This window comes from Thermodesulfobium sp. 4217-1 (assembly GCF_039822205.1).
In the GTDB taxonomy this organism is placed as follows: Bacteria; Thermodesulfobiota; Thermodesulfobiia; order Thermodesulfobiales; family Thermodesulfobiaceae; genus Thermodesulfobium.
This window is the reverse complement of sequence record NZ_JBAGBW010000002.1, coordinates 57,672-115,342: the sequence shown is the minus strand read 5'-3', so window position 1 is coordinate 115,342 and position 57,671 is coordinate 57,672. Positions and strand designations below refer to the sequence as shown.

58 protein-coding genes (2 of these 58 cut by a window edge) are annotated in these 57,671 nt (G+C 37.5%); 25 read left to right on the top strand and 33 right to left on the bottom strand.

Annotated features, from left to right (window positions below; all coding sequences use genetic code 11):
• A protein-coding gene (locus V4762_RS01675) for an MORN repeat-containing protein (protein WP_347314034.1) crosses the window boundary here: on the bottom strand, window positions 1–499 show its 5' end (the start). Its footprint begins 1,043 nt before the window's first position; 499 of the gene's 1,542 nt are visible here — the first part of the coding sequence; its start codon is at window positions 497–499; the stop codon falls past the left edge of the window.
• 42 nt (window positions 500–541) lie between these two features.
• Window positions 542–1,582, bottom strand: a complete 1,041-nt coding sequence (locus tag V4762_RS01670) for a tetratricopeptide repeat protein (protein WP_347314033.1) — start codon at window positions 1,580–1,582, stop codon at window positions 542–544.
• 314 nt (window positions 1,583–1,896) lie between these two features.
• On the opposite strand from V4762_RS01670, the gene V4762_RS01665 reads away from it, so the two are divergent.
• The 8 genes from V4762_RS01665 (at window position 1,897) to V4762_RS01630 (ending at window position 13,198) form a co-directional block, all read left to right on the top strand.
• Window positions 1,897–2,745 (top strand): mechanosensitive ion channel family protein, encoded by an 849-nt coding sequence (locus tag V4762_RS01665; protein WP_347314032.1) that lies wholly within the window; start codon window positions 1,897–1,899, stop codon window positions 2,743–2,745.
• 179 nt (window positions 2,746–2,924) lie between these two features.
• Entirely contained in the window at window positions 2,925–4,127 is a 1,203-nt protein-coding gene (locus V4762_RS01660; protein ID WP_347314031.1) for an efflux RND transporter periplasmic adaptor subunit, read from the top strand.
• Between the two features lie 3 nt (window positions 4,128–4,130).
• Window positions 4,131–7,214, top strand: coding sequence for an efflux RND transporter permease subunit (locus V4762_RS01655; RefSeq protein ID WP_347314030.1), 3,084 nt, complete (start codon window positions 4,131–4,133; stop codon window positions 7,212–7,214).
• Between the two features lies 1 nt (window position 7,215).
• Window positions 7,216–8,418: an MFS transporter gene (locus V4762_RS01650; RefSeq protein WP_347314078.1), complete on the top strand. Its 1,203-nt coding sequence runs from the start codon at window positions 7,216–7,218 to the stop codon at window positions 8,416–8,418.
• A gap of 115 nt (window positions 8,419–8,533) precedes the next feature.
• Window positions 8,534–9,703, top strand: a complete 1,170-nt coding sequence (locus V4762_RS01645) for an iron-containing alcohol dehydrogenase (RefSeq protein WP_347314029.1) — start codon at window positions 8,534–8,536, stop codon at window positions 9,701–9,703.
• Window positions 9,687–11,423 (top strand): diguanylate cyclase domain-containing protein, encoded by a 1,737-nt coding sequence (locus V4762_RS01640; protein ID WP_347314028.1) that lies wholly within the window; start codon window positions 9,687–9,689, stop codon window positions 11,421–11,423. The genes V4762_RS01645 and V4762_RS01640 overlap by 17 nt, the downstream gene beginning before the upstream one ends.
• A complete protein-coding gene (locus V4762_RS01635) occupies window positions 11,407–12,657 on the top strand; it encodes an NlpC/P60 family protein (protein WP_347314027.1) in 1,251 nt (416 codons plus the stop codon). The genes V4762_RS01640 and V4762_RS01635 overlap by 17 nt, the downstream gene beginning before the upstream one ends.
• A gap of 19 nt (window positions 12,658–12,676) precedes the next feature.
• The gene (locus tag V4762_RS01630) at window positions 12,677–13,198 is read left to right on the top strand and encodes a hypothetical protein (protein ID WP_347314026.1); all 522 of its coding nucleotides are present in this window, start codon (window positions 12,677–12,679) and stop codon (window positions 13,196–13,198) included.
• Between the two features lie 11 nt (window positions 13,199–13,209).
• On the opposite strand, the gene V4762_RS01625 is transcribed toward V4762_RS01630, so the two are convergent.
• The 4 genes from V4762_RS01625 to hrcA are packed head-to-tail and all read right to left on the bottom strand — an operon-like array spanning window position 13,210 to window position 17,276.
• Window positions 13,210–14,406 (bottom strand): radical SAM protein, encoded by a 1,197-nt coding sequence (locus tag V4762_RS01625; RefSeq protein ID WP_347314025.1) that lies wholly within the window; start codon window positions 14,404–14,406, stop codon window positions 13,210–13,212.
• Window positions 14,393–15,115 (bottom strand): RsmE family RNA methyltransferase, encoded by a 723-nt coding sequence (locus V4762_RS01620; protein WP_347314024.1) that lies wholly within the window; start codon window positions 15,113–15,115, stop codon window positions 14,393–14,395. Before V4762_RS01620 ends, V4762_RS01625 begins: the two co-directional genes overlap by 14 nt.
• Window positions 15,115–16,230 carry a DnaJ C-terminal domain-containing protein gene (locus V4762_RS01615; RefSeq protein ID WP_347314023.1) on the bottom strand — a complete coding sequence of 372 codons (1,116 nt, stop codon included), beginning with the start codon at window positions 16,228–16,230 and terminating at the stop codon, window positions 15,115–15,117. Before V4762_RS01615 ends, V4762_RS01620 begins: the two co-directional genes overlap by 1 nt.
• A complete protein-coding gene (gene hrcA, locus V4762_RS01610; protein WP_347314022.1) occupies window positions 16,227–17,276 on the bottom strand; it encodes a heat-inducible transcriptional repressor HrcA in 1,050 nt (349 codons plus the stop codon). The genes V4762_RS01615 and hrcA overlap by 4 nt, the downstream gene beginning before the upstream one ends.
• A 186-nt stretch (window positions 17,277–17,462) precedes the next feature.
• Between hrcA and ilvD the strand changes: the two genes are divergently transcribed.
• Entirely contained in the window at window positions 17,463–19,136 is a 1,674-nt protein-coding gene (ilvD, locus tag V4762_RS01605; RefSeq protein WP_347314021.1) for a dihydroxy-acid dehydratase, read from the top strand.
• Between the two features lie 87 nt (window positions 19,137–19,223).
• On the opposite strand, the gene rsfS is transcribed toward ilvD, so the two are convergent.
• Together rsfS and yqeK are read right to left on the bottom strand one after the other, a co-directional pair.
• Complete coding sequence (gene rsfS / locus V4762_RS01600) at window positions 19,224–19,574, bottom strand: ribosome silencing factor (protein WP_347314020.1); 351 nt, start codon at window positions 19,572–19,574, stop codon at window positions 19,224–19,226.
• Window positions 19,561–20,160, bottom strand: coding sequence for a bis(5'-nucleosyl)-tetraphosphatase (symmetrical) YqeK (gene yqeK / locus V4762_RS01595; RefSeq protein ID WP_347314019.1), 600 nt, complete (start codon window positions 20,158–20,160; stop codon window positions 19,561–19,563). Before yqeK ends, rsfS begins: the two co-directional genes overlap by 14 nt.
• A gap of 78 nt (window positions 20,161–20,238) precedes the next feature.
• Between yqeK and rpmB the strand changes: the two genes are divergently transcribed.
• A complete protein-coding gene (gene rpmB / locus V4762_RS01590) occupies window positions 20,239–20,427 on the top strand; it encodes a 50S ribosomal protein L28 (protein ID WP_347314018.1) in 189 nt (62 codons plus the stop codon).
• Between the two features lie 6 nt (window positions 20,428–20,433).
• Here rpmB and V4762_RS01585 read toward each other — a convergent pair whose 3' ends face one another.
• Both V4762_RS01585 and V4762_RS01580 read right to left on the bottom strand, forming a co-directional pair.
• Window positions 20,434–21,579 carry a type IV pilus twitching motility protein PilT gene (locus tag V4762_RS01585; protein WP_347314017.1) on the bottom strand — a complete coding sequence of 382 codons (1,146 nt, stop codon included), beginning with the start codon at window positions 21,577–21,579 and terminating at the stop codon, window positions 20,434–20,436.
• A complete protein-coding gene (locus V4762_RS01580; RefSeq protein WP_347314016.1) occupies window positions 21,569–21,895 on the bottom strand; it encodes a TusE/DsrC/DsvC family sulfur relay protein in 327 nt (108 codons plus the stop codon). Before V4762_RS01580 ends, V4762_RS01585 begins: the two co-directional genes overlap by 11 nt.
• 140 nt (window positions 21,896–22,035) lie before the next feature.
• On the opposite strand from V4762_RS01580, the gene V4762_RS01575 reads away from it, so the two are divergent.
• A complete protein-coding gene (locus V4762_RS01575) occupies window positions 22,036–22,665 on the top strand; it encodes a hypothetical protein (RefSeq protein WP_347314015.1) in 630 nt (209 codons plus the stop codon).
• Window positions 22,666–22,692: 27 nt separating this feature from the next.
• On the opposite strand, the gene V4762_RS01570 is transcribed toward V4762_RS01575, so the two are convergent.
• The 10 genes from V4762_RS01570 to V4762_RS01525 form a co-directional block, all read right to left on the bottom strand.
• Window positions 22,693–24,312, bottom strand: a complete 1,620-nt coding sequence (locus V4762_RS01570; protein WP_347314014.1) for a (Fe-S)-binding protein — start codon at window positions 24,310–24,312, stop codon at window positions 22,693–22,695.
• A complete protein-coding gene (locus tag V4762_RS01565; RefSeq protein WP_347314013.1) occupies window positions 24,287–25,207 on the bottom strand; it encodes a respiratory nitrate reductase subunit gamma in 921 nt (306 codons plus the stop codon). The genes V4762_RS01570 and V4762_RS01565 overlap by 26 nt, the downstream gene beginning before the upstream one ends.
• A 246-nt stretch (window positions 25,208–25,453) precedes the next feature.
• The gene (locus V4762_RS01560) at window positions 25,454–25,945 is read right to left on the bottom strand and encodes a hydrogenase maturation protease (protein ID WP_347314012.1); all 492 of its coding nucleotides are present in this window, start codon (window positions 25,943–25,945) and stop codon (window positions 25,454–25,456) included.
• Between the two features lie 26 nt (window positions 25,946–25,971).
• Window positions 25,972–27,435 (bottom strand): Ni/Fe hydrogenase subunit alpha, encoded by a 1,464-nt coding sequence (locus V4762_RS01555; protein ID WP_347314077.1) that lies wholly within the window; start codon window positions 27,433–27,435, stop codon window positions 25,972–25,974.
• 161 nt (window positions 27,436–27,596) lie between these two features.
• Window positions 27,597–28,565, bottom strand: a complete 969-nt coding sequence (locus V4762_RS01550; protein WP_347314011.1) for an NADH-quinone oxidoreductase subunit B family protein — start codon at window positions 28,563–28,565, stop codon at window positions 27,597–27,599.
• Window positions 28,565–28,981 (bottom strand): hydrogenase iron-sulfur subunit, encoded by a 417-nt coding sequence (locus V4762_RS01545; RefSeq protein ID WP_347314010.1) that lies wholly within the window; start codon window positions 28,979–28,981, stop codon window positions 28,565–28,567. The genes V4762_RS01550 and V4762_RS01545 overlap by 1 nt, the downstream gene beginning before the upstream one ends.
• A gap of 22 nt (window positions 28,982–29,003) precedes the next feature.
• Window positions 29,004–29,897, bottom strand: coding sequence for a CoB--CoM heterodisulfide reductase iron-sulfur subunit B family protein (locus tag V4762_RS01540; protein WP_347314009.1), 894 nt, complete (start codon window positions 29,895–29,897; stop codon window positions 29,004–29,006).
• A 3-nt stretch (window positions 29,898–29,900) separates the two neighbouring features.
• The gene (locus tag V4762_RS01535; protein WP_347314008.1) at window positions 29,901–30,464 is read right to left on the bottom strand and encodes a 4Fe-4S dicluster domain-containing protein; all 564 of its coding nucleotides are present in this window, start codon (window positions 30,462–30,464) and stop codon (window positions 29,901–29,903) included.
• Between the two features lie 16 nt (window positions 30,465–30,480).
• Window positions 30,481–30,759 (bottom strand): 4Fe-4S binding protein, encoded by a 279-nt coding sequence (locus V4762_RS01530; RefSeq protein ID WP_347314007.1) that lies wholly within the window; start codon window positions 30,757–30,759, stop codon window positions 30,481–30,483.
• A 16-nt stretch (window positions 30,760–30,775) separates the two neighbouring features.
• On the bottom strand, window positions 30,776–32,806 hold the full coding sequence (locus tag V4762_RS01525; RefSeq protein WP_347314006.1) for a CoB--CoM heterodisulfide reductase iron-sulfur subunit A family protein: 2,031 nt from the start codon (window positions 32,804–32,806) through the stop codon (window positions 30,776–30,778).
• A 374-nt stretch (window positions 32,807–33,180) separates the two neighbouring features.
• On the opposite strand from V4762_RS01525, the gene V4762_RS01520 reads away from it, so the two are divergent.
• The 7 genes from V4762_RS01520 to aroQ are packed head-to-tail and all read left to right on the top strand — an operon-like array spanning window position 33,181 to window position 38,999.
• Window positions 33,181–35,808 (top strand): valine--tRNA ligase, encoded by a 2,628-nt coding sequence (locus V4762_RS01520; RefSeq protein WP_347314005.1) that lies wholly within the window; start codon window positions 33,181–33,183, stop codon window positions 35,806–35,808.
• Complete coding sequence (locus tag V4762_RS01515) at window positions 35,805–37,091, top strand: bifunctional folylpolyglutamate synthase/dihydrofolate synthase (RefSeq protein WP_347314004.1); 1,287 nt, start codon at window positions 35,805–35,807, stop codon at window positions 37,089–37,091. The genes V4762_RS01520 and V4762_RS01515 overlap by 4 nt, the downstream gene beginning before the upstream one ends.
• Before the next feature lie 2 nt (window positions 37,092–37,093).
• Complete coding sequence (locus V4762_RS01510; RefSeq protein WP_347314003.1) at window positions 37,094–37,450, top strand: sulfite exporter TauE/SafE family protein; 357 nt, start codon at window positions 37,094–37,096, stop codon at window positions 37,448–37,450.
• Window positions 37,451–37,801 carry a sulfite exporter TauE/SafE family protein gene (locus tag V4762_RS01505; protein WP_347314002.1) on the top strand — a complete coding sequence of 117 codons (351 nt, stop codon included), beginning with the start codon at window positions 37,451–37,453 and terminating at the stop codon, window positions 37,799–37,801. It begins immediately after the preceding gene.
• Window positions 37,802–37,821: 20 nt separating this feature from the next.
• Window positions 37,822–38,187 (top strand): sulfite exporter TauE/SafE family protein, encoded by a 366-nt coding sequence (locus tag V4762_RS01500; protein ID WP_347314001.1) that lies wholly within the window; start codon window positions 37,822–37,824, stop codon window positions 38,185–38,187.
• Entirely contained in the window at window positions 38,178–38,540 is a 363-nt protein-coding gene (locus V4762_RS01495) for a sulfite exporter TauE/SafE family protein (RefSeq protein WP_347314000.1), read from the top strand. Before V4762_RS01500 ends, V4762_RS01495 begins: the two co-directional genes overlap by 10 nt.
• A 9-nt stretch (window positions 38,541–38,549) precedes the next feature.
• Window positions 38,550–38,999 (top strand): type II 3-dehydroquinate dehydratase, encoded by a 450-nt coding sequence (aroQ, locus tag V4762_RS01490; protein ID WP_347313999.1) that lies wholly within the window; start codon window positions 38,550–38,552, stop codon window positions 38,997–38,999.
• 11 nt (window positions 39,000–39,010) lie between these two features.
• On the opposite strand, the gene mtrB is transcribed toward aroQ, so the two are convergent.
• From mtrB to rpsB, 6 genes are all read right to left on the bottom strand, one after another.
• On the bottom strand, window positions 39,011–39,241 hold the full coding sequence (gene mtrB, locus V4762_RS01485) for a trp RNA-binding attenuation protein MtrB (protein WP_347314076.1): 231 nt from the start codon (window positions 39,239–39,241) through the stop codon (window positions 39,011–39,013).
• Between the two features lie 64 nt (window positions 39,242–39,305).
• Entirely contained in the window at window positions 39,306–39,956 is a 651-nt protein-coding gene (gene hisIE, locus V4762_RS01480; protein WP_347313998.1) for a bifunctional phosphoribosyl-AMP cyclohydrolase/phosphoribosyl-ATP diphosphatase HisIE, read from the bottom strand.
• Window positions 39,953–40,510: a ribosome recycling factor gene (gene frr, locus V4762_RS01475; RefSeq protein ID WP_347313997.1), complete on the bottom strand. Its 558-nt coding sequence runs from the start codon at window positions 40,508–40,510 to the stop codon at window positions 39,953–39,955. The genes hisIE and frr overlap by 4 nt, the downstream gene beginning before the upstream one ends.
• A 49-nt stretch (window positions 40,511–40,559) precedes the next feature.
• Window positions 40,560–41,264 (bottom strand): UMP kinase, encoded by a 705-nt coding sequence (pyrH, locus tag V4762_RS01470; RefSeq protein ID WP_347313996.1) that lies wholly within the window; start codon window positions 41,262–41,264, stop codon window positions 40,560–40,562.
• Between the two features lie 24 nt (window positions 41,265–41,288).
• The gene (tsf, locus tag V4762_RS01465) at window positions 41,289–41,888 is read right to left on the bottom strand and encodes a translation elongation factor Ts (RefSeq protein ID WP_347313995.1); all 600 of its coding nucleotides are present in this window, start codon (window positions 41,886–41,888) and stop codon (window positions 41,289–41,291) included.
• 46 nt (window positions 41,889–41,934) lie between these two features.
• On the bottom strand, window positions 41,935–42,687 hold the full coding sequence (rpsB, locus tag V4762_RS01460; protein WP_347313994.1) for a 30S ribosomal protein S2: 753 nt from the start codon (window positions 42,685–42,687) through the stop codon (window positions 41,935–41,937).
• A gap of 243 nt (window positions 42,688–42,930) precedes the next feature.
• Between rpsB and V4762_RS01455 the strand changes: the two genes are divergently transcribed.
• Window positions 42,931–43,413: a SixA phosphatase family protein gene (locus tag V4762_RS01455; protein WP_347313993.1), complete on the top strand. Its 483-nt coding sequence runs from the start codon at window positions 42,931–42,933 to the stop codon at window positions 43,411–43,413.
• On the opposite strand, the gene V4762_RS01450 is transcribed toward V4762_RS01455, so the two are convergent.
• Window positions 43,410–43,595 (bottom strand): rubredoxin, encoded by a 186-nt coding sequence (locus V4762_RS01450; protein WP_347313992.1) that lies wholly within the window; start codon window positions 43,593–43,595, stop codon window positions 43,410–43,412. The genes V4762_RS01455 and V4762_RS01450 overlap by 4 nt on opposite strands.
• A gap of 63 nt (window positions 43,596–43,658) precedes the next feature.
• Here V4762_RS01450 and V4762_RS01445 point away from each other — a divergent pair, with 63 nt between their 5' ends.
• The 6 genes from V4762_RS01445 to V4762_RS01420 all read left to right on the top strand — a co-directional run bounded on the left by V4762_RS01445 (window position 43,659) and on the right by V4762_RS01420 (window position 50,769).
• Window positions 43,659–44,405: a hypothetical protein gene (locus V4762_RS01445; protein WP_347313991.1), complete on the top strand. Its 747-nt coding sequence runs from the start codon at window positions 43,659–43,661 to the stop codon at window positions 44,403–44,405.
• Between the two features lie 71 nt (window positions 44,406–44,476).
• Window positions 44,477–46,840: an endopeptidase La gene (gene lon / locus V4762_RS01440; protein ID WP_347313990.1), complete on the top strand. Its 2,364-nt coding sequence runs from the start codon at window positions 44,477–44,479 to the stop codon at window positions 46,838–46,840.
• A gap of 162 nt (window positions 46,841–47,002) precedes the next feature.
• Window positions 47,003–48,019 carry a potassium channel family protein gene (locus V4762_RS01435; protein WP_347313989.1) on the top strand — a complete coding sequence of 339 codons (1,017 nt, stop codon included), beginning with the start codon at window positions 47,003–47,005 and terminating at the stop codon, window positions 48,017–48,019.
• A 53-nt stretch (window positions 48,020–48,072) separates the two neighbouring features.
• The gene (locus V4762_RS01430; protein WP_347313988.1) at window positions 48,073–49,098 is read left to right on the top strand and encodes an AI-2E family transporter; all 1,026 of its coding nucleotides are present in this window, start codon (window positions 48,073–48,075) and stop codon (window positions 49,096–49,098) included.
• Window positions 49,099–49,144: 46 nt separating this feature from the next.
• Window positions 49,145–50,035 carry an ABC transporter ATP-binding protein gene (locus tag V4762_RS01425; RefSeq protein ID WP_347313987.1) on the top strand — a complete coding sequence of 297 codons (891 nt, stop codon included), beginning with the start codon at window positions 49,145–49,147 and terminating at the stop codon, window positions 50,033–50,035.
• A complete protein-coding gene (locus tag V4762_RS01420) occupies window positions 50,005–50,769 on the top strand; it encodes an ABC transporter permease (RefSeq protein WP_347313986.1) in 765 nt (254 codons plus the stop codon). The genes V4762_RS01425 and V4762_RS01420 overlap by 31 nt, the downstream gene beginning before the upstream one ends.
• A 17-nt stretch (window positions 50,770–50,786) precedes the next feature.
• Here the strand turns inward: V4762_RS01420 and V4762_RS01415 are convergent, their stop codons facing one another.
• The 6 genes in view from V4762_RS01415 to V4762_RS01390 are tightly spaced (at most 31 nt apart) and all read right to left on the bottom strand, a layout consistent with a single transcriptional unit that may run on beyond the window.
• Entirely contained in the window at window positions 50,787–51,758 is a 972-nt protein-coding gene (locus V4762_RS01415; protein WP_347313985.1) for an acetyl-CoA carboxylase carboxyltransferase subunit alpha, read from the bottom strand.
• A complete protein-coding gene (gene accD / locus V4762_RS01410; RefSeq protein ID WP_347313984.1) occupies window positions 51,748–52,563 on the bottom strand; it encodes an acetyl-CoA carboxylase, carboxyltransferase subunit beta in 816 nt (271 codons plus the stop codon). The genes V4762_RS01415 and accD overlap by 11 nt, the downstream gene beginning before the upstream one ends.
• Window positions 52,564–52,567: 4 nt before the next feature.
• Window positions 52,568–53,071, bottom strand: coding sequence for a metal-dependent hydrolase (locus tag V4762_RS01405; RefSeq protein WP_347313983.1), 504 nt, complete (start codon window positions 53,069–53,071; stop codon window positions 52,568–52,570).
• Window positions 53,068–55,860 (bottom strand): excinuclease ABC subunit UvrA, encoded by a 2,793-nt coding sequence (gene uvrA / locus V4762_RS01400; RefSeq protein WP_347313982.1) that lies wholly within the window; start codon window positions 55,858–55,860, stop codon window positions 53,068–53,070. Before uvrA ends, V4762_RS01405 begins: the two co-directional genes overlap by 4 nt.
• A 31-nt stretch (window positions 55,861–55,891) precedes the next feature.
• Window positions 55,892–56,491: a nicotinate (nicotinamide) nucleotide adenylyltransferase gene (gene nadD, locus V4762_RS01395; RefSeq protein WP_347313981.1), complete on the bottom strand. Its 600-nt coding sequence runs from the start codon at window positions 56,489–56,491 to the stop codon at window positions 55,892–55,894.
• A protein-coding gene (locus tag V4762_RS01390; protein ID WP_347313980.1) for a glutamate-5-semialdehyde dehydrogenase crosses the window boundary here: on the bottom strand, window positions 56,472–57,671 show its 3' portion. It continues 57 nt past the right edge of the window; 1,200 of the gene's 1,257 nt are visible here — the last part of the coding sequence; its start codon lies off the right edge, out of view; the stop codon is at window positions 56,472–56,474. Before V4762_RS01390 ends, nadD begins: the two co-directional genes overlap by 20 nt.

Here is a 57,671-nt window from a genome sequence, read left to right as displayed (position 1 = left end):
TCCCGCAAAAATGGTCGTCTTTATATTCTCCTTCGTAAATGCTCCCATTGGGCCACCTAAAGACTCCCCTACCGAATTTTTTGCCACGCTTCCACGAACCTTCATATGTCCTACCATCAAGCCAGAATTCTTTCCCTTGAACCATTTCGTCGTCTTCCCATCTGCCTTCCAGCTTGACGCCAGCCAAAGGACTGGAGTCCAAAAATCTGAAAACACCATTGCCATTTCTTAGGCCGTCTTTGAACTCGCCTTCATATGACCCCTCTCCTTCATAGAAGGCCCTCCCCTTACCGTTTATCTTTCCATCCTTGAACTCACCTTCATATCTATTGCCATTTGGCTCTATAAGAATGCCAAATCCATTAGGTATGCTATTTAGTAAGTCTCCCTTATATTTTGAACCATCCTCGAAATACTTCCAAGGATCTATTTTTTCCTGGTTTTCAATTTTATCTTTCTTTTTATTAAAGACTCGGGCAATCGGATCAAAAATACCCACATTTTACCTCCATAACAAGCGATTCATAATTATTATTTTTATCTACAATTTCTTTGTTATTGCCTCTTGCAAACCCTTAAAAGACTGGTTGTCTGGATCTAACGAAAGAGCTGCGTCAATATCCTTTTTTGCATCCTTATATCTGCTAAGCTCATATTCATAGTATGCCTTTTGAAAGTAATAATACTTGTTTTGTGAAATAGATAAAGCTATATCGACATCATCTAACGCCTTTTTCTGCTGTTTCATAGAGTCTTCAACTTTTGCTCTCATAGCATAATAATCGCTCTGATTTGGATCGAGAGATATAGCAAGATTTAGGGCTTCCATAGAACCTTGAAAATCGTTTAAGCTATAGAGTATATTTCCCTTAAGAAAATAAAGGTCAGACTTTTTGCTATCAGTTTCTAATGCTTTGTTGGCGTCTGCCAGAGCACTTTTATAATCTCCTTTCTCAAATTCAAGACTTGATCTAAATTCAAGAACTTGAATCGAATTAGGAAACAATGTATAGGCAACATTGATAGTAGACAGTGCATCATCAATTTTATCACTATTTTGTTCCAATGAAGCCTTAAATAGAAAGTATTCCAGTTTTGGTTCTAATTTAATGGCGCTATCAACGTCTTGCAAAGACAGATCGTATTTCTTCTCCAAATAATAATCAATCGCCCTGCCAAAATATATTTGTGAATCTTGATTATTTGCCTCTATTGCTTTCGTATAAAGGTCTATAGCAGCATCCATATCGCCAGAATTTTCCTTAATCTTCGCCAAACCATAATAAGCGTCACTATTTTTAGGGTTTAACAAGATGGCTTCATTGAAATCTTTTGACGCCTCAGCCGTATCTGCGTCAACGTAAAAACACTTTCCTCTCAAAGTCAGAAACTTGTCGCGTAAGGGGTTGTTTTCGTCCATCTGCATAAGCGCCTTTGTAAGCTCAATCGAACACCCCAATGCATCGTTAGCCTGCAATTTTTCTTTTGCCTGATTATAAACTTCATCTAACCCAGCAGCATAAGACACTGCAGTAATAAGCAGCAAAAATAAAATTATTAGAAATTTTTTTATAATCATCATATTTATTTTATAACATTAAGAGCCCTTTTAGTACGAAATTGAAAACAAGAAACAATAAAACAATTCAGTTGGCACTCAAATGCGATAATTGATATAATTGAGACAAAATTTAAAAGGAGGCAATTATCATAAACTTTTTTGGCAGTCTAATTAAACCAATTGTTCTCTTTGTTATCTTTGCCCTATTTGGATTGCTTACAGAAAAAGTTATATTGGTAAGACTGTTAAGGACAAAACTTGCTAAAAACTATTTGTTAAAAATTACAATCAAATCTTTCAATTGGATTTTTTCAATATTTTTTATTGCTATAGGCTTGCATATAGCACTTTATAATTACCCTTTTACCTACCAACACTCTTTTCTAATAAACAAAATTTTTACTTCACTGGAAATATTTATAGTTTTTCTGTTCATAGCCAGAACATCTTCAAAGATTATCGTTCACTATTTTTCTAAAAACGACAGTGTCTTGCCTGCTACCAGCATTATATCGAACGTAATATTTATAGCTGTCATATTCTTGGGCATATTGGTAATCCTTGAAGGAATTGGAATTTCAGACGTGCCAATACTCACAACTTTTGGAGTGGGCGGCCTAGCGGTTTCCCTTGCGCTTCAGGATACTCTATCTAATTTTTTTGCAGGCATTCATATTCTGGCATCGAAAAAGATTCAGCCAGGAAATACAATAATTCTTGAAAATGGTCAAAGAGGCAAGGTTACAGATATAAATTGGAGAAATACCACTCTTTTAACTCCTGATAATAATATGATAATAATACCAAATTCAAAAATTTCTACCTCAATAATCACAAACTATTCTTTTCCAGAAGAAAATTTTAGCGTTAGCTTGCAAATAGGCATTTCATATGACAGCGATCTTGATGACACAGAAGAAAAAACAATAAATTTTCTTAAAAACTTTGTTCAAAATACACATGGGTGTGTTAAGGATGTTGACCCAATACTAAGATATCAAAAATTTGATAATTCTTGCATTACTTTTTCCATATATCTCAGAGTAGAATCTTATCCCGATCAATTTATAGTATTACACAAACTGATCAAGTCAATCCATAAGTTCTACAATGAAAATAGAATAGAAATACCATATCCGATTCAAAATATTATCTTAGAAAATTCTAAGAACCTCAACAATTAGCTTTATTTTTAATTTATTCTGAAAAGACTAACTTATTATTTTGTTGTTATAATAGAATTTAACCTTGTCACGATTCTTAACTTTATCTTTAGTTAAGCTTTTTGAATTTTATATAAATATATGATATTATTACCTAATAATGTTTAAATAAATTTATAAACTTTTAAGGGAGTAAACGGATGAATAAGATTGATATTAAAAAAAGGCTTCCAAAAACCAAGAAAGGCAAGATTGTCCTTACCGTTTTAATTGTAGTATTAATAGCCTTATTCTTCTTTGTAAAGAAAAAAATAGAAGTTATGCTCACTCCTCCAGCAAAGCCATATTCTGTTGTTGTGAACGTAGCCGTAGTAAAATCTGGCACCCTGAAGGCTTCTCAAAAGTACCTTGGCGATTTTAGGCCAGAAAACGACGCTCTTGTTACTGCCAAAGTAAGCGCAAAGCTCGACTACATAGCCAGTGAGGGCACTCCAGTAAAAATTGGCCAGGTAGTTGCAAAATTAGACTCAAAAGATATCCAATCAAATATCCAATCCCTTGTATATAACAAAAGATCTCTTGAGAGCACATTAAGTGGTGCATATTCAGAAATAGAGGCTGCAAACACCCAGTTTGCAAACGCAAAGAATAACCTCGAAAGATATCAATATTTATATAAAGTAGAAGCAGTCCCAAAGGTAGAGCTTGAAACAATGGAAAATAACTATAAAGCGGCCGAAGCTAACCAAAAGACTGCAGTAAGTCACCTTCAGAGTATCCAGGAAAGCATAAAAAGTGTCGACTCCCAGATTTCATCTCTTGAAGACTCCCTTACTTACAGCGTAATTACCTCGCCCTTCAACGGTTTTTTGGTAAAAAAATATTTTAATGAAGGCGATACTGTAGTACAAGGGAAGCCTATATTAGAAATTACTGGAGGAGAAAGCTCTCTGGTATACGTAAATGTACCTGTAGATATTTCAAGAAATGTTAAGACGGGCGATACCGAAACCCTATCCTACAATGGTAAAACTGCTCAGGCAGTAGTAGATGCAATACTCTCAAGCTCTGACAACAATCTTAATATGATAAAGCTTAAACTAAACAACAACCCATTCAACCTTCCTGCCCACACAATGGTTGACACATATATCTATACAGGAAGCGCTCAAGGCTTTATAGTGCCAAATGATTCAATTGTAAAGTCGAATGGGAGAACCTACGTAATAGTAATCACAGACAAAAATCGTGCGAAATTTGTAGACGTAAATGTACTTGCCCAAAACGATAAAGAAAGTTGTGTAAACGGCGCCCTTACAGACAACTCAGAAGTGGTCACAGGAGAGAATTCACTTCTCTTAAGAATCTATGAAAACCAACCTCTCGAAGTGGTAAAAGAGTAGAATATGCTGAAATGGTATATTACTAGACCTCATTTTATATTTTCAATACTTATAATATTCGCACTTCTTGGCGTGATAGGGTTTTTTAACATATCCAGAGATCTATTCCCGCCTGCTGATAGGCCTCAAATAGCAGTAGTGGTGGTTGAGCCAGGAGCCTCTGCAAGGTATGTTGCAGACCACGTAAGCGCAGTTATAGAAAGAGAGCTCTATACCCTTAGCAACATCAGAAGGGTATACTCCACCTCCAACGACGGATTTTGCACTATCACAGCAGAATTTAACTATGGGAAAAATATCGGAGAAGCTAAGACAGACGTCCAAAACGGTCTTTCTAAGGTAGCCAATCTACTGCCAAACGATATCCAAACTCCACAAATATACGAAGTTACATCCTATTCTCAGCCTGTAATTACCCTCTCAATATCTCCAAAGGAGGGTTCAAGTCTGTCAATGCCCGATGTAAGATATATTGCCGAAAATCAGATAAAAGATGAAATATTAAGAACTGGCAAGGTAGCAAACATTGATGTTTTCGGCGGGTATGAAAAGAATATAGAGATAAGATTCGACAATGCAAAGCTGGCATCCTTAGGTCTCAGCGTCCAAGATGTCGTAAACACTATACAAAAATCAAACAAAGATATCCCCCTTGGCATAATTATGAACCCGAATTCACAATATACCTTTAAGGTGCTTACAGAAGCCACCAATCTTGATATGATAAGAAATTTTCAAATAACGCCTGGCGTAAAGTTACAAGACGTAGCCAGCGTAGATTATGACTATTCTCCTCCTACATCCTTCTACCACGGAGATGGTCATCAGGCAATTGCTGTTGCCGTCCAAAGGCCTTATGGCGGAGCAGTAATGACGACTATCAATGCGGTGGAAGACGTATTGCCCAAGCTTAGAGCACAATTTCCACAATTAAATATTCAAGTAGCAGACACCCAAAAAGAGCTCGTACAGCTCAGCAATGACAACATGTTAGAGGCATTAAGAGATGCGATAATATTCACCGCAATTGTAATATTTTTATTTCTTGCCGACTTAAGGCTTACATTAATCAGCGCAATATCGATACCGTTTGTATATCTTGCAACCATAGCAATAATGTGGGTGCTAAATATAGGCTTCAACACAGTTAGCTTAACTGCTGTAATCTTAGCTCTTGGCATGCTGGTAGACGACGCAATTGTAATATTGGAAAATATCGAAAGACATTTCACCCAGCTGAAGGAATCTCCATTGGACGCAGCTATAAATGGTACAAAAGAGGTTATGCTTGTAGTCTTTGGGGGCACCCTTGCCACAAGCGTGGTGCTTTTGCCACTAATGTTTGTAGGTGGATACCCTGCCCAGATCTTCATACCCCTTGCGGGCACTTTGTTAATTGCAATAGTAGTTTCATATTTTGTATCGATTACGCTCATTCCAATTCTTAGCATAAAAATGTTAAAAGCTAACTCAAAAAAATCAAGACTCGAGACGAAAATTAATAACATTATGGACTACTGGCTCAATCCATTTAAACAATTTTATGTAAACGCAGTGAAATTTTTAATTGATAACAAAAAAATGAGAATGCCCTTGACCCTCCCTCTCATACCTCTTTTAATGCTTAGCGTTGGTATAATAATACCTACCATAGGCAGAGATCTTATGCCACCAATGGATACAGGCATTGTAAAAGCGAACGTAACCTTTGACAGCAATACTTCTATTTTAAAAGTAAATCAAACGCTTTTTAAAATAGAAAAATACGTAAAATCCCTTGGCGATGTAGAAATGATGTCAGACGCCATAGGCTCAGAACCAGGGGTTCTGACTGTCTCAGCAGGCCCTCCTCAAGTAGCCGTTATGACAATTCACTTTGTAAACAGGTTCAAAAGAAGTGCAACTATCTGGCAATTGGAAGATAAGATCAGAAATTATATTAGAACCCTGCCAGATGTAAAGTATGCAGACGTGTTTGACTATGGCGCTACCCCTTTATCGTCTATAAAAGCCACCCTGGACACTACCATCTATGGAGACAGTGTAGAATCGGTCAATAGAGCTGGCAATGTCGTTATGCAAGCCATGAAAAACGTCAAAGGTTTAAAATCTTATTCAAAAAACTGGGATATGGACAACCTGGAATACGTATTTAAGATTGATCACTTGAAAACTGCATATTATGGAACTACTCCATATGACGTAGCATCTCAGCTCTCTGCTGGAATACAGGGAGCCACTGCATCAATCTTTACCGTTCCAAATGAAACTGGATATTTGATAAAGGTAATACTGCCCACATCTTCAAGAGAATACGTAAACAGTTTAAAGAGTTTTTTGATAAAGACTCCAAAGGGCTTTATCCCTCTTGAATCTTTTGGGACTTTAAGCACAATTTATGAACCCACGATTATTACCAGGGAGGCAATGAAGTATACTCAGGACGTAATGGGATATCGCTCTACCTTTCCTGTTACCCACATTATGGAAAGCTTTACGCCAGCTCTCCAAAAAGCCATAAAAGATAACAAGGGCAAAGTAACTTCTGATGTAGAATTAAAACAGACTGGCGATATCACCACAATGATGGACTCTATGGGAAGGATGTTTAAAGCTATATTAGTTGGCTTCATTCTTCTTTATCTGGTACTCGTTCCAATATTTAGATCGTGGCTCAATCCTCTTGCTATTATGGCAGCTATACCTCTGTCAATAATTGGAGGCGCATGGTCGCTCTTAATAGCTGACAAAACCATGTGTCTACCAGCTATCATGGGTTTTGTTCTACTTTCTGGTATAATCGTTAAGAATTCTATATTGATAATTGATTTTATAAAAACATATCTTGACAATGGTTATGGTATAGAAGAAGCGGTATTACAAAGTATCCACATAAGAACCAGACCCGTTATGATGACCGCGTTGGGAACAGCAGTTGGCATGATTCCAATAGCTATGCAGTGGGCAATTGGGCTCGAGAGGCTATCGCCTCTTGCAGTAGTTGCCATTGGAGGCTTGATTTTTGGAACGTTCTTAAGCCTTATTTATGTTCCATTTTTCTCATATTTTTTGACAAAGAAGGGTTAATATTAGATCTATATTAGATGAAGAAAAATATTTAGTTTACGCAAGGGCAATAAGAAGTATTGGTCAGGGCACACTTCTAATTGACTTTCCTCTATATTTACACCAGATAGGCTGGGGTGCTGTTTCTATAGGCGCCCTCTTTAGTGCCAGCCTGTTTATAAATGGTATGCTATCATTTCTCTTTGGCTTAACTGCAGGAAAATATGATAAGAAAAAGTTCATCTTAGGATTCCAAATAGTTCTTATAATCTGTGCAACAATTGCCCTTTTTACCTCAAACAACCTACTTCTTGGGGGCGTAGCTATAATCGGTGGTTTTGGCAGAAGCGGTATGGGCGGTTCTGGTCCATTTGCGATAATAGAGGTCTCCTGGCTAAATGACCTGATAAAATACAGCAGGAAATCAGCGATTTTTAGTCTGAATAACTCTTTAATATTTTGTGGAATGGGCATAGGAACAATGGTTGCAACTATTCCTGAATTTCTATCAAAAATTATTGTTCCAGACCTTGCATTTAGACTAGTCTTTCTTACCATAATATTCTGGAACATAATTTGCTTTTACCTTATCACTAAAGTAAAGAGCGACCCTATAGCTCAAAACAATAGTATAGATAAAGACTCTGAAGAAGAAAAAAAGATTAATAAAAAAGAAAACAGGAGCTTAATACTGCTTTTTGCAATAAATTCGCTCAACGGTCTCTCTCTTGGTTTTATAATGCCTCTTTTGCCCTACTGGTTTAAGCTCAAATTTAACAGCAATGCATTTGATCTTGGAATAATATTTACAATTTCACTATTTATGACTTCTCTTTCAAGCATCTTATCCATATATATTGTCAAAAAACTCGGCGCAGCAAAAACTGTTACCTTTATGAGGTTTGGCGGGCTTATGTCTTTGTTGTTGATGATCGCGTCTCCAAGTTCACTATTAGCAGGATTTTTTTATATGATCAGATCCTTTTTGAATAGAGGGAATATAGGCGCCAGACAAGCTCTTGTCGCTAATATTACCAGAACTAAGGCCACCCTGGCACTGAGCATAAACAACTTCTCTCAAATATTGTCACTATCAATTGGGCCATTCATAACTGGAATATTTTTTGCACACAAAGACTATACCACCCCATTTATCATAGGTGCAGCATTTCAAATACTCTATCTTGTATGTTTTTATATGTTTTTCAAAAAATTTGAGGTATAAAAATTATAAAAGAAATTTTAACAATTCTATATATATGTACAGTGGAAAAATCTTTTAATTAGTTATATAATGCTTATATATTTGTTTATAACGCCACATTTTAGGGGAGAATGTTATGAGTATAGAGAAGCCAATGTATAGGATTTCAAAGTTCGTTGCTCCCGAATTCATATTTGGAACTGACTCTATAGATTATGTAAAAAGATATATTAAGAACTTTTCCCTCACATCGCCCATTGTAATTACTGACTCAGGGGTATTGAAAGTTGGCTGGGCCAAAAATATTTTTAAGCAACTAGAAGAAATTAATATAAATTACTGTATATTTGAGAATATCACAGAAAATCCAAAGGACTACGAAGTCGAAGAAATTGCAAAAGTTATAAGAAATTGTGATTGCGATTCTATAATTGCAGTAGGTGGCGGAAGCGTAATAGACGCTGCAAAGGCAGCAGGCATAATGTGTACAAATCCGGGCTCTATAAGAGACTACGAGGGAATTGATAAGATCGTGCATCCAATGCCTCCAATAATTTGCGTGCCTACAACCTGCGGCAGCTCAGCAGATGTGTCGCAATTTGCAATTATTAAGAACACTGATGAAAAATACAAAATGGCGATAGTCAGCAAGTCGCTAATTCCTGACATATCAATAATAGATCCAAAAACTATGACAACCTTGCCAAAAGAGCTTTTGATAGCCACATCCCTTGATGCATTGACGCACGCAGTTGAATCCTACGTATCATTGGGCTCATCTCCCATTACCGATATGTTTGCCCTAAAAGCCATAAATCTTATTTTTGAAACCCTTCCAAAAGCAGCCAAAGATCCAAAAAATATCAATTACTTAGAGGATCTAATGCTCGCAAGCCTTATGGCAGGAATGGCTTTCTCGAATGCCAGTCTGGGAATGGTTCATGCCATAGCGCACAGCATAGGAGGGTACAAAGATATCAGGCATGGAACCTGCAACGCCATACTTTTAGACAGCGTAATAGGATTCAATTACCCATATGCGGCTTACAGATACGACAAAATTAGTGAAAGCTTAGGGTATGACTTAAAAAATCTAAAAGAAGAAGACAGAAAGAAACTATTAATTGAGAGCGTTATCGATTTAAAGAACAAAATTGGGTTTAATATTACATTAAAAGATTTACAGCTAAAAAAGGGTGAAATAGATATAATCTCAAGACATGCAGTAAACGATCCTTGTATGCTAACAAATCCAGTTATGCCAACTTTAAAGGAGGTGAAAGAATTCATTGAGAGAAATAGCTAAAGAGCCATCATTTATTGAAAGCATTAGAAAACAGCTAATAGGTTTAGGAGAAGATTCCTCAAAAAAAACATATTACGGCGAATTAAGAGAAAAAATTCAATATCTTGAGCGCTTCAGGGCTCTTCTTGACAGCTCTACAGATATGATCTTTCTTATAAACTTCTCAAACAAAAGGCTGATTGACGCAAACCTTAGCGTAATAAAAAATTTGGGCTTTAGCTTAAAAGAGTTAGAAAAGATGTCAATTCTTGAATTCATAAATATTAATGAAAGCGAATACTTAGAAATTTTTGATTATGTTGTCTCAAAAGACTTTACAAAATCTATTGTTACCGAGTTAATATGCAAAGACGGTAGAAAAATTCCCGTAGAAATTACAATAACATCAAAAAGGTTTTCTTCTCAGTGGTATTACATTATAATAGCCAGAGACATTAGTGAGAGGATTGCCAAAGAAGCTGAGATAAGAGGCAAAGAACTCCATTACGCAAAAATTCTGGAAAATATATCAGACGCGATAATGGAGCTCTCAGATGACTTTAGGGTATTGTCAGTAACCCCATCGGTAAACAAGATCTTGGGATATCACGATTATGAAATCATAGGCCACTACTTTTATGAATTCGTAGAGGACCAAGACCTTGAATCGGTAGTATCAAGTTTTTCAAATATTGTCAAAAATGTACACATTGACTTTAGAATAAAAAACAAGAAAAATAGCCCAATTGTAGTAGGCGCAAGCATATCAAAGATTGTAGGAGAAAAAACCGCATACGTTTTAAGCCTGAGAGATATATCTAAAATTTCAAAAATCAATAAAGATTTAGAAGAGAAGGAAAGACGCTTCAGAGTTCTCTTTAACAGCATAAGCGAAGCAGTTCTGCTCTTTCCCATTCCAAAAAGAGGACAATTTGAAAAACTTGTAGAGGTAAACGATATCACCTGCACATTTTTAAATAGAAATAAAGAAGAAATTTTAAATCTAACTATAGAGGACATTATTACCCCAGGCAAAGAAAAAGAGGCCCTTATTGAGAAGTTAACCTCAGGAGAGTATGTCAATGGCGTTCAGGCAGAGTTAATTAGCAAGGGCTCCCAAAACATCTGTGTGGAGATGGACATAAAGAAATGCCACATAGGAGACCAGGACATGGTTTTGCTAATAGTCAGAAACGTCACAGAGAAAAAACTATTGGAAAATAAACTAAACTATCTTGCTTTTCACGATCACCTCACAGGATTGTCAAACAGAACGCTTTTTTCTGACAGAGTTCACTATGAAATCTCAAGAGCAAAAAGGAACGGAACATACTTAGGAGTAATGTTTTTAGATCTTGACAGATTCAAAGACGTAAACGATTCTGAAGGGCACCAAATAGGAGACAATCTCCTGCAGATAGTAAGCGCAAAGCTTCAGGAAAGAATTAGAGAAACGGACATATTAGCAAGGATGGGTGGAGACGAATTTGCAGTTTTAGTGCCAGATCTAAAAGACAAAAGCGAAATAAGACCATTAGCAGAAAGAATTCTCCAATTATTTGAAGAACCATTTACGGTCAACGGCCATTCTTTTAAGCTGGGTATAAGCATAGGAATAAGCACATACCCATACGATGCCAAAAGCTACGAAGAGCTTCTAACCAATGCAGATACTGCAATGTACAAGGCAAAAAATTCAGGAGGCAACAGGTTTTTATTCCATTGTGAAAACAATCTTTAAGCTAAACTTAATAATATTTATATTGCTGCTATTTCAGGCTAACGGCCTTTGTTATGCGGATTTTAGCATTGATAATTACAGATCTGAACTAAGTAGCGATATATTAATGACAAATATTGAAATCAACAATTTCAATAAAAAGATTAAGGGCATCGTTTCCCTTAGAACCTTCAAAGATAAAATCTCAAAAACAGAATTAGAAAAGCTCATCTTCCAAAACGATGACTACTTTCCTCTATACATAGATTCAACCTATTACGAACACCAATATTTCACAAACAATATCGTTATAAACGATATGAATACCATAAGATACGCAATTACGTTAAAAAGAGTAAACGTAAGAACCTTTCCGACATTGTTGAAAGCTACCTATAACTCCGATTCTTCTGGCTTCGATCAGTTTCAAGAGACAACCTTTGAAATAAATGAACCGATATTGGTATTAACTGAGGACAAGAGTCAATACTGGCTATTCGTTCAGGGCAAGAATTATAATGGCTGGATCTTAAAAAAGGACGTCGCATTTTTCCAGAATAAAAAAGACTTTACAAATTACATAGGTTCGCTAAACGCTAATTTTATAACGACTACTTCTTCGAAATCGAGATTGACGTTCGATACGGGAGAATATCAAGATGTAAATATGGGAATCAAATTCATATTGCAGGAAAAGACACCAATAAACGGCTATTGGAAGGTAGAGGTGCCTATAAGAGATAAATCAGGCATAGTTAGCTTTGTAACGGGACAAATCCCAACTTCTGATGCAGTTTTTCAATATCTGCCTTATACGAGAAAAGATATTATAGACCAGGCCTTTAAAATGCTAAATCAACCTTACGGTTGGGGTGGAGAAAATGGTTTTCACGATTGCTCATCTTTCGTTCAAGATATCTTTAAAACCTTTGGTTTTACCTTCCCAAGAAATGCAGACATTCAAGAGCTGCTACCTGGAAACAGGTTTTCTTTCAAGGACCTTGAATATAATGAAAGATTGGATATCATAAAAAGACTTAAACCTGGAGCGCTTCTGTTTATGCCCGATCACGTGATGCTCTATCTTGGATATTTTGATAATTCTGCCTATGTAATTAACGACATCACATCGTATTACCAAAACGGCTATCTTGTAAGGGACTATAAAGTAGCAGTTACTGATATAATTAGTACAAGAAGGGCTAACTCTAAAAGCTTTTTAGAGTCTTTGACTACAGCAGTTGAAATACCATAAATTTAACGAGGTGATAAATATGAAATTTTTAATTTTTATAACAGCTTTCTTGCTATTTTTTGCCGCATCAACTTCAGCACACGCAGAAGAGATGAATAATACATATTTGCAGCAGATAAATCTTGATGTCCAGGCAGACTCCTCTATATATGTGCCAAAGGGCACGGGAAAAGTTACCGATAGATCTATGGGCGACGAGGACCTTTCCAAGTTCTACGATATAATAAAATCAGATTTCAACTCTCATAACGTAGGCATCAATCCCAATAGCAATATCCATCTAATAGTAACGGTAACTGATGTAAAAAAAATTCCGCAATTTAGCTTCGGACTATCGGGAGGTAAGTCTTTCATAAAGGCGAAAATTGTCCTCTTGAAAGGTGAAAACGTTATAATTACCGACTCTGTATACGGCGAAAGTAGCTCCTCCACTCCAATTTTCAGAACAAACAATCCCTTTGAAGGAGCTATGAAGGAGGCATCAGCATCAATTATGAGAAAAATATTGCCAATAATAATCCCAGGATTTCCAACAAAATAGCGTAAATATACTTACTCTAAAACCAGATGATTTTTATCTATTGATTTACCCATTAAAATAGCTGTTCTTGATAAACGCTTATTAAGTTTGATGGGAATATAGTTTGAGCTGTGACCGTACAACCAGTTCTCATCTTCGCTCTCCCATAAGGGATCTGATATACTCTCACCTATAAATCCCTCTAATATCTTCGACTGAGAGAACCTTTCGGTTATCAACTTTTGTCTTTCTAAAAGAATCTTTCTATCGAGCGGTTTTAGATCTGCTGCTATAGTTCCTTTCCTTGAGGAAAATGGGAAAGAGTGAACCCTTACAAGAGGAAGCCTCTCAAGAAAGTCGACTGTCATCTGAAAATCTTCATCGCTCTCAGTAGGATAGCCTACAATTATATCGGTAGAAACGAGAAAATCATTTCTTGTTTCTTTAATCTCAAAGATTTTGCCTAAAATCTTATCTAAATTTGTAAATCTTCTCATAGACCTCAGAACATCAGGACTTGCACTCTGTAGAGAAATATGAAGGTGCGGCTGTAATTTACCTGTGTTAGCCATTAAGTCTACAAATTCTTTGTTCAGAAGTAGAGCTGGATAAATAGATCCAAGTCTTATCTTGATATCTCTATTTTCGATTAATTTAATAATTTCTTTCAAAAGCCAAACTATATCAAGTCCAAAGTCATATCCCCACAACGCTACTTCAATTGCGCTCAAGACTATTTCATTCACATCCTGGATCAAAGAAATCTCTTTTCTTATATCTTCAAAGGGTCTTGATTTCAATGGACCGCGCAAAAATCTTATAATACAGTAAGAGCATTCCCTACAACATCCATCTCCAACTTTAAGGACATATCTCTTTCTGTCGTGATAATTCGAACTATGAACGTTTCTGCTCAATAAATCGCTTAACTCTTTGTTGTCAAAGAAATTTACTCCTGGAAAAATTTTCTTCAAATCCTCAGATATTGAGGCAGCACATCCAAGAAAATATATATCTTTATTAAGCTTAGTAAATTTTTTCAGCATCCTAACGGAATCTTTTTGAGCATTTTCTGTCACCGCACAGCTATTTAGTATGATTACATCGGATAAATTAGCTGATGGTTCATCCACACAGTCAGGAAAGAATAGATCTTTAAATTTGGAAAGATCTGCCTGGCTTACCTTACACCCTAATGCAAGAGAAAAAACCTTTTTATTTGATGTCATTTGACAGATAAAATAAAATACTGCATGCAGCCACGCTTGCCGTCTGCACCCTCAGAATCCTTTCGCCCAAAGATGAAACGTATGCCCCCTTTGACTGAAGGTATTCTATCTCGCTCAAAGAAATCCCGCCTTCAGCACCGATAAATACCGATAAGTCTCCAGAAATATCAGATTTAAACAGCTCTTTAATTGATTGATTCGAATTTTCCCAAAAAACCAGCATCTTGCCTGTAAAAAGCGCATCCGGTATCTTAAAGAGTTTATAGGGCCCCAAAATTTCTGGAACCACTCCCCTGCCTGCGAGCTCAGCCGCTTCTTGTGCAATCTTTTGCCATCTTTTTATCTTATTTAGAGACACCTCTCCATAAGAATTTCTCTCACCATATACCAGAACAAATTTCTTAACACCAAGCTCTGTACACATACGAACTATCTCACTGCATTTGTCACCTTTTGGCAGAAACTGAAACAGCGTAATATTTAGCTCAGGCTCTTTTGCGTCAGATCCTTCTCCAAGAACAATTTTATCTAACTGAACTCTCGATCTAAAAACGCTCCCTGCGCCATCCAATACGATGACAAGATCGCCATCCTTTAGACGAAGAACCTTGAAAAGATAATGCCTTTCGTCTTCTTCTAGCTCGACAAGATCACCTGCTAAAAAATCTTTTATTCTTTCTTTATTTACATAAAGCCTTGGTTCAGACACTATTTTTTGATTTTTTTCTTAATTTTTTTGAATATATTATCCTTCTCCTGATGTTCTCCTCTCAGTTGGGCAAGCTTCAAATACAGCTCTTTTTCCTCATCGCTCACCTCGGTTGGAGTTTGTATAACCATTCTCAAGATCAGATCCCCTCTTACTCTGCCGCCCTGCTTAGGCAACCCTCTTCCTCTTATCTTAAATTCTGTATAGGGCTGAACTCCGGATGGTATTTCATATTCAGAAAAGCCTTCCTCTGCATCAGGCGTATAATATTTTATTTTTGTCCCAAGTACAGCCTGCGGGAAACTTATAGTCGCGGGGTAAATAAGATTATAACCATCTCTGATAAATCTTTCATCGTTTATATATCTAATTTGAACATATAAATCTCCGAATTCTTCTCCATAGGAGCCTGCATTTCCGCCCGATCTGACTTTAAATATCTTCCCCTCTTCGCTAAATGGGGGTATATCAATCGATATCTTTGCCTTTGAAACCTTTCTCCCCGTTCCCCTGCAATGAGGACATGGATCTTCAATCACAAAACCTTTACCATTGCATTCTGGACAGTTATAAGTTTGGTAAACGTTTCCAAGAAGTGTCCTTCTTGATGAGGTAACCTGCCCTGCACCGTGACACACCTTACAAACAGTTTTTTTGCCGCTTGTAGAACCTTTGCCTTCGCATTTTTCACATCTTTCATATCTGTCATATTCTATTGTCTTGCCAGGAGCGCCATTTATGGCTTCAAAGTAGGTCAAGCCTACCGCAAGCTCTCTGTCTTCACCCCGAAAACTAACAGTCCTTCTTGCCCTTTCCTGACCTGCACCAAAAAAATCACCAAAAAAGGTTTCAAATATATCAGACATGCCGCCAAAAGGATCAGCCATCTCCTTATCAGTGCCAAATCTATCATATCTAGCTCTCTTCTCAGAGTCAGAAAGAATCTCATAAGCCTGTGTAAGTTCCTTAAATTTCTCAGCACATTCTGGATCGTCTTTATTCACATCAGGATGAAGTTCCTTAGCCAGCCTTCTATATGACGATTTAATTTCTTCAAATGAAGCCTCGCGAGAAACTCCAAGCACAGAATAAAGATCTTTATTATTAGTTCTCAATCAAATAACCTCCTCAAAGCATTGGATATTTTATGTGCATAAGAATCAAGCAATTCTACTACGTACGGGTACCTTACGCGCGTAGGAGAGATAAGTCCTATAAAACCTACTACTTTATCAGCATAATAGTATGGTATCTTAAAAAATGTAAACTCCCAAAATTTTGGATCTTCATTTTCTTCTCCAATAATAATCTTAATTTCTCTTTTTTCCCAAGGATTCTCAAAAAGTTTTTGAACAATTCTATCCTCTTCCTCCAACAAAGCTACCAATATATCAAATTTTTCCCTATCAGAAAAGTCAGGGAGATTGAACATCTTCATACTATAATAAATATAAGCCTTCTTGTCAGTAGCTTTCCACAAATGTTCTGTAACGCTCATCAATATTTGCTTAGCTTGAGCAGAGAGATTAAAAACAGGAGCAAAAACCGAATCAATTTCAGAATTTATTTCGCTTCTATTTTTACCCAGTATTTTGCTCTTTATAAGAGAATTTATAACAAGTGCATCTTCATCTTTTGAAATATCTATATTCAAAGAATATGTAAAAGTAATACCTCCATCAAGGAGCAAAAACACAATACATTGTCCCCTTCTCACGTAAGAAAGGTGAAAGTCCCTTACACAAAGCTCCAACAACAATGGATGAGATACTATTGCAATGCCAAGAGTCTGACTTGAAAGTTGTTTGGCAATATTTTTTAGAAATTCATCTATCGGGTTCTCACCAGTAAATTCATTTTCAGTTTCTATCATTTGGCTTGAACGATTTTTTGACCACTCCATTAGAGAATCTACATAATACCTATAGCCAACACAAGACGGTATCCTGCCTGATGAGATGTGAGGCTGGTTTAAAAATCCCTCTTCTTCAAGATCTGCCATGTCGTTTCTGATGGTGGCAGGACTAACCCCCAGATCAAACCTTTTCCATACCGTTCTTGAAGCTACAGGTTCTGCAGTATGAGTATAGCTCTCAACTACAGCCCATAAAACTTTTTTCTTTCTTATAGAGAGGTAATCATCAGAAAATTTGCCTTTCATAATTACTTAAGTCCTCTTTCTTAAATGTTTTTATTTCATTCCATATATATTATAATACAGTTATGATTTAAGAGTTAATACTTAAATTTATAGTGGTTTTCTTAGAATCCTGAAATTTTTCGATTAAAAATATGCTTGTTTGCAGATAAAATTTATTCACATAAAATTAGCCGAAGGGAGAAAGAGATGCCAAGAAGAAGTGACGAGGTTACAAAGGGGATCGAAAGAGCACCGCACAGATCACTATTTTATGCAATGGGTTACACAAAAGAAGATATGTCCAAACCGCTTATAGGAGTGGTAAACGCATACAACGAAATAATACCAGGCCACATTCACCTTAAAACACTTGTAGAGTATGTTAAAAAGGGAGTTAATCAGGCTGGTGGCGTACCCATTGAATTTCCTGTTATAGGAATCTGCGACGGTATTGCAATGGGTCATGACGGGATGAAGTATCCTCTTGCTTCCAGAGAATTGGTAGCTGATTCTATTGAAACTATGGCTCAGGCGCACAAATTCGATGGCCTTGTTCTCCTTACAAATTGTGACAAGATTGTCCCTGGTATGCTCATGGCTGCCGCAAGATTGAATATCCCATCAATCATAGTTTCAGGCGGACCAATGCTTGCTGGGAGATTTCAACAAACCGATGTGGATCTCATCACTGTTTTCGAAGGTGTGGGTCACAAAACACGCGGGGAGTATGACGATGCCACGCTTGAAGAACTTGAGATGTGTGCATGCCCAGGATGTGGCTCCTGCTCTGGAATGTTTACCGCAAACACTATGAACTGTCTTTCAGAAGCCTTAGGGATGGCACTCCCAGGAAACGGCACAATTCCCGCAGCATTTGAAGGCGAAAGAAAGAGGCTGGCAACATATGCTGGAATGAAAGCAGTAGAATTAGTAAATAATAATATTTGTCCAAGAGACATACTTACTTCTCAAGCATTTGAGAATGCAATAGCAGTAGATATGGCTGTTGGTGGCTCTACAAATACAGTGCTGCACCTTCCAGCCATAGCTCACGAAGCAGGAATAAAGCTGCCTCTTGAAATATTTGACCTTATATCATCAAGGACACCAAACCTATGTAAAATCAGCCCTGCTGGAAAGCAACACATACAGGATTTAAATGAGGCTGGCGGAATCAGTGCTGTAATGAACGAGCTTGCAAAAAAGAACCTTATAAACTTAAATAATATTACAGTTTCAGGAAAAACCATCGGAGAAATTATTAAAAATAAAGCAGTCAAGAGAAGGGACGTAATTAAGCCTATTGATGAGCCATATTCTCAAAGCGGAGGTATAGCTATACTAAGAGGGAATCTTGCCCCTGATGGCGCGGTGGTAAAGCAATCAGCAGTAGACAAAGAAATGTTGGTTCACGTTGGACCTGCAAGGATCTTTGATTCTGAGGAAGAAGCTATGAAGGCGATATTGGCTGGGCAAGTAAAATCAAAAGACATATTGGTAATTAGATATGAGGGACCAAAAGGCGGACCAGGCATGAGAGAGATGCTGAGTCCCACATCAGCAGTTGTTGGAATGGGGCTGGGCAAAGAAGTAGCACTTCTTACCGATGGAAGGTTCTCTGGAGGCTCTCGTGGTGCAGTAATAGGGCACATTTCTCCTGAAGCAGCCGAAGGTGGACCAATTGGCCTAATAGAAGAAGGCGATACGATAGAAATAGACATACCCGCCAAAAGGATTGAATTAAAGGTTGACTCTCAAACCCTGGAAAATAGAAAAAAGAATTGGTCGCCAAAACCGCCCAAAGTAAAGTCGGGCTATCTTGCAAGGTATGCGAAACTTGTAACCTCAGCGAACACTGGAGCGGTATTCAAAGACGACTAATAGATAGACATATTTTCACAATTAAAGTGCGCCTGCATTGTTTAGTGACAGGCGCACCCGATTAATATTCAGTGATTATGGTTATATTTAGCTAATTTTTTCTACGCTTACGTCCTTCCAAAAACCCTCTAAGTTATAATAGTCCCTCTCCATTGGAGAGAATATGTGTATTACTATGTCTAAAAGATCTACTATAACCCAGAGCCCTTCATTATATCCAGAAACTCTAAAAACATTTCTGCCAAGCTCTTTGCACTTTTCTGCCACACTATCAGCAATTGCCTTAACCTGTATTGGTGAGTTTCCAGAAGCAATTATAAAATAATCGCATATTATAGACCTCTCACCAATAGAAAGCAGCGTAATATCTTCACCTTGTTTGTCCTTGATACAATTTACAATTTCACGTGCAAATAATTTAGAATTATTTTTTTCCAAATAAGACCTCCAAATTTTCTTTTTTACAGTAATAATTCCATGCGTCAATTGACACAGGATGAAGCTCTTGATTGTTGTCCATTAGATATTTGAAACTATAAGTAAAACACCACAAAAAGACCTTGTCAATATCATCAGGCAAAATCTTGCGCGCATTAAGCAAATCCTCATCTACATGCGAGCCTTCAGTTATAGCCAATTTATCTGCCATAAAAAGCGCTGCAGCCATCTTGCCCATATTCGGAGCACCCGTTGTATGAAGACAAATTGCCTCATATATCTCCCAATCAAACACATTTAGCCTATCTATTAACCAGTTTGCCGCAACCAGACCATGAAGCAAGATGGGCCTTTTTTCATCTAAAGGAGAGATGTTTATTTTATATTTCTTAGCCTCGCTATACATATCTTCAGGAGCCAGACCCCTTGCAGTGTCGTGCATTAAAGCTGCTACATATATCCTCTCTACATCCACATTCATAAAAGATGCAATATACTTCGCCTCTTCGGCAACTGCCATAGTATGATGAAACCTGTAGGTATTCCCGAGCCTGTTCTTTACAAACTCAATAACCTTTTCTGTCAAAGCACTTCCCTACCTTTTCAAAATTTATTTTTTCTGTTAAGATTATAATACTTTGTTTAAAATAAAGGAGGCGAAACAATGTCAAAATTTTGCGCAATTTGCGGTAAAGGTCCATCCGCAGGAAATAATGTAAGCCACTCAAATAGAAAAACACGCCGTCGCTTTTTGCCAAACCTTCAAAAGATAAAGGTAAACCTTGAGGGCAGCGTAAAAAGCGTTTATGTTTGCACAGGCTGCATAAAGACGAACAAAGCAGCAAGAGCATAAAGGGGATCAATGCAAATTATCCCCTCCCTTTTGGGAGTTCTGAGCGCCTGTAATTTCTCCGAACGCATCAGCACTGTTATACACTCCTTTTAGCATCTGTTCGAGCTCACTCGGCTTGTAAGAAGCGTTAACCGCTGTGGTTTTATCGATCTTTTTATCCTGAAACAATTTAAATAAAGCTTGATTAAGAGTACTCATAGAATTATATTGTCCATTTTTTATATCAGAATACATATCGTCCAGTCTTGCTTCTGCAATTAAGTCCTTTATATGAGGGGTTACCACCATCACCTCACAGACAACCACCCTACCTTTATTGTCTGCAGTGGGCAGCAGAGTTTGAGACATAACTACTTTTAGCGTCTCAGAAAGCCTCAGTCTCACAAAGTGCTGCTGATCTGCTGGAAAGGTATTCACAATTCTATCCACTGTAGAGTAAGAATTGTTTGTGTGAAGGGTAGATAAAACTAAGTGTCCTGTTTCAGCAGCTAAGAATGATGAGTTAATGGTCTCCTGATCTCTCATTTCACCAATAAATATAATGTCTGGATCTTCACGAAGAGCATATCTCAAAGCCTCAGGGAAGCTTCTTACATCCACACCAACTTCTCTTTGAATAATGTTTGATTTTTTATCAGTGAAAACATACTCTATTGGATCTTCAACAGTTATAATATTTAAGCTTTTCAAGGCATTTAAATCGTCAACCATAGATGCCATTGTAGTAGATTTTCCAGAGCCAGTCGGTCCCGTGACAAGAACCAAACCCTGTCTAAACTTTCTAATCTTTTCTATGACGTCAGGCAAGGATAGCTCTGCCCAGGAATAAGGATTCATAGGCAAGATCCTTAATGCAATACCTATCGTTCCCCTGTTAAAATAAATATTTGCACGGCATCTTGATTTTCCCTCGTATGTAAAGCCAAAATCAAGACCGAGCTCTGTAAACATTCTTTTTTGCTGATCTGGAGTTAGCAGTTGTAATATTATCTTTCTTAGCTCCTCATCCTTAAAAAAAGGCAATGAAGAAATTTTTTCAAGTTTTCCATGCACTCTAAATACTGGATAAGAATCGTTTTTAAGGTGGATATCGCTCGCTTCCAGCCTTAAGGCCTCATCAAAAACCTGAGCAAATAAGGGATCAAATATCACCAGTAGGCACCGGTAAACCAGCCAATTTGCTTAATAGATAGAGATATCCATCTTTGTATTTCATTGGGAAAAGTCCTGACATGTCCTTTTCACTTACATTAAATTCTCTCTCTATCTGCTTTTTTGGAGGCATAATTTTGTCGACTTCATAGTATCTTCTTACATAATCAATAATCTTCCAGTGAATATCTAAAAGCACAATCTTATTCTCAACTGCTACAGCTTCAGCAAAATCCTTTGTCCACGAAGAAAAATCCAATAAATTGCCTTCCTGATCGATCTTAAATTCCTTATCTTTAACCTTAAATATCCTCAAAAAACCACCCCACAAATTGTTTTTTTTATTATATCATAAATTTTCGAATGAAATATTTGATTTAGATCAATTTATAAAATTGCATTTGATTTAAAATAATAATATGTTTGCTAATCACATTTAACTTGAGGGAGAAAAAAATGAATCCAGAGATTCTAAATAAATTTCCAAAGAGCTTTTATGTTCCAGATGGTATCTTAAATCAGTTGCAGCTGAAATTGCTTTCAGATTTGTCCTGCGATGGATATGAGGTAATATTATCAGGAAACTCATCGGTCACTATTCCAAAAGTAGATGATACAACAAAAGAGAAAATGAAAGAGGCAGGATTTTTGGACCTGCCGCATATGGAAAATAAGGTCTTCTACGCTCAAACTTGTCTCTCGAAACCATACTGTCCTATGTCAAGACAAGATGCAAGAAGTCTATCAAAAAAGATAAATGAAAATTTCTATGGAATTAATACTCCCGCAAAAGTAAAGATATCTATTAGCGGCTGTCCCAATGGGTGCAGCGAACCCTTAGTGAGAGACATTGGGTTGATGGGCTATCCCACAGGATACACATTAACCGTTGGCGGCTTCGCTGGAAGAAATGGCGGTATAGGCGAAACAATTTCAGTAAATTTAAATGAAGAACAAGTGGTAGAGAAACTAAAAAAATTGTTTTTTGTCTATAAAAGCCATGCGAACGAAAAAGAAAGATTTTATAAATTTCTAAGAAGAGTAGGCTTAGAGTTTATAAAAGAAAAAATGGAGAGTGCAGAGTAATCTTCACCCTCCAAATAAAATTATAAATTAATATTCATCCCATGAAATATAAGGCTTCTTCATATCAACCATAGAATTTACCATAAGTTCAACAAGACCGCCATAAGTGAGATTAAACTTGTCCTTGCACTTATAGTGCTCAAAAAGGTCCCTAATGGTTCCCTTGCAATTTGAACATGGCGCACAAACATATTTGGGAATGCCAGGATCCAACTCTTCTTTGAAAGCATTTAAAATCTGATTTAGCTTAACTCTTGAAGATATCTTGTTTCTCCACTGCGGAAAGTTTAAGCCCTGCATAATTGCAAAGCCAGAACCTCCGCCGCAACAATAATTATTGACCCCATTTGGATGCATCTCTCTCCACCTTGGAGCAATAGCGTTTAGTACATTCCTTTGCGGCATGACTATTCCCATATTCCTTACCATATTACAAGGGTCATGAAGGGTCACGGGAAAGTTATTCTTTGAAGGATCGAATTTTATCGCCCCGCTTTTGTAAATTTCCCAGAACAAAGGCAAGCAAGACTCTCTTGATAGCTCAGAACTGGCAAGATCTCCAGTTAAGATTCTATCTCCGATAACGCAAAATGCCTTTGTAGAGTGTCCGCATTCGCCGATAACTATCCTTTTAACTCCAAGATCCTTGCCAATCTTTGCCTGTCTCAAGACTACCCTTGCCGCCTCTATGTCGTCATTCCAAAGACCATAGTTTATATTGTCATATCCAACAGGCTCATCAGATATAGTCCAGTTTATTCCAGCAGCATCAAACAATATCGCAAATGCAGCAGGGTTCTCATACCAGGATACATACTCACCAGCATTATGAATCAGCAGTATATCAGCACCTTTTTTGTTTATTGGGAATTTAATCTTTATTCCAGTTTTTTCATAGGTATCTTCCTCAATAAACTCTAAATAGTCTTTTAGCGCCATTGGGGAAAGCCCAGTAGATGAACCTACTGTTAGTTGCAAACGAGAACCCTTCTCTAATATTTCAGCAGGAGAAATGCCCAACTCTTGACTTAAAAGAACTCTAATTTCTCTTGCAAGATAGCCATTATCAATGCCGACAGGGCACCTTTGGGCACATCTCCTACATAGATTGCATCTGTGAGCTAACTCAGCCAACCTATAGATAGTTTTCCAATTAAGATCTACATCAGCGCCTACAAAAGAGCCTAAAAGCTTCCCCTCTGGAGTGAAATATTTCTTATATATTCTTCTCAAAATTTCTATCCTATAAGTAGGTCTATAAATCTCTTGCCTACCACTACCGACAAACACATGACAGGCTTCAGAACAGGTTTGGCACCTTACGCAATAATCCAAACCAGTTTTCAAAACCTGTAGCATAGTCCAATTATTTTTTGGATCCAGCAGCTTCTCGAAACCACTCAGAAATTTTCTAACAATTTCATTTTCTTCTTCCTTAGTTTTCGGTGGATACAGATTACTAAGCGCAACATGCCCATCTAAATACCAATCGTATGAATTTTTTATGCTATCGTTTGTTGGCTCTAATGGCGTCTCTTCGCCTTTGTCTATGCCCAATATATCTATCAAATCATCCATCTCAATAGGAGCCATAGGTTCTTTAAGATCTTTTGAAATATCGTTAAAGGGTGGTCTTTTTATTGCCATTATTGTTTCCCCTTTCTTCTACTTTTAAATTGGTAGCGACTTCAGCCCATGAAGCGCCCGGTATAGCATGTGGGGCAGCCCAGTATTGTTTATATTTTAGTTGTTCCTGAAGAATTAAGTCTTGTTTGTTACCTTTCATCGTAAGCGTATCGTCCCACATAATGCCGTGCCAAGTCCAATATTTAATCGGTGCATGCATATATTTTGAAAATGGAAAATAAAACAGGAAAAATTGAAACAGGAAAAATTGAACAATTACAAAATTAGATATATTTGCAGGTTTAAACGATATCACTGAGCCAAGATACTTTAAAATATCGTGATTTGCGTCAAACAAAAAGGTTGATAAAGTTGCCAAAAACAGAAAAAGGAGTAGAAAAAGATTAAAAAAGTCTAAAGGCGTCGTATAAAGCCTCAGCTCCTGTGAAAATATTCTTCTTAGAATCAAAATAAATGATCCCAATACTCCAAATGCTCCAGCTACGATTCCAAAAATGCTCGATAGCTGTATCAAAAAGTAGAATGGCCAAAAGACAGAAAAAACTGATAAGAAAATCCAACCAAATAAAATATATAGCCCCCAGTGCAAGAGTAAAGATGGGAACCAAAGACCATAAATGTTATACTCGTTCACCCTATCCAAGAAAAGCACTTCTCTAAGGATTTCAATTATATCGTTCACCCAAATATTTTTCAGTCCTTTTCTTACCTCTTCGACATAATTCACGTCTTCCATATAACTGCCGCCATAACTATATTTTGAATCGTGAACCACAGGGTACAATTCTGCCCTGAGATGCAAGGGCATATTGTTGATCTTTAATAATTTCAAAAAAGATCCTACAAAAAAACACATTACAGAAAACCATGCAAAATAGATCATAAATTGATTCAATGTAACCTCCTTTGAATAAGATATTTACAAAGTGTTTATTTTATCACATAACTTTACTATTATATTAAAAAAGTTATTATTTTCAAATATTTACAGAAAATTCAGTCATATTATAAAAAAATTATTTAATTTAAAATAAAATTTAAGAATAAAAAAATCCTAAAATTATGAATAAGAAATAATAAAAAAGGGTACTATGCCTTTATAAAAATTTAGCATAGTACCCTTTAGCATATTTTAAGCTTATTAAATTTTACACTTCTCAGAATCTTTAACTAAATTCTGAATTCTTTCAACCACCTCTTCAATAGCCTTCTGTACCATAGGAGTACAATCGGTGCTAAAAGTATCTACATCGAGCAATTCGATTGTAAAAATCCTTATGTCTTTAGGCATATCATCGCCTAAAATCTCAATGCCTATCTTCAGTGTAGATGGCAAAGAAATGTTATGAGACCCTGAGTATGTGAGAGTGTGAGACAAATCATCAGGAGATACCTCCTTTACAGTACCAGGAGCATCACCAGAACGAATGCCATCTACAATTATCGCTCTCTCATAACCAAATAAAGTATCTAATACGTCAAAATCAGTAGTCATCAGGATATGTGTGTCCACAAATCCCTCTAATTTTTTGGCTACTTTAATACCAACCGAATCATCGGTCAATACAGGATTGCCTATCCCTAAAACTACAGTTTTGCCTCTTCTTTCAATACTTCTTTCATCAAAATCCAAATTATTACCTACCTACAATATTTTTTCTAAAAATTCTTCAAAGTCTTATATGGTTTGCCTTCATGATCATAAATGTCTATCTGCAAAGGATCGTGCCCAGGAAGAGCATGGGTAGCACATGCTAGACAAAGATCGTATGGTCTGTAAGCTAACTCAACCATATTGAGTAATCCTTCATTGATAACACCATCTTTAATGAAGTTTTGTGCTGCACGCTTTACTGCAACATTTATAGGACCTTTATTGTGTGTAGTAGCTACCACAATGTTTGCCTTTTCTACAATGCCTTTTTCATCAGTTACATAGTGATGTATCAGGGTGCCTCTCGGAGCCTCTACTATCCCTACTCCTTCTGATGCAGGACCTAACTTAGATCTGACTTCTGGATTGCACAAAGTCTCGTCTTTTGCCAACTCACGAATGTTTTCAGCAGCACAAAGGAGCTCAATAGCTCTTGCCCAGTGATAACCCATAATATTATGAACAGGTTTGTGCCCAAAAACGCTAAACATCTTTTCATAAGCTTCCTGAGCAAGAGGAGTAGGCATTCCGCTTGCCACATTCAATCTTGGAAGTGGTCCAACGCTATATAGGCTTGTATCAGGACCATCGACTACGCCCTTCCAACCCTTTTGCTTCATATAAGGCATCTTGAGATAGCTCCATGGGAGGACTCTCTCAGCGATATAGTCTAGATATTCCTTACCTTTAAATCTCGCTATCTCTTTGCCGTTTGTATCTATAAATTTCTGTGTGCCTTCATAAAAGGCAACTTTGTCATTCTCATCTACCGAGCCCAGATAGTTAGTAACTACTTTATAAACATCTCCCGTAACCAGCTTTACATATTCAGGATTGTTAAGTACAACATCTCCGAAGATCTTCAAAGTTAGCTGGCCTAATTCTACCATTTCTTCAGCTAAGGCCATTATCTCTTTTCTTTCATCCTGAGTTACCCTCTTCGACCAGCCTCCTGGAAGAGCAGCTACTGGGTGTATAGGTTTGCCGCCCAACATTTCCAGCACTTTGACTGCAGCGTACCTCTTCCTTAGGACCAGTTTTCCAGTTTCAGCGCCGACAGCATTGACTAAGCCTATAAGGTTTCTCTCAGCAGGATTAGCTGTTGGTCCTACTACAAAATCAGGAAAACCAAGGGCATATAATATTGCAGCGTGATCTTCTACATAGTGCGCGTTGAAGAATATCTCTCTTATCTTACGAGCAGTAGGAGTAGGCTCTACATTGTAGACTCCATCAGATGCTTTCATAGAAGCGGTAAAGTGCACTGCACGACATACTCCGCAAATAGTTGAAACTGTCCTAGGGACTTCTTCTATAGGCATTCCCTGCAAGAAACGCTCATATCCCCTAAGCTCAACTACTTGAAAGAAAGCATTATCGACATTTCCTTTCTCGTCTAAGAACATGCTTATTTTGCCGTGTCCTTCAAGACGAGTCATAGGATTAATTTCAATCTTTGTTAAAGCCATATCATTTCTCACTCCTTCTTTACTTTTCTGTCCACCATGGAAAAAATTAAAGATTCCAGAAAGATCCATTTATCTTCCCCCCTTATGTACAGAAATATGAGATTTTATTCCTATTCTCAAGATAGCCATTTGGTTAACTTCATTATCAATAAAACTCATACCTAAACCTTTTTTACTTTTTTGCCCAACATAGATGACGGGAGCGAATAACGATAGAATAATTTTACTGGGCTAGGTATTTGGTTTACCAAGTCTTCATTATCCATTAATGAGGCAATAGCACTTACTGCCCTCAATCCAAAGTCTTTCACCCCTGGAATTGGTCCACCGCAGCCAGCACACGGAATGTTTACCTTAGGGCACAAAGCCCCACAATCTCCTTGAGTAATAGGTCCCAGGCACATATAGCCCTGCTGAAGTAAACATTTATTTTCATCTGGATCACCGTCTATTGTTCTTCTAACTTCCTTTACCATTTCTCTCTTTTCATCAGTATTTCTCGGATTTCTAACGCAAACATCGCAAACAGCCTTACCATTTGTTATCCAGGAACCCTTAGGAGGCAATTCGCCTTTCAATATCGCAACCAATGCGTTTAGCACAACCGAGTGATGCGGTGGACATCCACCTAAAAAGAAATCAACATCGATGACTGACTGGATTGGTCTGACATAAGGATAAAATGTAGGCAAGGTTAAGTCATACTTCCCATCCAAAAGGTAGCTTGGCTGTGGAGTAACGCCTTCTGGATTGTCGGTGCTAAAGGTATCAAAGTATGCGGTCTGGAATATTTCTTCCTTTGTGTGCATGTTGGCCATGCCAGGAATTCCACCCATAGCAGCACATGCTCCATAAGCAACGATTACATTACATTTTGCCCTCATAACCTTACACATATGCTCGTGTTCATCCAAACGAATCATTCCCGATATCAATCCTACATCAATTGATTTATCAGGCATAGCCTCTAAATCTTTATATTTTACGTCAGCAACAGTTGGCGCCCAAAAAACCACTTCCAGAGAGGGCAGCACGTCTACAAGCGTTTCTGAAATATCTACTATAGCCATATCACAGCCACCACATGCTCCTGCCATCAAAACAGCTAATCTAAGCTTTTTGTCTGCCATTACACTCCCTCCTTTACCCTACAGGGTCCCAATTCTCTCACATTTTTCTCAAAAGTCGTCATAGCCTCTGCAAATCTCTTCCCCTCAGAACCAGAAATCCATTCTAACTGAAATCTTTCTGTTTCTATCCCCATATCAAGAAGAATGCGTTTCAACAAATCAAACCTTCTTATAGCCTTATAATTTCCCTCTTTATAGTGGCAGTCTCCAGGGTGGCAACCTCCAATAAATACCCCGTCAGCACCCCTTTTAAAAGCCTCCACTACAAATTCAGGCTCTACCCTTCCACTACAAGGAACACGTATAATCTTTATGTTGGATGGGTAATCATAACGTAAGCTACCAGCAAGATCTGCCCCCTGATAAGTACACCAGTTACACGCAAAAACGATCAAATTAGGTGTCCATTCGCTCATAATTTATTGAACCTCCATAATACTAATTTATCTTCTTCAGCTTTCCTAAAATTCCACTCATATCTGTCGTGCTAAGCCCGACAACCTGCTGTGGATCCGCCCCCAAACAAAGTGCTAAGAGTTGTACGTAATGAATAGAAGGTATCTCATAATCAATCTTTTTATCCTTCTTCATAGGAGCTTGAGCAGTATCAAACTGGATCAGGCAAGAACTACAGCCTGTAACCAAAAGATCAGCTTTTATCTCATTCTTCATAGAATCCAGTTTCGTCTTTACCAGCTTAAATGATGCCTCAACGTTTGTAGAGCGCATACCTCCCATTCCGCAACAATCCACAACACGACTGTAATAAGGAGCAGAAGCGCCCAATGCCTCACAAAGCTCCCTTAGCATGACAGGGTGAAAAGAATCTTTTTCCCCCTCTAAATAAGCTTCACTTGGCCACAGAGAGTGACAACCTGGCTGAACGCCAACAGTAACGCCTTCCAAAGTATATTTCAAAGCGCTTTTAATCTTCTCAATGCCAATTTCATTGTAGAAGAAGTTTGTAGCAAGCCTAATCTTGGTCGAGCCTTTATATTCCTTACCAATAGCCTTAAGCATCTCGTTTACCTTTTCTCTAAGCTCAGGCTTTGTATCCAATTTATTTTTTGTTTCTGCCAAACTGCCATAGCAGCTGCCACAAACGGTAACCATATCAACGTTCTTTTCTTCAGATATTAAAAAGTTACGTGCCCCTAATGCACACCATCCAGCCTCATCTACAGAAGGCATAGTGCCCCATGTTGGGCAGCAAGACTGACCATCCAGATCGTCAATATCAACGCCTAAAATAGGCAACACATAGCGAAATGCTTTTTCTAAATCAGGTCTATTGAATGCTGTATTACAACCTACAAAAAAACCTACTTTCATCGGCTACACCTCACAACAAGTGACATCAGTCAGTCCCGCATCCATCGGAATAATGCCCAATGAAGACAGGGTTGACTTGTTCATTAGAATCCTTAGTTCTTTTAGAGCTTGAGGATTATTCGCGGTTGTAGGAGCTTTTTCTGGCAAACCTACTTTTTTTCTATTTTCTCCCGCGTTAGAAAAATATACAGCGTGGCCTACATCATATAACGACTTTAGGCCCTCTATCGCAAGGGTTGGTAAAGCAAATTCCTTCATTGCAGAACGCCTCATCGCCATTATTACGCCGAAAGGCTCTACCTTTCTTGGACATACCTCAGTACATCTATTGCATGCCTGACAAGCCCAGATAGAGCTGTCATCGAGCAAAATTTCTTTCTGACCTATCAAAATAGATTGGATAACACGTTTATTAAAAAATTCAAAACCAGCAAGAACCATTGGACACGCAGCAGCGCACTTGGCGCACTGGATACAATCTAACAGCTCCTCTGCTCCCAATTTCATTATCTCATCAGAAAAACCTACTTCACCTTCTGAAATATTAAGAACTTCTATTTCAGCCACTAACGTTCACCTCCTCTTAAAAAGTCAAATTCTCTATTTGTGATTCAATTTGCTCAGTAGAAAAACCCTGTAAGGTTATAGCCTTAGAAGGACATGCGGCTACGCATACTCCGCACCCAGTGCAGAGCGCCGGGTCAATGTAAGCCCTTTTCTTTTCGCCGTAATCCTTCCAACCAATTGCAGAGTAAGGACATAATGGCAAGCAAACACCGCATCCGCTACACTTATCAGAATTAACTTCAGAGACCAAGGACTCCACGTTATCTGTAACTTTAGGGATCTCAGTTACCGCCATTACCGTTCACCTCCTCTTAAAAAGTAAGTGCCTCTATTTGTGATTCAATTTGTTCGGTAGTAAACCCATGAAGCACTATTGCCCTTGAAGGACATGCTGAAGCGCATACTCCGCATCCAGTACACAGTGCTGGGTCGATGTGCGCTCTCTTCTTTTCTCCATATTCCTTCCAGCTAATAGCTGAATAAGGACACAGCGGCAAGCAGATACCACATCCGCTACACTTATCAGAGTTAATTTCAGAAATCAGAGGTTCTACGACAACTCTACCAACAGTCAAAGGTATAGACGCTGCTGCGGCTGCTGCCCTGGCCTGTGAGACGCTTTCTGGAATGTCTTTTGGTCCCTGTGCACAACCAGCAATGTAGATTCCTCTTACCGATGTCTCGACAGGATAAAGCTTCGTGTGAAGTTCTTTTAGGAAGCCTTCTCCACCACACTGAATTCCCAACTTTCTGCCAAGCTCTTCAACTCCTGGAGGAGATTCTATAGCAGTTGCAAGAATAACCATATCAGACTCTAACTCTACTGGTGCTCCCATATCTACATCATACGCACGAACACGCAGACGATCGCCTGCTAATTCGTCTACTCCGCCCACACGACCCCTTATTACTCTGATGCCTAGTTCTCTGCAGTAAGTATAATACTCTTCGAAATCCTTACCAGCAGTACGAACGTCTATAAAGAATATATAAACATTAAGATCTGGATATTTCTCTTTGATCAATCTTGCCTCTTTCAACATATACATACAACAAACCTTAGAACAGTAACGGTGATAATTCTTATCTCGGCTGCCTACGCAGGAGATAAATGCGACTGTTTTTGGATGTTCGTTGTCAGATGGTCTAAGCAATTCTCCTTCAGTTGGTCCAGTAGCTGAAAGTATTCTCTCGAACTGCAACGAAGTAAGTACGTTTGGCGATTGAGGTGAATATTCTTTGAATGGAGTCTTATCCATAGCCTTAAATCCAGTAGCTGCAATTATTGTGCCCACATTGATTTCAATTAATTGGCCCTTTGGATCCCACGGCAAAGATCTGTCACATGCACCAGTTGGACATGCCTTCTCACAAGGTGATAAAATTGGCTCGCCTGTCTTCGGGTGAGGCTTTGGCTGAGTGCCAATAGTTCTCCCTGCACAGTTCAAGCAGTGCTCCATATCTACTACAGCCTTTTTTGGAACCGCTTGAGGAAACTCAATATATACAGCTTTTCTCTTGTCCATATTTTCGTTAAACTCGTTGTCCACTTTTCCTGGACATGCCTCTATACACGCACCGCATCCAGTGCATTTATCCCAATCGATATAGCTCTGCTTTTTGCGCACCAAGACCTTGAAATTTCCGATAGAGCCATCTATTGACTCCACTTCAGAATATGTCAAAAGTTCGATATTTGGGTGCGTTCCAGCAGCAACCATTATTGGCGTAAGAATACAAGCAGAACAGTCATTTGTTGGGAACGTCTTGTCAAGCTTTGCCATGTTGCCGCCAATTGAAGCCTGTCTGTCAAGCATATAGACTTTATAGCCCATATTGGCTATATCAACGGCTGCAAAAATACCTGATACTCCCGCCCCAATTACCAAAGTAGCCTTTGTAACATCTACATAAGACTCTTCCAGTGGTTCAGCCAATCTAACCTTAGATACGCCGCTTGCAACCAATTTCTTAGCCTTTTCTGTAGCTCCGGCTTTATCATGCCAATGCGCCCAGCTATCCTGATCGCGAATATTGGCCATTTCGAAGAAATACTTGTTCAGACCTGCATCAGCAACCGCTTTCCTAAAAATAGGTTCATGGGTTCTTGGCGTACATGCAGCAACTACAACTCTGTTTACAATCCCTTTTCTAATGTCTTCTTTAATTAACTCTTGCCCTGGATCAGAACACATAAACATGTAATCTCTAGCCAACACAACGTTTGGCAAAGACTCTGCAAACTTTCTGACCTCTTCAATGTCTACAGCTCCCGCGATATTCTCGCCACAATGACATACGTAGACACCAATCTTAAGAGCATCTTCCCCGCTAGCACTCATACTCATCCCTCCTTGAGATTTTATAATAATCGTCCTAAATTAAGTTTAAACCACCGATATATTAGTGTCAATTGTAAATTAAACAATTAAAAATAAAAATATAATTATTCAATTTAAAGCATAAAGTTAGTATAAAAGTTAAAAACTTCTTATTTTAAGCCATTAATTTAATATAGATGTGGTCTGTTATATATAACATCCTCTAATATCGTAGTTTTACTTATGTATTAATAAATAAAGCTTATTACAGAAAAAATTCATTAATCTTGTAATAGAATTTTTTCTGCTTCATTTGCAAAATTTATCTAAAATTTTACAAACCAATCTAAATTAATTAAAATAAGAAAAATTAATAATGAAGGAGTAAAAATTTTATGGATAAAATATACCAACACAACAACACAGAAAAAGAAATATTAAATTTTTGGCTCGATAATCATATTTATCATGCCAACGAAAGATCAAGCAAGGATGCATTTTCCATAGTAATACCCCCTCCAAACGTCACAGGTTCTCTCCATCTTGGCCACGCATTAGATGATACCCTGCAGGATATAATCTGTAGATACAAGAGGCTTTTGGGCTTTGAGGTGCTCTGGCTGCCAGGAACAGATCACGCAGGCATTGCTACCCAAAATGTAGTTGAAAAAATGCTTCATAAGGAAGGCAAAACCAGACAAACCCTTGGCAGAGACAAATTTATCGAAAGAGTATGGGAATGGAAGGAACAATACGGCCAGAGAATCATAAACCAGTTAAAGTCCTTAGGCGCCTCTTGTGATTGGGATAGAGAGAGATTTACTATGGATGAAGGTCTATCGAAAGCTGTAAAAAAAGCCTTTGTTACTCTCTACAACAAGGGGTTGATTTATAAGGGCACAAGGATAATAAACTGGTGTCCACGATGTTCTACTGCATTGGCAGATTTAGAAGTAGAGCACGAAGACAGAGAGGACAAGCTATATTTCGTAAAGTATAAGTTTTTAGATAGTCCTGATAAATTTATCACAATAGCTACTACAAGGCCTGAAACTATTTTCGCAGACACAGCAGTTGCAGTAAACCCAAAAGATGAAAGATTCAAAGGATTAGTGGGGGGAAAAGTACTCGTTCCAATGACAGATAGAGTTGTAGAAATTATCTCAGATAGTTTGGTCGAAACTGACTTCGGCACTGGAGCTCTAAAAATTACTCCAGGACACGATCCTATGGATTTTGAGATTGGGTTAGCTCACAATCTTGAAGTTTTAATAGCTATTGACTCAGATGGTAAAATGACCGATCTCGCTGGAGATCTAAAGGGATTAGATCGCGATAGTGCAAGAAAGAAATCGGTAGAAATTCTCGAAGAAATGGGAGCCCTTGAAAAAATAGAAGACCTAAAACATGCAGTAGGACACTGTTACAGGTGCAAAACGGTAATCGAGCCCTACGTTTCTGAACAGTGGTTTGTAAAAAGCGCCCCACTCGCAAAAAAGGCGATGGAAGCAGTTAAGAATGACATAGTTCAATTCTCCCCAGAAAGATGGGAAAAAATATATTTTGATTGGCTTGAAAACATAAAAGACTGGTGTATATCAAGGCAGATTTGGTGGGGCCACAGGATACCTGCTTGGTATTGCGACGACTGCAACGAAATAATTGTTAGTGAAAATGAGCCAAACAGTTGCCCAAAGTGTAATTCGACTAACTTGAGACAGGATGAAGATGTGTTAGACACCTGGTTTTCATCCTCGCTTTGGCCATTCTCGACAATGGGCTGGCCAGAAGAGACCGAAGAATTAAAGAAGTTCTTTCCAACAAGCGTTCTTGTTACGGGCTTCGACATAATATACTTTTGGGTTGCAAGGATGATAATGATGAGCCTTGCGCTTACAGAGAAAGAGCCATTTAAAAACGTTATAATACATGGACTGATAAGGGACCCTCAAGGAAGAAAGATGAGCAAGTCTATAGGCAACGTTATAGATCCAATGGATATAATTGAAGAATCAGGTGCAGATGCGCTCAGGTTTTCCTTGGCAAGCCTCTCCAATCCTTCAGGACAGGATATAAAGATGTCCAAAGAAAAGGTTAAAGGCGCACGAAACTTTGCGAATAAACTTTGGAATACAGCAAGATTCGTTCTAAATTATGAAGAAAATGTCACCAATCATAATATTTCCAATGAAGATATTGCAAATATGGAACCAGAAGATATCTGGATACTATCAAGGTCAAACTCGGTTATAGATTATCTGTGCCAAAAACTTGACGAATACAATTTCTCAGCAGCCTCTACAGAAGTTTATAACTTTATATGGGATGAGTTTTGCGATTGGTATATTGAGCTTACAAAATTTAGAATAAAAAATCATTTTAAAGATGAATTAGCTCTTAAAGTTTTATTTTATACCTTTAGACAATCTTTGATTTTGCTCCATCCTTTTATGCCATTTATTACAGAATATCTATATAGGAGGCTGCCAAACAACAAAGAATCAATAACATTTGAGACCCTTAAAAAATTTGATCATCCATTGAGTCCAGAAAAAATTAAACATATGACTACCCTTGTAGAAGCTACGAAATCCACAAGAAAGCTAAGAAGCGAGTATAGAATTGCACCCGATATTATAACAGAGCCTATTTTAGTTATGCCAGATGATATTAAGAGTAATTTTATGTCTGAAATAGAGAAATATTGTTTCCTTACAAAATCCAAAACTCCTCAAATAATTCAGGATACGCCAGTAGATCTGAAAGGCTACGCCATAGAAAGAGACGCCTCTATAACAGTTTTGCTTTATTTAGAACAAGACAATTTAAAAAAGAGCAAAGAACTAATAGAAAAATCTCTTCAAAAACTACTAAAAGAGTTTAAAATTTCTGAACAAAGACTCAGCGATCCAAACTTTTTAAAGGGTGCCCCTGAAGAAGTGATTGAATCAGAAAAAGAAAAAATAGTCAATCAAAAAGAGTCAATTGAAATCCTTGAAAGGAAATTGAGCTTTCTAAAATGAGTGAGGAATACTTTATAAACTTAATAAATTCAATTTCAGTAGAACACTGGAATTTTGGCCTTGAAAGAATGAAAAAGGCTCTTGAGATTTTAGATTTAAAGAAATTGCCATACAGGACAATCCTTGTGGGGGGAACAAACGGTAAGGGCTCTACTGTAAAATTTATACAAACCATAATGGTACAACACGGGATAAGAACTGGACTTTTTACCTCGCCGCACTTGATCGAATACAACGAGAGATTTAATCTGGATTTGGAAGACCTCCCTTATTCCACTTTGATCGAGGGACTCAATGAAATAAGAGATCAAATAGAAAATTTAAACTTAACAGAATTTGAACTGCTTACAGTATTAGCTCTTTACGTATTCAAAAAACTATCAATTGAAGTATGCATATTAGAAGTTGGATTAGGTGGCAGACTCGATGCCACAAACGCCACAGATCCTGATATCAGCGTTTTAACCAGGATAGATATCGATCACACTGACTATCTTGGAAATACAATTGAAGAGATAGTAAAAGAAAAAACCAAGATTTCCAGAAAGGACAAGCGAGTAGTTATTGCAAAACAAGACAACAAAACGCTTAATCTCATTCTTGATGACCTTGATATGATAGGCTCGAGTCCAATCTTATCAGATGAAGAAGTAGAAGCAAAAATTAACTCAAACAAGATAAAGTTTATATTTAACGAATTTGAAACAGACTACATAACACCATCCCTTATAGCTGATTATCAGGTAGAAAACATAAAAACTGCTTTGGTCACCTCATACATCTTCTTAAGAAACGTTCTTATGAAGAGATTTGAACACCAGAAATTTCAATATGCCGTAGAAAAAACCTTGTGGCCCGGACGATTTCAGATAATAAAAGAAAGGCCGCTGCTGCTGCTCGATGGATCTCACAACCCCTCAGGCTTCAAAGCCTTAAGCCAGTCATTGAAGAGGTTGTTAAAGGGTGAAAAAGCGATTTTTATAATTGGGATCTTAAGAGACAAAGATGCGAAAAATATGATAGATCAAATCCTTGCATATTCAAAGAAAATCATATTCACACAAGTTCCATCAAAAAGGACAATGAGCTTGGAAGACTACAAAAAGATACTCACTAACTACGATTTCACATATATGTCGACTGAAGAGGCGAAAAAATTTATCTTAGAAAATAGCTCATCTGAGAATATTGTAGTCTGTGGCTCTCTCTACCTGATAGGGGAAATATTAAAAACTGTAAAAACATTGCTAATTTCTAAATACCAAATAAATAAGGAGCATTAAAAGTGAAAGAAAGATTGAAATTTATTTTAATTGGCGTAGTAGGTGGATTGGCCTCTGGGCTCCTTGGGATTGGCGGAGGATTAGTGTTTGTGCCCCTTTTAATCACCTATGCTGCCTATTCGCAAAAAGAGGCTCATGCCACGTCGCTTGGAGCTATAATACCTGCTGGCTTAGCAGGTGCCTTGATTTACAATCTCAACGGATTAAATAGCTTTACAGACAGTGCCTACTTAGCTTTGGGCGGTATTGTCGGAGCCCAAATTGGCTCAAGAGCAATGTATAGGTTCTCAAATAAAAAATTAAGAAAGGCATTTGGCGTATTTCTTTTCATTATGAGCATAAGGATGGTATTACCTTAAATGAGCATTTTAATGTTTCTGGTTGTAGGACTTTTTACTGGAATAGTTAGCGGAATGATGGGAGTTGGAGGAGGGCTTATTATGATACCTGCAATGGTATTATTTATGTCTATACCCCAAGGTATGGCACAAGGTATATCTCTGGCTGCAATAGTACCAATAAGCTTGATGGGAGCATGGGTACACTTTAAGAAGGGAGGATTGAAAAAAGACGCAATATGGATAGGATTGGGCGCAGTAGTAGGCGCATCTATTACAAGCAGCATAATCCCATATATGCCAATAAGCGCTTTAAAAATAATTTTTTCTCTTGTGCTGCTTTATTTTGCCCTGAGAATGATATTAAAATAATTTTAAGGAGGTAATATAGTTTGGATAAGCGTAAACTCTTATTAGTCTTTATAGGTTTGTGCGGCGGTATGGCATCAGGTCTACTTGGCATAGGCGGCGGCATAATATTTGTTCCCCTATTGATTTCAATTGCGAAATTTAATCAAAAAGATGCTCATGCCACATCAGTAGGCGCCATAGTGCCTGCTGTAATAGTCGGAGCTGCGATTTACGGATTAAACAAATTTGGCAACTTAGGTGACAGCATATATTTAGGTATAGGCGGCATTGTAGGAGCTCAGATTGGTGCAAAGCTAATGTACAAAATTCCAAACAAACAGCTTAAAAAGGGATTTGGGGTTATACTTGTAATAGTTGCTATCAGGATGATTATGTCATGGGTATAATCATTGCAAAGCTATTATATCTACTGATAGGAATCATTACTGGCGTTATAGCTGGTCTTTTCGGAATTGGCGGCGGAGTAATAATGGTTCCAATATTAGTATATTTGTTGTCATTCCATGAAGATGTAGCACAAGGCATATCTTTAGCAGCCACCGTCCCCATATCAATGATGGCATCTTACATCCACTACAAAAAAGGCAACCTTACGAAAGATTTGCTCTGGATAAGTTTGGGTGCAGCATTGGGCAGCATTTTCACGAGCTCAATAGTTGGATATCTGCCTACTTATTTTCTTAAGATGATATTCTCAGTCATACTTTTGTTCCTGGCAGCAAGAATGTTAATATTTTAGGAGGAAAAAGTGATAAAAGTACTCGTTATAAACGGTCCAAATCTAAATATGTTAGGAACCAGAGAGCCAGATACGTACGGCAATCTTACCTTGCACGGCTTAGAAGAGTTAATATTAAATTTCGCAAGAGAAATGGATGTAAAAATAGACTTCTTTCAATCAAACCATGAGGGTGACATCATAGACAAAATCCACAGAACTTATGACGCATATAACGCTTTTATAATCAATCCTGGTGCCTTCACTCACTATTCTTATGCAATAAGGGATGCTATCGCCTCAATTAAGATTCCCGTTTTAGAAGTACACCTTTCGAACATTCACGCAAGAGAGGAGTTCAGGAAAACTTCGGTGATAGCACCCGTATGCCTTGGCCAGATAAGCGGTCTGGGCGAGTTTTCTTACATTGCTGCAATAATTACCTTAGAGAAATATCTGAAAAAAAATTCAGATAAATAGTCAGATACTTTTTATTCTTTGTCAGCCATACCAGAGTACACTGTGCCGTACTTTGTTAGTATTTTTGCTTTACCCCTAATCTTCATTGCAGAAGTATTGTCGGTGAATTGTGCGATTACCACTTCACCGGCGTCGATTCTTTCAGAGTGATGAAATTTTGTCTCTTTTCCCCTTGTCATACCAGATATCATTACCCCATCAGACATCGCCTTTATCACCACATAATCTGCAAGGGTAGAAATAGCCTTTGTATCCAAAGGCAGCAAAAGGTTTTCTACCTTTTCCTCAATACTGTTGTTATCCGATTTATCCATTTTTTTCTTCCTTCTTTCTTCTATTTAATTCTTCAAAAATATCATCAAAGCTTAGCCCAAATGTATAAAGAGAGAGTGCCATATGGAAAAAAAGGTCAGTTATTTCATAAACAAATTCATCCTTATCTTCCCTCATCCCAGCAATGACCGTTTCCACAGCCTCCTCGCCTACTTTTTGGAGTATTCTGCTCTTTCCCTTTTTAAGGAGCTTGCTCACATAAGAATCTGGTGTTGGGTTCTTGTCTCTATCTTCAAAAATTGAAAAAAGATATGACAATACAGCAAATTTTGACTTTTCTTCTACCAACTCTCCTTTGTCTATCTTCCTATAAAAGCAGCTCCTGTTTCCAGTATGACAGGCAATTCCCCCTATCTGCTCTACAAAAAGAAGAAGGGTGTCCTGATCACAATCAACTCTAATTTCTTTTACCTTTTGAATATGACCGCTCGTCTCACCCTTATGCCACAAACACTGTCTGGATCTGCTATAAAACCAGGTTTCGTTAGTCTCAATAGTCTTTTTTAGAGATTCCTTGTTCATATATGCCATCATCAAAATGTCAAGGGTATAATAATCCTGAACAATAGCAGGAACCAGGCCAGAACTGTCAAACTTTATACTCGATACAATGTCATCAATCAATCGTTCATTATCTCCTTTTCTTTATTGGAGAGAAGCTTTTCTATATCCTGCATAAAAGAGTCAGTTATCTTTTGAAATTCTACTTTTAACCTCTTTAGGTCGTCTTCAGATATTTCCTTGCTCTTTTCCTTTTTTTCAAGAACTTCAAGTTCATCGCGTCTTATATTTCTAACAGCCACCTTTGACTCTTCAGCCATCTTCTTTATTACCTTTACTAGCTCTTTCCTTCTGTCCTGGGTAAGTGCGGGCATAACAATCCTTAAAACCATACCATCCACCTGAGGTGTAAGCCCCAAATCAGACAACCTAATTGACTTGTCAACGGCCTGAAGAGCGTTCTTGTCATAGACGCTTATGAGCAATGTTCTTGCATCCTGCTGCGACACGTTTGCCAGCTGCTTTATTGGAACCGTAGTGCCATAATAATCAATTTTTATGTGATCCAGAAGAGCGGGTGAAGCCCTGCCTGTCCTTACAGAAGAAAACTCCTTAGAAAGATTTTCTAAGGCCTTTGACATCCTTTGTTTTAAATGTTCCACTTCTTTTGAGCTCAATTAGCACACCTCCTTAACATACGTTCAAACTCATTACAAAAAACGCTAACTAAGAAACAATTGTGCCCACTTTTTCACCTTTCAAAGCCCTCTCTATGTTTCCAGACTCAAGCAAGCTAAAAACTACAATTGGAATTTTGTTGTCCATACACATAGATATTGCAGTGGTGTCCATTACAGAAAGGCCTTCCCTGAGAACGTCCATATACTTTAGTTTATCGTATTTCACTGCTCCAGGATTTAGTTTTGGATCTGAGTCATACACTCCGTCCACAGAGGTAGCCTTGAAAATAACCTCTGCGCCAATCTCAGCCGCTCTGAGAGCAGCCGCCGTATCAGTAGTAAAATATGGACTTCCAGTCCCAGCTGCAAATATTACTACCCTGCCCTTTTCAAGGTGTCTTATGGCTCTGCGCCTAATATATGGTTCAGCCACCTCTCTGATTTCTATAGCAGTCTGGACCCTGGTTTGAACGCCACTTCTTTCAAGTACATCTTGAAGAGCAAGAGCATTGATTACCGTAGCCAGCATACCCATATGATCTGCGGTAGCCCTATCCATACCTAAGGCTACCCCTGAAAGGCCTCTAAAGATATTACCCCCACCCACCACTATAGCAATTTGAATTGTTTCACTACAAACATTATGAATCTGCGAAGCTAAATCAGACAGGACCTCAGGATCCAGGCCGTAACCCTTTTTCCCCATAAGGGCTTCTCCGCTCAATTTCAGCAATACTCTTTTAGAGATCATATCCCCCTCCAGATAAAATTATTTTTATATGTTCTCTCCCAAGGCAAAGCGAGTAAATCTTCTAATTACGATATTTTCTCCAACTTTTGCAATCATTTGATTAACTAAATCAGAAACTTTTACAGAAGGATCCTTCACAAATGGCTGCTCCATGAGACATGACTCTTCGTAAAATTTTTTAATTCTGCCTTCTACAATTTTATCAAGCATATTTTCTGGCTTTCCTTCAAGCCTTGCCTGATTTTTAAGAATCTCCATTTCAGAATTCAATATTTCTTCCGAAACGTATTCTTTGGATACATAAATAGGATTGGATGCTGCTATTTGAAGTGCAATATCGTGAGCTAAATTCACAAATTCATCAGTTCTTGCTACAAAATCTGTCTCACAATTAAGCTCCAATAGCACTCCGATTTTCTTGTTTTGGTGAATATAGGACTCGATTATGCCCTCTTTTGCATCTTTTCCGGCTCTCTTGGCTGCCTTTGCAAGACCCTTTTCGCGCAAATACTTTATAGACTTATCCATGTCACAAGAGCACTCTTGTAAAGCCTTTTTGCAGTCCATAATTCCTGCGCCTGTTCTTTCCCTCAATTCTTTTACTGTTTCACTCTTTATTTCCACTAATATCTACTCCTTATAATTAAGTTTGTTTAAATTTATATAATGCCTAAACTGCTTCTTCAGAATTCTCTGATAATTCTTGAGGTTCTTTATTCTCAGCCGCCTCAATAGCGTCCTGTCCCTGTTTAGACTCTATAATTGCATCAGCAATTTTACCAGCGATAAGTTTTATCGCTCTAATTGCATCATCATTAGCCGGGATAATACAATCTACCAAATCAGGATCGCAATTGGTGTCTACGATACCTATAACAGGAATGCCAAGCTTCCTTGCCTCTAAAACAGCGATCTGATCTTTCTTTATGTCTGCCACAAAGAGTGCACCTGGTAATCTATCAATATTTTTCATTCCTCCAAGGCTGCTCTGTAATTTTACGAGTTCTTTTTTTAGTTTCATAGACTCTTTGATAGGGTACAAGTCTATTCTGCCGCTTGATTGGAGCTCTTCTAACTCTTTTAACCTAGCAATTCTGCTCATAATGGTGACAAAGTTTGTAAGAGTGCCTCCAAGCCATCTGCTGTTCACATAAGGTGAACCGCACTTAATAGCCTCATCTTTGATAGCGTCTTGCGCCTGCCTCTTGGTTCCAACGAAAAGAATCTCTCCTCTTTGGGAAGCAATCTTTCTGGTGAATTCATAAGCAGCCTCAAAACAACGAAGTGTTTTTTGAAGGTCGATGATGTAGATGCCATTCCTCGCAGTAAAGATGTATGGTTTCATTTTTGGATTCCACCTACGCGTCTGGTGTCCAAAATGTACCCCCGCTTCCAAAAGCTGTTTCATAGAAATTATTGACACTAAATCCTCCTTAGTTTACCTCCGCCAAAATAAAAAAGTTGGCGTGCGAATTTACCGAACAATCGGCTAGAAAAGTTTAGCACAAAACATATCATTCAGTAAAGACTCAGAATAATCATTAAAATTAATGTATTTACTAAAATTTAATTTAACGTTAATGAGTAAATCAAATAACTTTTTCATCTTAAATCCATAAAGTGTTAGAATAAGTTAATTTCTTCTTTTAAAACTTTGGAGGCTATAGTGGAGATAATATTTGTAAGACATAGCAATGCTGAAACAATAGGCGTTGAGCAAAAAGATTTTGACAGAAAGTTAACTGAAAAAGGAATTAAGAAGACAAAAAAGATTGCGAGGGGTTTAAGAAAAATTTTTAATAGCGATATTTTTGAAATTTGGACAAGTCCAGCTCAAAGGGCATTGCAAACCTCGAAAATAATTGCAGACTCTCTAAAATGCGAAAACATAAAAGAAATGGATTCCCTATGGGAAGGTGACTTCATAAAATTTCTACACGACTTAAAGGATATGGATGAAAATGTAAAACTGATATGCGTAGGACATCAGCCAACCCTTACTGATTGGGTAAAGAGTCTCACAGGATCAGTTGTCCCATTTAAGAAGTGCTCATGTTTGAGCATTACAACTGATCCCAAAAACCCCCAATCAGGCACATTAAATTGGCTTTTCGATGTAAAACTTATAGAAAAGATTTTAGATATTTAAATTCTGCCCTGGTAATCATCTTCGTTTTTACCCTCTATAAATGTATCTTTTGCTGCATCGCACCATGGACATTTCCAATCTTGAGGCAAGTCTTCAAATGAGGTACCAGGAGGAATACCGTTTTCAAGATCGCCAAGATTTGGATCGTATTCATAACCACACATACAATGAAAAATTTTCAAGTTTGCCTCCAAAATATAAAAATAATAATCGTTATTATACCATAATCGAAAGGATTTACGATATTGAGAAGAATAATCTGTAAAAAGTGCAATACTGTTAACTTTGCCGATGCAATTTTCTGCAGAAATTGCAGAAACCCACTGTTAAATGAACCGAAAAAAACAGAGTTCTCAGATAACAAGATAGAAAACGATGACTTTAGGCTTTCAGCTCCAATTGGAGGTCCTATATGGAGTTTTCAAATACTTCTTTCAGATTGGGGAAAGAAGCAGGAAAAAAAATATATTAAATATTTGAATAAATTTAAATTTTTAAAAACTATACTATATGCAACCCTTATAGTAAAAAACACTTATAAAAAGTTTGTCTTTAACAAGGAAAATAACGAAAGAGCATTTTTGTACATATTATTGTATGTATTTAATTTTCTAATAGGATACGTCTTCTCTCTGGGCATCTCATTAAATCTTTTGTTAATTGCATTGTTGCTAAGCCTCACAGAGGCAGCAATAATATTTGCTAAAATTATAGTATTGAAGTTTTTGACTCATACGCTGGTAAAGGTGTCTTTTCCAAACGATTTATTTTTAAGATTGATCTCTATCACAAGCGCACCGCTATTCTTAAGCTTCATACCTTACAGTTGGGAAATTTTAAAAATTTATTTGATTTTTACTCTGGCTTTAGGCATTAGAGATATTACCAACTGTTCCACATTTAAATCTTTTTTTATAAGCATAACCGTATCTTTTGTGGATATAATCGTCTGGGGAACATTTAGTCCGATTATACATTCGATAAAGTTTTAGATTAATTAAGAAATTGTTATATAATCTTTAGAGATACATTAGCGAATATAAATCGAAAGAGAGGAATCAATATGGATAAAGACATAAATGAAAATATAAATGAAAATATAGATGAAACAAAAGAACAGCTTTCAAATGAATTGCCCCTTATACCATTAAAGGATACTGTGATTTTCCCTCATATGGTAGTGCCTCTTTTCATAGGCAGAGATAAATCGCTTAAGGCCTTAGAAGAGGCAATGCTCAAGTACGAAAAACATATTATAGTTGTATCGCAAAAGAAGCCAGATGAAGAGGCTGATATCGATGGGCTATACCAGATAGGCGTTATAGCAAATGTATTACAAATATTAAAGTTGCCGGACGGTCACGCGCGTATAGTTGTACAAGGGACTGATAGAGCCAAGATCTTGTCATACAAACAGACGGATCCATTTTTCATTGTCGAATTTGAAAAAATTAAAGAAGAAGAAACAAAGGATCCAGAAATTGAAGCAATGGTAAGAATTCTTGTAAACAAGTTCGAAGAAGCTACAAAATTGGGAAAAAATATTCCATCTGATGCTGTAGTGGCTATTTATAATATCACCGAACCCTCAAGATTGTCAGAATATGTAGCTACACACTTGATAAACAATACTGAAGAAAGACAGCTCATACTCGAGACCACAGATTTAAAAGAGAAATTAAATAGATTGCTAAATTATGTTCAAAAAGAAATATCTATTTTAGAGGTAGAATCAAGAATAAAAAATCAGATAAATCAAGAAATGGAAAAGCATCAAAAAGAGTTTTATCTTAGGGAGCAAATTAAAGCAATCCAAAAAGAGCTTGGCGAAGCAGAAGAAAAGCAAATAGAATTGGACGACCTGAAAAACAAGATTCAAGAAGCGAAGATGCCGCCAGATGTGGAGAAAAAGATATACAAAGAGATTTCCAGGCTTGAGAAAATGCCATCCTCCTCGGCGGAAGTTCCTGTAATAAGAACTTATCTTGATTGGATTGTAAACCTTCCATGGTCAAAAAATTCAAAAGACAACCTTGATATATTAAAGGCTGAGAAAATATTAGAAAAAGAACACTACGGACTTAAGAAGGTAAAGGAAAGAATTATAGAGTTTTTAGCTGTAAGGAAGCTAACAAAGAGCTTAAAAGGGCCTATTCTTTGTTTTGTCGGTCCTCCAGGAGTAGGCAAAACTTCTCTTGGCAAATCTATTGCTGCTGCGTTAAACAGAAAATTCATTAGAATAGCGCTTGGCGGGATGAGAGATGAAGCAGAAATAAGAGGCCACAGAAAAACTTATGTTGGCGCTCTTCCTGGCAGAATCATCCAGAGCATCTCCCAGGTACAGACGAATAACCCTGTGTTTATGATGGACGAAATAGACAAAGTCGGCACAGATTTCAGAGGTGATCCGACCAGTGCCCTGCTTGAGGTATTAGATCCAGAACAGAACCACTCATTCACCGATCACTATTTAGAAGTGCCCTTTGACCTCTCCAATGTAATGTTCATAACCACTGCAAACCTGATGGATCCAATTCCAGCTCCTTTGAGGGATAGAATGGAAATTATAGAGATCCCAGGGTACACAGAAGACGAAAAGGTAGAAATAGCCCTAAGGCATCTTTTACCAAAACAATTGAAATTTCATGGTCTAAGCAAAGAAAAGGTTAAGATTAACAAGGACGTAATAACAAAGATTATTCGTGAATACACGCATGAAGCAGGTGTTAGGAACTTAGAGAGAAATATTGCATCTTTGTGCAGAAAAGCAGCAAAGTTAATTGCGACAGATAAAACATCGAGCTTAACCTTCACAGTTAGAAACCTGGAAAAGTATTTAGGAGTAGCACAATATAGCTATGGGATGGCAGACGAAATAGATAGAGTAGGCGTTGTAACGGGCCTTGCATGGACGCCCAGCGGCGGAGATATATTGTTTATAGAGACCTCAATCTATCCTGGCAAGGGGCAGCTGACATTAACTGGACAGTTGGGTGACGTTATGAAGGAATCTGCTCACGCAGCACTAAGCTATATTAAGTCAAACGCAAACTCATTAAATATTTCTGACGAGCTTCTAAGCAAAAATGATATGCATATCCACGTGCCTGAAGGAGCCATTCCAAAGGATGGTCCTTCTGCAGGAGTAGCAATTGCCACTTCAATGGTTTCAGCTTTATCTGGGAAAAAAGCGAACAAAAACGTCGCTATGACAGGTGAGATTACTCTAAGAGGTCAGGTTCTGCCAATCGGAGGAGTTAGGGAAAAGCTTCTTGCTGCACACAGAGCGGGCATAAAAACAGTGCTGATACCAGAAAAAAATAAAAAAGATATTATAGATATACCGAAAAATGTACTGAAAAGCCTTGAAATAATATATATCAAAGAAGTTCAAGAAGCCTTTAAGGCTACTCTCTTAGACAATTAAATCAATCTTGCTGTGAAGGGTAGAAACAAAAATATATGCTAAAAACATACGGAAGTAATTATGATAAAGCGATATATTTTATTATGCCCTTCGCAGCATTTCTAAATGAAAATTGTTTTATATTTTGCTTTTCACTAAAATTGAAATGCTTAACTTTAAACAATGATTAAATTAATTTTAGGTCATATTAAACGCGAAATTTCTCTCGTATTTTTTATTTTGCTATTTGGAACATTCGGTTATATGTTTTTGGAGCACTACGATCCCATACAAGCTCTTTTTATGACCGTAATAACCATAACTACGGTTGGCTACGAAGAGGTAAGGCCTCTTGACAATGTGGGCATGTTATTTAGCATAATGTTAATACTATCAAGCTTTGGAATATTTGCTTTTGCAATTTCTCGAATAATAGATTATTTAATTGGAACATATCCCGAAGAGAGGGAGACTATAAAAATGGAGAATAAATTAAAAAGTTTAAAAGGGCACATCATAGTATGTGGCTTTGGCAGAATGGGTTCTGTAGTTGCAAAAGAGTTGAGAAAGAACAAAAAAGATATAGTTGTAATAGAGAGCAACTCGCAAGCTTGTGAACTTGCAAAGAAAGATGGATTTCTCACCATTGAGGGAAATGCTACAAATGACGAAATACTGATGAAAGCAGAAGTTAAGGAAGCAAAATCAATAATAGCCGTTACTTCGTCAGAATCAGACAATGGATTTATAAGCCTTTCTGCGAAAAAATTAAATCCAAAAATATCGGTTATCAGCAGAGCCAGCAATGCAGAATGGATATCGAAGCTGCACCTTGCTGGAGCGGATGAAGTCATATCCCCTCATACTTTTGGTGCAAGAAGAATAGTAAACTTTATCTTAAACCCTGGAGTCGTTGAATTTCTTGATATTTTGAGAGATGAAAACATTGATATATTTATGGAAGAGTTAGCTGTTAAGCCAAACTCTATGCTTGATGGTAAAACCTTTGCTTCATGGGAAGAGTTAAGATTATTTTTAGATGTGCCATCATTAATACCTTTAACTTTTTGTATCGAAAAATATAACAAATGTCCTCACAACGAAGAGTTTACCTTGAAAGAGTCTGATAAAATAATCATAATTGGATCAAAATCCGATATAGAAAGAGTTAACAAACTTGTATTTGAAAACAACAAATAAATATTATAAAAATCTAAAGACTATAAATGTTGAAATATTAAAAGATCGCTGTTATGAGTAAATCTTTCCTAAATTTTTTGCCAATCTATATATTAATAGCCCTCACCATTTTCTTATTTGTATTTAAAGACTTTATTATCCAGGTGTTGCTTGCCCTTATATTCGCCATAGTATTATCACCGCCCGTAGATCTGCTTGAGAAAAAGAGGGTGCCAAGATTTTTTGGATCGTTAATAGTATTTTTTTCAGTAATACTGATTATGGTTATAATATACTTGCTTATTGCCCCCATTTTAAATTTCGAAACGCAAAAGTTGGTCATTTCATTTCCAAAATATCTTAAAAACTTTGATGAATTTTTTCAAAACTTTCTAAAAAATTTGCAAATAAACCCAGGACACTATATATGGTTAAATTTAATTATCCAAAAGCTGCACGAACACTTTCAGGAATGGCTGGGCAATTTATTAAACGTGTTAGGCGCATCAACTTTTGATTTGATAAATAAGGCTATCTCATGGCTGATATTTCCAATTTTAACTCTTTTTTTTATGAAGGACCTGCCAGTTCTTACAAATGGTATTTTAGAGATATTTCCCAAAAGTAAAAAAGTTCTAATAACAGAAATAGGCTCTTGCCTTACTCACGGAATCAGGGCTTACGTAAAAGGACAGTTAATATTATCTATTACTATTGGCGTCTTGACAGGACTTGGATTGTTTTTCTTAGGAATTGAATACTTTCTCCTCCTCGGAGTTTTAGCAGCCATATTAGAGTTCATCCCATATCTTGGACCAATGCTTGCGGCAGTTCCAGCCCTTATAATTTCTATTGCAATTTCACCCATAAAAGCTTTCGGAGTGTTTATATTTTATATAATACTCCATCAGTTGGAGGGAGTAATAATAGCGCCGAACATAATGAGCAAAAGTATAGACGTGCCTCCTTCTCTTGTAATAATTGTCTTAACAATCGCAGCAGCACTCGGTTCTATTCCGGGGATGCTTTTAGCTATCCCGCTAACTGCTATCTCTAAATCGCTTTATGAATATTGGCAAAAAAATCATTCAGAGCCTTGATAATATACAACACAAGTTCTTTGGCTGACTTCTTTAAGGGGAAATTGTGAAAGCCATAAGGGTCATAGAATTAACAAAGTCATACGGATCAAATTCAGGTGCAATTGCTGTAGACAACTTATCATTTGAAGTCGAAGAGGGACAGGTTTTCTGCCTCCTAGGACCAAACGGTGCTGGTAAAACCACAACCATAAGGATATTAAACACCCTTTTAAAAAAGGATCGAGGAAAAATATACTTCTTTGATATGGACTTAGACAAGAAACCACAAGAGATAAAAAATATCATTGGCGTAGTCCAACAGCACACAAACGTTGATTCAGAACTTACAGTATGGGAGAATCTTTTAATCCACGCAATGCTACACAGGATGAAAAAATCTATATTTGAGGAAAGAGCTACCCAGCTCTTGACAGCAACAGATATGATAGATAAGAAAAATAGGTTCGCAAACAAACTCTCTGGAGGCGAAAGAAGAAAACTCACTATTATCAGGGCCCTCTTGCACAACCCAAAAATTTTATTTTTAGATGAACCAACTGTCGGGCTCGATACTATTAGTAGGAGATCTATTTGGGATAGCATAAAACAGCTCAGATCTTCGGGCAAGACTATTATTCTAACCACGCACTATATTGAAGAAGCCCAAATGTTATCAGATCTCGTTCTAATAATCGACAAGGGCAAAAAAATAATTGAAGAAACGCCATATTCTCTGATAAGCAAATTGGGAAAGATAACTTTGGAATATCAAGAACACGGCAAAACAATTTATAAATTTTTCAATTCGAACAAAGAGGCAAAAACATTTAGTGCAAATCTTAGCTATTTAGAATCTATACTAATTAGAGAAACAAACCTTGAAGATGTTTTTATCACGATGACTGGAAACGGAGGTAAACAATCTTGCAACTCTTTAGAGAAGTGTTTCCCATAGTATTGAGAGACTTAATAGTATTGAAAAGAAGGCTTATAATTCTTATTGGTTCCAATCTTATGGGACCAATTTTATATCTTACAGCTTTTGGCTGGGGTTTGGGCTCGCAAATTCATATACCAGAAGGCTCATATCTAAACTTCGTTCTCCCGGGCATCCTCTCACTCACAGCAATGACATCTGCGTTTAATGGCTCTGGCCCATCTATAACAATCTCAAGGATATATACCAAAACCTTTGAAGAGCTATTAATAGCCCCGATAAGAACTTCAAGCATCGCTATTGCAAAGATAACCACGGGCTTGATTAGAGGAGTACTAGCTTGCACCTCGCTCATATTTGTCTCTTTCTTCTATGGTGCGAACCCATTTTTGTGGAATGTCGTATTTATAGTTCACTTAATCTTTTGTCTGCTTATCTTTTCATCGCTTGGAGTTGTAGCAGGACTTATAGCCACCTCCCATGAAACAATGAATCGACTTAATTCATTTTTTATTACGCCAATGGCATTTCTGGGAGGCACATTTTTCAATACCAGCCTCTTGCCTTATCCTATAAGCCAGATCATAAATCTTCTCCCCATCACTCCCTGTTCGAACGGCCTAAGAGCTGCTTCTTTAGGAAGGCCACAAATGCCAGAATACTTCATTGCAGAAGTTATCTGGCTCACCTTTCTAACCTTTTCCATAATCTGGATATTAAAAAATAAAGAGCTAACTACCCCATATTCTTAAAATTAAACTTAAATTAACTATTTTGTAGAATATTTTCCCATACTAGCATATTTTTTCCATTTAGCGATCTTTCTTTCCTCTTCGCTAAGACTAGTTAAATTTTTGATATTTCTCTGTATACACTCTTTTACTTTTAGAATTGTAAGATCCATATCCCTATGGGCTCCGCCAAGCGGTTCCTCGATAATCTCATCGATTATACCAAGGCCCAACAGATCATAAGATGTCATCTTAAGTGCGCACGCAGCTTCGTTTGCAAATTTTGCATCTCGAAATAGTATAGACGCACACCCCTCAGGAGAGATTACAGAATAGACAGAGTTCTCAAACATTGCAATCCTGTCAGCTACAGAAATCGCAAGAGCTCCGCCAGAACCTCCTTCTCCAATAACAATTGCCAATGAAGGAGTCGATAATGAGCTCATTAGACATATAGACTCAGCAATCGCATTGGACTGTCCCCTCTCTTCGGCCTCAATACCAGGATATGCACCTGGCGTATCTATAAAGGTAATCAGAGGCAAATTAAATTTTTGTGCATGTCTCATTAACCTCATAGCCTTTCTATATCCCTCTGGGTAAGGCATACCAAAGTTCCTGTATACATTGCTCTTTGTATCGTTACCCTTCTGGTGCCCTAACACAACCACACTGACGCCTGAAAGTTTAGCTATTCCACCTATGATTGCAGGATCATCCCTATAAAGCCTGTCACCCTTCATCTCAAACCAATCCTCAAAAACCCCTGATATCAAATCCATAGTAGTGGGTCTCTTTGGGTGCCTTGCTATCTGAAGCCTTTGATAGGGCGTAAGATCCTTCATTGTAACCCTATATAGATTTTCAACTCTTTGCTGAAGAGCCTCTATCTCCCCATTCATATCCTCTCCCGTTTCGGCTGAAGCTCTTTTAAGTTCTTCAATCTTGTTATAAAGTTCTACTATTGGTTTTTCAAAATCAATATATTGTTCTTTTTTATCAATAGCCATGCCAAGTCACCAACTTTTTCAACGTTTCTTTAAGCGCCTTTCTTTCAACCACAGAATCGATCATCCCGTGTTCTAATAAATATTCTGATCTTTGAAACCCTTGAGGCAGCTTTTGTCTTATTGTCTGCTCTATAACTCGCGGACCAGCAAACCCTATCAGAGCTCCAGGCTCAGCAACAATTATGTCGCCAAGTGTTGCGAAGCTTGCAGAAACGCCCCCTGTGGTCGGATGAAGTAATACAGAGATATACAATCCGCCCATCTCCTTATATTTTCCCACAACCATTGAGGTCTTTGCCATCTGCATAAGAGAAAGCATGCCCTCTTGCATTCTTGCACCGCCAGATGAACTAAACAAAATAAGCGGCAATTTGTTTTCTCTGGCGTAATTGGTAATTCTAAAAATCTTCTCTCCAACCACCGAACCCATACTGCCGCCTACAAAGTCAAAATCTATTATTCCAGCAGCAATCTGTTTATCAGCTATAGTCCCAACTCCTACTAAAATAGCCTCTTCCTTTCCCGTTTTAGAGTTTGCTTCCTTAAGCCTGTCAGAATAAGGCATTGTGTCTACAAAGTTGAGACTGTCAACGGGCAAAATCCCAGAAAACATTTCGTTAAAAATGTCAAATGTAATATCTATTCTCTCTTGCACTGTCAACCTAAAATGATAATTGCAATGATGACAAACCTTAAGGTTATCGTTTAATTCACGCGTATATATTGCATTATTACAATTTGGACACTTTGTCCAAAGGCCTCCAGGTATATCTCTTTTCTTCACATTAAAAAATTTTTCTAACAATGTATCACCTCAACCCTTCAAAAACAATTAATAAATATATCAAAAGAATCAAAAACTCCAAAGGAGTCTTGCTCTTGAACCATCCTGTTAAAGGAAATGAAAAGCTTCTCTTGCTAAAAGGATAGAAAAGCTTGACACCTTTATTACCTATCATATCAAAAAGTATATGAAGAGCATAACATAAAGTAAAAAAAGTTATAAAGCTTACAAAAAAATTAAAGTCTATATTCATAAGAAATCTTAACAAAAAAGTTATCAATAAGTCCACAATTATTATTGCAGATAAAGAATGCCAAAAGCCCCTATGGGAGAAAAAAATTCCAAAAAAAGGATTTTTTACCAAACTTGATATCTTTGAAGTTGTTATATCAATATCTGGCAATAGCGAGCCCAGAGAGCTGCCGCAAAAAACCCCAATTTCATTATAGCTCTTTACCCATTCAGGGTGATTGACATATATAGCTATTACAGTACCGATTCCGCCTACCAGATGCGTAAATCCCGTCAAGACCTATCAAACCACTCTCTTAGATATTGACCAGTAAAAGAATCCTTTGCCTTCATTATTTCTTCAGGAGGCCCAAAAGCGACTATCTGACCTCCTTTGTCTCCTCCGTCAGGACCCAGATCAATAACCATATCGGAGGCGTACACCACATCAAGATTATGCTCGACTACAATGACAGAATCTCCTCTGTCTACCAATCTCTGCAAGACGTTAACCAATTTCTTTATGTCATCGAAGTGAAGTCCTGTGGTTGGCTCATCAAGTAAGTACAACGTATTGCCTCTGAATTTTTTTGTCAGCTCATACGCAAGCTTCAATCTTTGGGACTCACCGCCAGACAGAGTGGTTGCGCTCTGACCAAGTCTTATATATCCCAGACCAATATCGCCCAAAACAGACAACTTTCTCGATATTGACGGCTGAGCAGAAAAGAAATCTCTTGCCTCTTCTACGCTCATATTTAACACGTCAGATATGTTTTTCCCCTTGAACTCTACTCTGAGCGTATCTTTTTGAAATCTTGTACCATTACAAACATCACATGGAACATATACATCAGGCAAAAATAACATTTGAATTTTCTTGAAACCTTCTCCCCTACAAGATTCACACCTTCCGCCCTTTACATTGAAACTAAAGTGACCGGGCTTGAAACCCAATCTTTTTGACTCGGGCAAGGCAGCGAACAAATCTCTTATATCATCCAACACACCAGTATAGGTAGCAGGATTAGACCTTGGGGTTCTTCCAATAGGCGATTGATCCATCAAGAGGACTCTGTCAACTTTTTCAACGCCATCGATCGATTTATACTGCCCTGGCATCTCTCTAAAGCCCTTTTCTTTTCTTATACCCTTATATAATATTTCATACAACAATGTGCTTTTTCCTGAACCAGAAACGCCAGTTATGGTGCAAAATACCTTAAAGGGCAAATTTATATCAATATTTTTTAGGTTAAATTGATTTGCGCCAGATATTTTCAAGAAACTGTCTGATTTTCTCCTAACAGTATTTTCTATAATTTTAAGCTTTCCAGAAAGATATTTGCCAGTTAAAGTGTCTGATTTATAGAGACCTTTTAGATCTCCAGAATACACTACTTCTCCGCCTTTTTCTCCTGCAGCAGGACCCATATCTACTATAAAATCTGCAGCCTCAATTGTTTCTCTATCGTGTTCTACGACCACCACAGTATTGCCTATGAGAGCAAGATTCTTTAGACTGTCCACCAACCTTGATATATCCCTCGGATGCAAGCCGATGCTTGGCTCATCAAGCACATAGAGCACCCCTACCAAGCCAGAGCCTATCTGAGTAGCAAGTCTCAACCTTTGGACCTCACCACCAGACAGAGTCATTGTAGCCCTATCCAGCGTTAAATAGTCAAGTCCAAGGTCCAGAAGGTATTGAAGTCTTTTTTTTATCTCCTTGAAAATGGGCTTCGAAATCTCTTCCTTTTCGCTTGCATGTGTTTCATATTTATAAATATTGCTTTCATAATCTTCGACAAATTTTAGAATCTTTTTTGGAACAAGAGACAATAAATCAGCAATATTCATTTCGTTTATATATACGCTAAGAGCCTCTTTTCTCAATCTTGTGCCATTACATGCGCTACACGTTTTCATAACCAGAAAATCTTTAAATTCATCCCATGACTCATTAGAAGACTCTGAGCGCTTTCTTTCAATATATTTATTTATCCCCTCAAATGAGGGCTCGGCATCAGACTCTGCCCTATCACCATACAAAAGCAGATCTATCTCTTCGGGGCTAAGTTTCTTAACAGGCTTATCAATACTTATCCCTCTTGATCTGGCGAAGTTCAATAAGCTGTATATATAGTATTGGTTATACCTACCTCTATATATCCTTGCCGCGCCATTTCTCAGGGAAAGCTCCATATCGAAAATCTTTTCAGGATCTAACTCCTCGACAAATCCTAATCCATGGCACACAGGACATGCACCATATGGGCTATTGAAAGAAAAAAGTCTTGGACTCAGTTCTACAAGACTAAAACCACACTTTGGACAGGAGAGCTTTTCGCTATAAAGATCAAACTGTCCATTCTTTCTCTGAACTCTGATTACACCATTGCCCGCTTCAAGGGCCAGCCTTAAAGCTTCGCTCAATCTTTTAACTTTGTCACTGCTAAGAGTGATTTCATCCACAACCAAAATTATTGTATGTTTTTTATTTTTTTCCAAAATTATATCTTCTTCTGAGATGTCATAAGTCTTTGAATCTATAATCATCTTCAAAAAGCCCTGTTTTCTATATCTGTTTATTAAATCCTTAAATTCACCCTTCCTTCCCTCAATCAGCACTGCAGTTATCATTATTAACTCATTTGGGTATCTTCTAAATAAATCGCTGACTATTTCGTCCAGGGAGGTAGCTTTTATTGGGATTTTGCACTTTGGACAATACGCTACTCCAATTCTTGCATAAAGCAATCTAAAGTAGTCGTATATCTCAGTAAGAGTGCCAACAGTCGAGCGAGGATTGTGAGACATCCCTCTTTGATCTATAGAGACGGCAGGAGAAAGTCCCTCGATAGATTCGACCTGTGGCTTCTTCAACTGGCCTAAAAACTGTCTTGCATAGACCGACAATGATTCTGCATATCTTCTCTGACCCTCAGCATAAAGCGTATCAAAAGCCAGAGATGATTTGCCAGAACCAGACACGCCAGTAAAAATAATAAATTTATTTCTTGGGATGTCAATATTAACATCCTTTAAGTTGTTTTCCTTTGCTCCTCTAATTTTTATATAGTCCACAATGACCTCAATTTATGACATTATATTTTTATTATTTATATAAATTGAACCTACTAATATATTCAATAGTAGAAGGATCGAGAAGCTCAGACAAATCTTCATTCGACGAAATCTTTCTTCTAATTAGATTCGATGAAGTATCAGGTATATCAACTTTAAAAAATTCTATATTCTCAAGGATTTCTCTTGGCAATGACTCAATTGAATCGCCAATATCTGTATTTCTTTCAAATACGGCGAACTTACATATTTCTAAAATATCATTAATCCTGTACCAACTTGGCAAGGATAGCGCAGTATCTAAGCCCATAACAAAATATAAATTTGAATCAGGATACATATCTCTTATCTTTATTAAGGTTAAAAAGGTATAAGAAGGCTCCTCCCCCGCAATTTCCAAATCGCTTAAAGTAAATCTTTTCTCATCCTTTGTGCACTCATAGAGCATACACCATCTATGATAGTCACTTGCATAGAGATTGCTTTTTAAAGGCGATCTCTTTGCAGGAATCCAAAGAAAAAGATCAGGATCAAGTAAATTAAGCGAAGCTTGAGCTAATTTTAAATGACCAATATGAACAGGATCAAAGGTGCCTCCAAGGATAGCTATTTTATGTTCGAATTTGACCATTCCCAAAAATTATATATTTCATAGTAGTCAAGGCATCCAGACCCATCGGCCCTCTTACATGAAGCTTTTGTGTACTTATGCCCACTTCTGCTCCAAAACCAAACTCGCCACCATCTGTAAACCTTGTCGATGCGTTAGCATAAACAGCACTGGCATCTACATCCCTAAGAAACCTTTTTACGCTCGAATAGTTTTCTGAAACTATAGCTTCAGAATGTTTTGAACCATATTTATTAATATGACTGACTGCATCTCTTAGATCCTTTACTACTTTGATTGCAACAATTAGATCATGATATTCTTTGTACCAATCTTCCTCAGTTGCAGGAATAGCGTCTTTAACATATTTAAGAGTCTGCTGACAACCTCTTATCTGTACGTCCTTTTTTCTAAATTCCATAACAAGAGGAACAATTATGTTTGAAGCGATATTTTTATGAACTAATACCTTTTCAATTGAGTTGCAGACTGATGGCCTTTGGGTTTTCGCATTTATTGCTATCTTTAACGCCATATCAATGTTTGCCGATTCATCGATATATAGATGACAGTTACCTATTCCAGTTTCAATCACTGGCACAAAAGAATTCTCTACGACATGCTTTATTAATCCCTCTGAACCCCTTGGAATAACGACATCTATCAACCCTCTTTGTTTCAACAGAACATCAACAGCACTTCTATCAGGAGTATCTATAAATTGAACTGCAGCCTCATCTATTTGCGCCTCATTTAAAGACTCTTTTATCAAACCTACAAGAACTTTGTTTGTATTAATTACCTCACTGCCACCTTTGAGAATTACAGCATTGCCAGACTTAATTGCCAGCGTCGTAATCTCTATAGTCACATTTGGTCTTGATTCGTATATAACCCCAATGCATCCCAGTGGTACCCTTTTACAATAAATTTCAAGCCCATTAGGCCTTTTAGTCCCAAAGGAAACGCTTCCAATTGGATCTGGGAGAATGGACACTTTTTTACATCCCTCAGACATCTGGACAATTCTTTTGTGGTCCAAAAGCATTCTGTCAATCAAACTTGAAGAAATACCATTTTGACGGGCAGCTTCTATGTCTGAGACGTTGGCAGCAAGGATATTCTTTTCATAATCGATCAATTTTTTTGACAGAAGATTAATAAAGTTATTTTTAACATTTGTATCTAATGACGCAATATT

What these genes read in the sequence shown, in the direction of transcription:
- V4762_RS01670 (WP_347314033.1), bottom strand. Translation starts at nt 1,582, where the DNA reads ATGATGATTATAAAAAAATTTCTAATAATTTTATTTTTGCTGCTTATT.
- V4762_RS01660 (WP_347314031.1), top strand. Translation starts at nt 2,925, where the DNA reads ATGAATAAGATTGATATTAAAAAAAGGCTTCCAAAAACCAAGAAAGGC.
- V4762_RS01655 (WP_347314030.1), top strand. Translation starts at nt 4,131, where the DNA reads ATGCTGAAATGGTATATTACTAGACCTCATTTTATATTTTCAATACTT.
- V4762_RS01645 (WP_347314029.1), top strand. Translation starts at nt 8,534, where the DNA reads ATGAGTATAGAGAAGCCAATGTATAGGATTTCAAAGTTCGTTGCTCCC.
- V4762_RS01630 (WP_347314026.1), top strand. Translation starts at nt 12,677, where the DNA reads ATGAAATTTTTAATTTTTATAACAGCTTTCTTGCTATTTTTTGCCGCA.
- V4762_RS01625 (WP_347314025.1), bottom strand. Translation starts at nt 14,406, where the DNA reads ATGACATCAAATAAAAAGGTTTTTTCTCTTGCATTAGGGTGTAAGGTA.
- hrcA (WP_347314022.1), bottom strand. Translation starts at nt 17,276, where the DNA reads ATGAAAGGCAAATTTTCTGATGATTACCTCTCTATAAGAAAGAAAAAA.
- ilvD (WP_347314021.1), top strand. Translation starts at nt 17,463, where the DNA reads ATGCCAAGAAGAAGTGACGAGGTTACAAAGGGGATCGAAAGAGCACCG.
- rpmB (WP_347314018.1), top strand. Translation starts at nt 20,239, where the DNA reads ATGTCAAAATTTTGCGCAATTTGCGGTAAAGGTCCATCCGCAGGAAAT.
- V4762_RS01575 (WP_347314015.1), top strand. Translation starts at nt 22,036, where the DNA reads ATGAATCCAGAGATTCTAAATAAATTTCCAAAGAGCTTTTATGTTCCA.
- V4762_RS01570 (WP_347314014.1), bottom strand. Translation starts at nt 24,312, where the DNA reads ATGGCAATAAAAAGACCACCCTTTAACGATATTTCAAAAGATCTTAAA.
- V4762_RS01555 (WP_347314077.1), bottom strand. Translation starts at nt 27,435, where the DNA reads ATGGCTTTAACAAAGATTGAAATTAATCCTATGACTCGTCTTGAAGGA.
- V4762_RS01550 (WP_347314011.1), bottom strand. Translation starts at nt 28,565, where the DNA reads ATGGCAGACAAAAAGCTTAGATTAGCTGTTTTGATGGCAGGAGCATGT.
- V4762_RS01545 (WP_347314010.1), bottom strand. Translation starts at nt 28,981, where the DNA reads ATGAGCGAATGGACACCTAATTTGATCGTTTTTGCGTGTAACTGGTGT.
- V4762_RS01540 (WP_347314009.1), bottom strand. Translation starts at nt 29,897, where the DNA reads ATGAAAGTAGGTTTTTTTGTAGGTTGTAATACAGCATTCAATAGACCT.
- V4762_RS01530 (WP_347314007.1), bottom strand. Translation starts at nt 30,759, where the DNA reads ATGGCGGTAACTGAGATCCCTAAAGTTACAGATAACGTGGAGTCCTTG.
- V4762_RS01525 (WP_347314006.1), bottom strand. Translation starts at nt 32,806, where the DNA reads ATGAGTGCTAGCGGGGAAGATGCTCTTAAGATTGGTGTCTACGTATGT.
- V4762_RS01520 (WP_347314005.1), top strand. Translation starts at nt 33,181, where the DNA reads ATGGATAAAATATACCAACACAACAACACAGAAAAAGAAATATTAAAT.
- V4762_RS01515 (WP_347314004.1), top strand. Translation starts at nt 35,805, where the DNA reads ATGAGTGAGGAATACTTTATAAACTTAATAAATTCAATTTCAGTAGAA.
- V4762_RS01505 (WP_347314002.1), top strand. Translation starts at nt 37,451, where the DNA reads ATGAGCATTTTAATGTTTCTGGTTGTAGGACTTTTTACTGGAATAGTT.
- V4762_RS01495 (WP_347314000.1), top strand. Translation starts at nt 38,178, where the DNA reads ATGGGTATAATCATTGCAAAGCTATTATATCTACTGATAGGAATCATT.
- pyrH (WP_347313996.1), bottom strand. Translation starts at nt 41,264, where the DNA reads ATGATCTCTAAAAGAGTATTGCTGAAATTGAGCGGAGAAGCCCTTATG.
- lon (WP_347313990.1), top strand. Translation starts at nt 44,477, where the DNA reads ATGGATAAAGACATAAATGAAAATATAAATGAAAATATAGATGAAACA.
- V4762_RS01435 (WP_347313989.1), top strand. Translation starts at nt 47,003, where the DNA reads ATGATTAAATTAATTTTAGGTCATATTAAACGCGAAATTTCTCTCGTA.
- V4762_RS01430 (WP_347313988.1), top strand. Translation starts at nt 48,073, where the DNA reads ATGAGTAAATCTTTCCTAAATTTTTTGCCAATCTATATATTAATAGCC.
- V4762_RS01415 (WP_347313985.1), bottom strand. Translation starts at nt 51,758, where the DNA reads ATGGCTATTGATAAAAAAGAACAATATATTGATTTTGAAAAACCAATA.
- nadD (WP_347313981.1), bottom strand. Translation starts at nt 56,491, where the DNA reads ATGGTCAAATTCGAACATAAAATAGCTATCCTTGGAGGCACCTTTGAT.